General features: G+C 64.3%; 45 protein-coding genes (1 of these 45 running past the window's edge). 31 read left to right on the forward strand and 14 right to left on the reverse strand.

The annotated features are described in order from the left end of the window. The 3 genes from B5527_RS40345 to trmB form a co-directional block, all read left to right on the forward strand. Positions 1 to 193: the final stretch of a helix-turn-helix domain-containing protein gene (locus B5527_RS40345; protein ID WP_079606461.1), read on the forward strand. It extends 224 nt beyond the left edge of the window; the window shows 193 of its 417 coding nt (coding positions 225-417); the start codon falls outside the window, past its left edge; its stop codon occupies positions 191 to 193. Positions 194 to 262: 69 nt separating this feature from the next. Then, on the forward strand, positions 263 to 1390 hold the full coding sequence (locus tag B5527_RS40350; protein ID WP_079606462.1) for a M20 family metallopeptidase: 1128 nt from the start codon (positions 263 to 265) through the stop codon (positions 1388 to 1390). Further along, entirely contained in the window at positions 1387 to 2127 is a 741-nt protein-coding gene (gene trmB / locus B5527_RS40355) for a tRNA (guanosine(46)-N7)-methyltransferase TrmB (protein WP_079606463.1), read from the forward strand. Before B5527_RS40350 ends, trmB begins: the two co-directional genes overlap by 4 nt. Positions 2128 to 2147: 20 nt before the next feature. On the opposite strand, the gene B5527_RS40360 is transcribed toward trmB, so the two are convergent. Further along, on the reverse strand, positions 2148 to 3230 hold the full coding sequence (locus B5527_RS40360; RefSeq protein ID WP_079606464.1) for a DUF2336 domain-containing protein: 1083 nt from the start codon (positions 3228 to 3230) through the stop codon (positions 2148 to 2150). Positions 3231 to 3572: 342 nt separating this feature from the next. On the opposite strand from B5527_RS40360, the gene rimP reads away from it, so the two are divergent. The 8 genes from rimP to pnp all read left to right on the forward strand — a co-directional run bounded on the left by rimP (position 3573) and on the right by pnp (position 13698). Further along, entirely contained in the window at positions 3573 to 4343 is a 771-nt protein-coding gene (rimP, locus tag B5527_RS40365) for a ribosome maturation factor RimP (protein WP_079606465.1), read from the forward strand. A gap of 2 nt (positions 4344 to 4345) precedes the next feature. Continuing rightward, positions 4346 to 5959: a transcription termination factor NusA gene (gene nusA / locus B5527_RS40370; protein WP_079606466.1), complete on the forward strand. Its 1614-nt coding sequence runs from the start codon at positions 4346 to 4348 to the stop codon at positions 5957 to 5959. A gap of 17 nt (positions 5960 to 5976) precedes the next feature. Continuing rightward, complete coding sequence (locus B5527_RS40375) at positions 5977 to 6711, forward strand: RNA-binding protein (RefSeq protein ID WP_079606467.1); 735 nt, start codon at positions 5977 to 5979, stop codon at positions 6709 to 6711. A gap of 9 nt (positions 6712 to 6720) precedes the next feature. Further along, positions 6721 to 9318, forward strand: coding sequence for a translation initiation factor IF-2 (gene infB / locus B5527_RS40380; RefSeq protein WP_079606468.1), 2598 nt, complete (start codon positions 6721 to 6723; stop codon positions 9316 to 9318). A gap of 147 nt (positions 9319 to 9465) precedes the next feature. Then, entirely contained in the window at positions 9466 to 9885 is a 420-nt protein-coding gene (gene rbfA, locus B5527_RS40385; protein WP_079606469.1) for a 30S ribosome-binding factor RbfA, read from the forward strand. A 4-nt stretch (positions 9886 to 9889) separates the two neighbouring features. Next, positions 9890 to 11005 (forward strand): tRNA pseudouridine(55) synthase TruB, encoded by a 1116-nt coding sequence (gene truB, locus B5527_RS40390; RefSeq protein ID WP_079607874.1) that lies wholly within the window; start codon positions 9890 to 9892, stop codon positions 11003 to 11005. 2 nt (positions 11006 to 11007) lie between these two features. Next, entirely contained in the window at positions 11008 to 11277 is a 270-nt protein-coding gene (rpsO, locus tag B5527_RS40395; RefSeq protein ID WP_074272228.1) for a 30S ribosomal protein S15, read from the forward strand. Between the two features lie 270 nt (positions 11278 to 11547). Beyond that, complete coding sequence (gene pnp / locus B5527_RS40400) at positions 11548 to 13698, forward strand: polyribonucleotide nucleotidyltransferase (RefSeq protein ID WP_079607875.1); 2151 nt, start codon at positions 11548 to 11550, stop codon at positions 13696 to 13698. 286 nt (positions 13699 to 13984) lie between these two features. Here the strand turns inward: pnp and B5527_RS40405 are convergent, their stop codons facing one another. After that, a complete protein-coding gene (locus tag B5527_RS40405) occupies positions 13985 to 14923 on the reverse strand; it encodes a LysR substrate-binding domain-containing protein (RefSeq protein ID WP_079606470.1) in 939 nt (312 codons plus the stop codon). A gap of 240 nt (positions 14924 to 15163) precedes the next feature. Between B5527_RS40405 and katG the strand changes: the two genes are divergently transcribed. The 3 genes from katG to B5527_RS40420 all read left to right on the forward strand — a co-directional run bounded on the left by katG (position 15164) and on the right by B5527_RS40420 (position 18602). Then, positions 15164 to 17329 (forward strand): catalase/peroxidase HPI, encoded by a 2166-nt coding sequence (gene katG / locus B5527_RS40410; RefSeq protein WP_079606471.1) that lies wholly within the window; start codon positions 15164 to 15166, stop codon positions 17327 to 17329. Between the two features lie 218 nt (positions 17330 to 17547). Next, complete coding sequence (locus tag B5527_RS40415; RefSeq protein WP_079606472.1) at positions 17548 to 18009, forward strand: GNAT family N-acetyltransferase; 462 nt, start codon at positions 17548 to 17550, stop codon at positions 18007 to 18009. Then, entirely contained in the window at positions 18006 to 18602 is a 597-nt protein-coding gene (locus B5527_RS40420) for a glutathione S-transferase family protein (RefSeq protein WP_079606473.1), read from the forward strand. The genes B5527_RS40415 and B5527_RS40420 overlap by 4 nt, the downstream gene beginning before the upstream one ends. Positions 18603 to 18771: 169 nt before the next feature. On the opposite strand, the gene fabI is transcribed toward B5527_RS40420, so the two are convergent. The 3 genes from fabI to fabA form a co-directional block, all read right to left on the reverse strand. Beyond that, positions 18772 to 19578, reverse strand: coding sequence for an enoyl-ACP reductase FabI (fabI, locus tag B5527_RS40425; RefSeq protein WP_079606474.1), 807 nt, complete (start codon positions 19576 to 19578; stop codon positions 18772 to 18774). Between the two features lie 180 nt (positions 19579 to 19758). Further along, entirely contained in the window at positions 19759 to 20982 is a 1224-nt protein-coding gene (gene fabB, locus B5527_RS40430; protein WP_079606475.1) for a beta-ketoacyl-ACP synthase I, read from the reverse strand. Between the two features lie 79 nt (positions 20983 to 21061). Beyond that, positions 21062 to 21592, reverse strand: coding sequence for a 3-hydroxyacyl-[acyl-carrier-protein] dehydratase FabA (fabA, locus tag B5527_RS40435; RefSeq protein ID WP_079606476.1), 531 nt, complete (start codon positions 21590 to 21592; stop codon positions 21062 to 21064). Positions 21593 to 21939: 347 nt separating this feature from the next. On the opposite strand from fabA, the gene irrA reads away from it, so the two are divergent. After that, positions 21940 to 22431, forward strand: a complete 492-nt coding sequence (gene irrA, locus B5527_RS40440) for an iron response transcriptional regulator IrrA (RefSeq protein WP_079607876.1) — start codon at positions 21940 to 21942, stop codon at positions 22429 to 22431. A 227-nt stretch (positions 22432 to 22658) separates the two neighbouring features. Here irrA and B5527_RS40445 read toward each other — a convergent pair whose 3' ends face one another. Next, on the reverse strand, positions 22659 to 23186 hold the full coding sequence (locus B5527_RS40445) for an SH3 domain-containing protein (protein WP_079606477.1): 528 nt from the start codon (positions 23184 to 23186) through the stop codon (positions 22659 to 22661). A 298-nt stretch (positions 23187 to 23484) separates the two neighbouring features. On the opposite strand from B5527_RS40445, the gene B5527_RS40450 reads away from it, so the two are divergent. After that, complete coding sequence (locus tag B5527_RS40450; RefSeq protein WP_079606478.1) at positions 23485 to 24486, forward strand: 2-hydroxyacid dehydrogenase; 1002 nt, start codon at positions 23485 to 23487, stop codon at positions 24484 to 24486. Positions 24487 to 24492: 6 nt separating this feature from the next. Here B5527_RS40450 and B5527_RS40455 read toward each other — a convergent pair whose 3' ends face one another. Continuing rightward, entirely contained in the window at positions 24493 to 25293 is an 801-nt protein-coding gene (locus B5527_RS40455) for a HesA/MoeB/ThiF family protein (RefSeq protein WP_079606479.1), read from the reverse strand. Positions 25294 to 25416: 123 nt separating this feature from the next. On the opposite strand from B5527_RS40455, the gene B5527_RS40460 reads away from it, so the two are divergent. Further along, complete coding sequence (locus tag B5527_RS40460) at positions 25417 to 26787, forward strand: serine protease (RefSeq protein ID WP_079606480.1); 1371 nt, start codon at positions 25417 to 25419, stop codon at positions 26785 to 26787. 28 nt (positions 26788 to 26815) lie between these two features. On the opposite strand, the gene ggt is transcribed toward B5527_RS40460, so the two are convergent. Together ggt and mutM are read right to left on the reverse strand one after the other, a co-directional pair. Further along, positions 26816 to 28495: a gamma-glutamyltransferase gene (gene ggt / locus B5527_RS40465; protein WP_079606481.1), complete on the reverse strand. Its 1680-nt coding sequence runs from the start codon at positions 28493 to 28495 to the stop codon at positions 26816 to 26818. Between the two features lie 179 nt (positions 28496 to 28674). Further along, the gene (mutM, locus tag B5527_RS40470) at positions 28675 to 29580 is read right to left on the reverse strand and encodes a bifunctional DNA-formamidopyrimidine glycosylase/DNA-(apurinic or apyrimidinic site) lyase (protein WP_079606482.1); all 906 of its coding nucleotides are present in this window, start codon (positions 29578 to 29580) and stop codon (positions 28675 to 28677) included. A gap of 91 nt (positions 29581 to 29671) precedes the next feature. Here mutM and ubiE point away from each other — a divergent pair, with 91 nt between their 5' ends. From ubiE to B5527_RS40510, 8 genes are all read left to right on the forward strand, one after another. After that, the gene (gene ubiE / locus B5527_RS40475; RefSeq protein ID WP_079606483.1) at positions 29672 to 30433 is read left to right on the forward strand and encodes a bifunctional demethylmenaquinone methyltransferase/2-methoxy-6-polyprenyl-1,4-benzoquinol methylase UbiE; all 762 of its coding nucleotides are present in this window, start codon (positions 29672 to 29674) and stop codon (positions 30431 to 30433) included. Then, positions 30430 to 32004, forward strand: a complete 1575-nt coding sequence (gene ubiB / locus B5527_RS40480; RefSeq protein WP_079606484.1) for a 2-polyprenylphenol 6-hydroxylase — start codon at positions 30430 to 30432, stop codon at positions 32002 to 32004. Before ubiE ends, ubiB begins: the two co-directional genes overlap by 4 nt. Before the next feature lie 51 nt (positions 32005 to 32055). Next, positions 32056 to 33489: a bifunctional phosphopantothenoylcysteine decarboxylase/phosphopantothenate--cysteine ligase CoaBC gene (coaBC, locus tag B5527_RS40485; RefSeq protein ID WP_079606485.1), complete on the forward strand. Its 1434-nt coding sequence runs from the start codon at positions 32056 to 32058 to the stop codon at positions 33487 to 33489. Continuing rightward, entirely contained in the window at positions 33486 to 33944 is a 459-nt protein-coding gene (dut, locus tag B5527_RS40490) for a dUTP diphosphatase (protein WP_079606486.1), read from the forward strand. The genes coaBC and dut overlap by 4 nt, the downstream gene beginning before the upstream one ends. A gap of 192 nt (positions 33945 to 34136) precedes the next feature. Continuing rightward, on the forward strand, positions 34137 to 36647 hold the full coding sequence (locus B5527_RS40495) for a sensor histidine kinase (protein WP_079606487.1): 2511 nt from the start codon (positions 34137 to 34139) through the stop codon (positions 36645 to 36647). Beyond that, positions 36644 to 38167 (forward strand): tRNA (adenosine(37)-N6)-threonylcarbamoyltransferase complex ATPase subunit type 1 TsaE, encoded by a 1524-nt coding sequence (gene tsaE, locus B5527_RS40500; protein WP_079606488.1) that lies wholly within the window; start codon positions 36644 to 36646, stop codon positions 38165 to 38167. Before B5527_RS40495 ends, tsaE begins: the two co-directional genes overlap by 4 nt. An 84-nt stretch (positions 38168 to 38251) precedes the next feature. Continuing rightward, the gene (locus tag B5527_RS40505; RefSeq protein WP_079606489.1) at positions 38252 to 38575 is read left to right on the forward strand and encodes a PilZ domain-containing protein; all 324 of its coding nucleotides are present in this window, start codon (positions 38252 to 38254) and stop codon (positions 38573 to 38575) included. Between the two features lie 117 nt (positions 38576 to 38692). Next, positions 38693 to 39415: a nucleotidyltransferase family protein gene (locus B5527_RS40510; protein WP_079606490.1), complete on the forward strand. Its 723-nt coding sequence runs from the start codon at positions 38693 to 38695 to the stop codon at positions 39413 to 39415. Positions 39416 to 40163: 748 nt separating this feature from the next. Here the strand turns inward: B5527_RS40510 and B5527_RS40515 are convergent. Then, the gene (locus B5527_RS40515) at positions 40164 to 42389 is read right to left on the reverse strand and encodes a type IIL restriction-modification enzyme MmeI (RefSeq protein ID WP_338065077.1); all 2226 of its coding nucleotides are present in this window, start codon (positions 42387 to 42389) and stop codon (positions 40164 to 40166) included. Positions 42390 to 42562: 173 nt separating this feature from the next. On the opposite strand from B5527_RS40515, the gene B5527_RS40520 reads away from it, so the two are divergent. The 5 genes from B5527_RS40520 to B5527_RS40540 all read left to right on the forward strand — a co-directional run bounded on the left by B5527_RS40520 (position 42563) and on the right by B5527_RS40540 (position 51464). Continuing rightward, positions 42563 to 42883, forward strand: a complete 321-nt coding sequence (locus tag B5527_RS40520) for a DUF2442 domain-containing protein (RefSeq protein ID WP_245332799.1) — start codon at positions 42563 to 42565, stop codon at positions 42881 to 42883. Positions 42884 to 43269: 386 nt separating this feature from the next. After that, positions 43270 to 46416 (forward strand): double-strand break repair protein AddB, encoded by a 3147-nt coding sequence (gene addB, locus B5527_RS40525; protein ID WP_079607877.1) that lies wholly within the window; start codon positions 43270 to 43272, stop codon positions 46414 to 46416. Next, the gene (gene addA, locus B5527_RS40530) at positions 46410 to 49916 is read left to right on the forward strand and encodes a double-strand break repair helicase AddA (protein WP_079606492.1); all 3507 of its coding nucleotides are present in this window, start codon (positions 46410 to 46412) and stop codon (positions 49914 to 49916) included. The genes addB and addA overlap by 7 nt, the downstream gene beginning before the upstream one ends. An 88-nt stretch (positions 49917 to 50004) precedes the next feature. After that, entirely contained in the window at positions 50005 to 50325 is a 321-nt protein-coding gene (trxA, locus tag B5527_RS40535) for a thioredoxin (protein WP_079606493.1), read from the forward strand. Between the two features lie 128 nt (positions 50326 to 50453). Next, complete coding sequence (locus B5527_RS40540) at positions 50454 to 51464, forward strand: ATP-dependent DNA ligase (protein ID WP_079606494.1); 1011 nt, start codon at positions 50454 to 50456, stop codon at positions 51462 to 51464. Between the two features lie 141 nt (positions 51465 to 51605). Here B5527_RS40540 and B5527_RS40545 read toward each other — a convergent pair whose 3' ends face one another. The 3 genes from B5527_RS40545 to trpA form a co-directional block, all read right to left on the reverse strand. After that, entirely contained in the window at positions 51606 to 52850 is a 1245-nt protein-coding gene (locus tag B5527_RS40545) for a bifunctional folylpolyglutamate synthase/dihydrofolate synthase (protein WP_425305121.1), read from the reverse strand. A gap of 95 nt (positions 52851 to 52945) precedes the next feature. Then, a complete protein-coding gene (gene accD / locus B5527_RS40550; RefSeq protein WP_079606496.1) occupies positions 52946 to 53887 on the reverse strand; it encodes an acetyl-CoA carboxylase, carboxyltransferase subunit beta in 942 nt (313 codons plus the stop codon). Between the two features lie 166 nt (positions 53888 to 54053). Continuing rightward, the gene (gene trpA, locus B5527_RS40555; protein WP_079606497.1) at positions 54054 to 54890 is read right to left on the reverse strand and encodes a tryptophan synthase subunit alpha; all 837 of its coding nucleotides are present in this window, start codon (positions 54888 to 54890) and stop codon (positions 54054 to 54056) included. Between the two features lie 308 nt (positions 54891 to 55198). On the opposite strand from trpA, the gene B5527_RS40560 reads away from it, so the two are divergent. Next, a complete protein-coding gene (locus B5527_RS40560) occupies positions 55199 to 56419 on the forward strand; it encodes an integrase core domain-containing protein (RefSeq protein WP_245332352.1) in 1221 nt (406 codons plus the stop codon). A gap of 23 nt (positions 56420 to 56442) precedes the next feature. Here B5527_RS40560 and trpB read toward each other — a convergent pair whose 3' ends face one another. After that, positions 56443 to 57660: a tryptophan synthase subunit beta gene (gene trpB / locus B5527_RS40565; RefSeq protein WP_079606498.1), complete on the reverse strand. Its 1218-nt coding sequence runs from the start codon at positions 57658 to 57660 to the stop codon at positions 56443 to 56445. Positions 57661 to 57671: the final 11 nt, after the last annotated feature.

The following is a 57671-nucleotide window of genomic DNA, read 5'->3' on the forward strand; positions in this document are numbered from 1 at the left end:
ACCTAGCGGCGTCGCGACCGCCGAAGGCTACAGCGAAGGAACCTCGCCGGCGTACGTTTCCGATTTCCTGGCGACCTCCGAGGGCCTGGCTCTTACCCGTGCGTTCACACGCATCAGCGACGCCAAGCTTCGGCGCAGCATTGTGGAATTGGTCGAACAGATCGCCACGCGCGATGCATCCGACAAGCGTTAAGATGCGCCGCGTCATTCCGCGGCGTGCGCGAAGCGAGCGATCCCGGAATGACAATCGCAGGCACACAACATGCTGACGACAGCCAACCCTTTCGATTCCAAAACCATCCTCGACGGCATCCGCCGCTGGGTCGAGATCGAGACGCCGACGGAAGCGCCCGACCAAATCAACAAGCTTGCGACACTCGTCGCCGGCGGTTATCGCGATTTGCCTGTTGCCATCGAGCGCATCCCGGGACATTCCGGTTGCGGCGATCATCTCGTCGCGCGTTCGGCATGGGGCCAGGATAAACCGGGCATCCTGGTTCTGAGTCATCTCGATACCGTGCATCCGATCGGATTCATCGAGCGTCTGCCGTTTAGAATCGAGGGCGACAGCGCCTTCGGCCCGGGCATCTATGACATGAAGGGCGGAGCCTATCTGGCTTACCATGCGTTTGCGCAGCTTTGCGCCACAGCCGAGCCGCCGCTTGGCGTGACGCAGCTCTACGTCTCCGATGAAGAGATCGGCAGCCCGACGTCGCGCGCGCTGATCGAGGCCGAGGGGCGAAGAGCGAAATACGTGCTGGTGACCGAACCTGCCCGCGACGGCGGAAAAATCGTCACCGGGCGCAAGGGCGTGGCGCGCTTCGAGATTTTCGTCAGGGGCGTCCCGGCGCATGCCGGCACCCGGCCCGAGGACGGCCGCAGCGCGATACGCGAACTCGCCAATATCATTCAAACGCTGGAAGCCATGAACGATATCAAGCGCGGCGTGACCGTTAATGTCGGCGTCGTCAGGGGCGGCACCAAGCCCAACGTCATTGCCGAGGAGGCCTACGCCGAGGTCGACATGCGCGTTCCCTCGATCGCGGATGCCGACGTTCTGGTGCCCAAAATCCTGAACCTGAAATCGCGCACCGAAGGCGTCAGCGTCAAAGTGACAGGCGAATTGAACCGGCCGCCTTACGAGAAGGGCAATGCCGGCGCAGCGCTTTATGAACATGCCAAGACGCTCGCCGCCGAAATCGGCTTCGACCTCGTGGACACGTCCACCGGCGGCGGCTCCGACGGCAATTTCACCGCGCCGCATACCGCGACTCTCGACGGCCTCGGCGTCGATGGCAAGGGCGCGCATACCCATTACGAGCAGATGTATATCTCGTCGATCGAGCCGAGGGCGCGGCTGTTGCATCGGCTGTATCAGACACTGCGATGAGCGTCGCGAGCACCGATCCCGGCAATCGCTCCGCATCGTCCGACGATGACGCTGCCGCTCACCCGCACGGATCGTTCTTCGGACGGCGCAAGGGCCACAAGCTTCGCTTGCACCAGGCCGACCTGATCGAACATTTGCTGCCGCGGCTTGCGCTCGATACCGGCACGCCCTGCCCCGATCTCGCCGACCTGTTCGACCCGCCGGCCGATCAGATCAGACTCGAAATCGGATTCGGCGGCGGCGAGCACCTGATCGCGGAGGCACGTGCTTTTCCGAATATCGGCTTCATCGGCTGCGAGCCCTATGTCAACGGCATGGCGAAGATCCTGACGCAGATCGAAGGCCACAACATCGGCAATATCAGGCTGTTCGCCGGTGATGCCGCCGAATTGCTGGCATGGGCGCCATCGCATTCGCTTGTTCGCATCGACCTGATCCATCCCGACCCGTGGCCGAAGCGACGGCATTGGAAGCGACGCTTCGTGCAGGACGCCACCGTCGCAGCGATGGCGCGCGTGTTGAAACCGGACGGCGAATTTCGCTTTGTCAGCGACATTGACGATTACGGCGCATGGACGCTCAAGCATCTTGCGCGCTCGCCCGATTTCATCTGGGCCGCGGAGCGGGCCTCCGACTGGCGCCTGCCATGGGCCGATTACACGATGACGCGATATGGCGTTAAGGCCGAGCGCGAAGGCCGCCAGGCAGCGTATCTGCGGTTTCGGCGGATCGGATAAAACCGCGAAACTCGCGGTCGTCATGCCGATTGGCGGGTCTGCCAGAAACTCACCACCCGCTCGGCGGTCGACGGCATCAGGCGCGCGAAATTCACGCGCGCGGTTTCGATATCGGCCGGTGCCGGCACCCGGTTGGGGCCTAACCGAAGCAGGATCAGGGCGCGCACGGTTGCCCATTCGAGGCCGACCGCCTTGCCGGCGATCAGGATCGGATCGTGGCGGTCGCCCGAAATCAGGTGGTCGAGGGTTCCGATTTTCACCCCGGACATCGCGGCCAGCGCGGCAACGGATTCCTCGTATTTTAGGGCCTTGGCGAAACCGAGCAGCGCGGTTTCATTGAGCTCGCCGGCGTTGTGAAGTGCAAGGATCGCGCGCTGCGCCGGCGCGAAGTTGCGGCGACTCTCGACCCGCTCGGGTTCGCCGGAAATTTCGCTCATCGCCTGCTTGATGTCGGCCTGCCTGCCGGGCTTGACCACTTCGAGCAGGCGGCGGCGGACGATGTCGACCGATCCTGCCAGAAGATCCCTCAGCTGCGGACCCGACAGATCATCGCGCTGACCGACCGCGAGCGTCAGCACGCCGTCCTGGCTGGCGCGCCTGATCAGCACCGAATATCCGGTATGCGAAAACTCAGCCCCCGCATTGCCGGCGGCGCGCCTGACCACCTCGCGGTCGCCGCGGCGCACGATGACGTCGGTGAGATCGGGAGACAGCGCCGGCCGCGCCGACATCGCCAACAGATGACCCTGGCCCTTGAAGCGCGCAATTTCGATCAGGGCGACCTGATCGATGACGGGCGATCGACGCAGCAACGGACCTGCGATCGATATCTCGTCCTCGCGCGCGAGCTGCCCGACCAGCCCGCGCGGGGCCTTGGCGAGCATGGACAGCCGCTCAGCGAGGGCGGCACGCGCGGCAATTTCCGTATGGGGAACCAGATCAATCAGAATGCCGTCAAACAAATCGACGTGCTCGGGCCGGAAATTCGCGGCACCATGCAGGAACAGTTCGCTGATCCTGCGCGCGGCCTCGGCGCGGCGGTTAGGATCACCGTTTTTAACGATTTCATCAAGCCCGGGAATCAGCGAGGTGGCGACTGTCATTAAACGCACTCAAACCCGACGCATCGCCAAGTTTCGTGGCAATTTAGGCTGGCTTGGTGAAGGAAGGGTTAGGTTCGGAACGGTGTCTGCGGGTGCGCAAAATCGCGGCCTCAGGGCCTCTCGGGCCTTGCCGGATGAGGGGAAAACCGTTATATCACCGCCAACTTTTGGTATCTCATACGATCGCGTATTGAGAGTGGGCCCCCCGGGACCCGCTCTTTTTTATTACCCGAACCAGCCCGACGCGGGTAACGGCGCCGGACGAGGCCCGGGCAGCACAGCCGGACCGCTTTAAGGCCCGGCACCAACCCAACTGAAGTTAGACCGCCTTTGACGCTGGACATGACCGATCCAACTGCTGGTTCCGTAGATACCGATCTGCTTGCCGAGCCGCGCCTGGTGGTCGAGCCCGGCATGGCGGCGCGGGTGTCGGCGGTCGCGGGTCCGGTATTGCAGGGAATGGGTTACCGGCTGGTGCGGATCAAGATTTCCGGTGAATCCGGCTGCACCGTCCAGATCATGGCGGAGCGGCCCGATGGATCGATGCAGATCGAGGATTGCGAGGCGATCTCCAAGGCGTTGTCGCCGGTGCTCGACGTCGCCGATCCGATCGACCGCGCCTATCGGCTGGAAATTTCCTCGCCGGGGATCGACCGGCCGCTGGTGCGCCGCTCGGATTTCGAACGCTATGCCGGCCATCTCGTGAAAATCGAAATGGCGGTCGCGCATCAAGGCCGCAAGCGGTTCCGCGGCACGCTCGGAGGCGTCGAGGGCGATGCCGTGCAGTTACATCGCGATGACATACGCGCGGGCGAAGATGCCGATGTCATGCTGGTCATGGAAGATATCGCGGACGCGAGGCTGGTTCTGACCGACGAGCTGATCGCGGAATCGATGCGGCGCGGCAAGGCCGCGGAGCGCGAGCTGCGCCAGACTCTCGGCCTTGAGCCGCCGCCACCGCCGCACGCCAAGAAAAGCGATCCTTCGAAAAGCAACAAACCGAAGCCGAAATTGAAGCCTAGGCAAGCGAGCGCCCCGAAAAACACCAAGGAACACCGCCTGGCCGCAGAAAGACTGCGGAGAGGCGAAATCGATCCCACTGAAGGAGACTGAGCATGGCAGCTGTCAGCGCCAATAAACTCGAACTGCTGCAGATCGCAGATGCTGTCGCGCGCGAAAAATCGATCGACCGCGGTATCGTGATCGCGGCGATGGAAGACGCCATCGCCAAGGCGGCGCGGGCACGTTACGGCAGCGAGACCGACGTCCACGCCGAAATCGATGCCAAGAAGGGCGAATTGCGGCTGTCGCGCCACATGCTGGTGGTCGAGCAGGTCGAGAATTCCTCGAACCAGATTTCGTTGGTAGACGCCCAACGCGCCAATCCGGGCGCACAGGTCGGCGATACCATCGCCGACACCCTGCCGCCGCTGGAATATGGCCGCATCGCCGCGCAATCCGCCAAGCAGGTGATCGTGCAGAAGGTGCGCGAGGCCGAGCGCGACCGGCAGTACCAGGAATTCAAGGACCGCATCGGCGATATCGTCAACGGCATCGTCAAGCGCGTCGAATATGGCAGCGTCATTGTCGATTTGGGCCGCGGCGAAGCCATCGTGCGCCGCGACGAGATGCTGCCGCGCGAGGTATTCCGCAACGGCGACCGCGTCCGCGCCTATATCTTCGACGTGCGGCGTGAAACCAGGGGCCCGCAGATTTTCCTGTCCCGCACCCATCCGCAATTCATGGCGAAACTGTTCGCGCAGGAAGTGCCTGAGATCTATGACGGTATCGTCGAGATCAAAGCGGTGGCCCGCGATCCCGGATCGCGCGCCAAAATCGGGGTGATTTCACGGGATTCCTCGGTCGATCCGGTCGGCGCCTGCGTCGGCATGCGCGGCTCGCGTGTGCAGGCCGTGGTCAATGAATTGCAGGGCGAAAAGATCGATATCATTCCGTGGTCGCCCGACATCGCGACCTTTGTCGTCAACGCGCTGGCGCCCGCCGAGGTCGCCAAGGTCGTGATCGACGAGGACCGCGAGCGGATCGAGGTCGTGGTTCCCGACACCAATAACCAGCTGTCGCTGGCGATCGGCCGGCGCGGGCAGAACGTGCGCCTCGCCTCGCAACTGACCGGCTGGGACATCGACATTCTCACCGAGTCGGAGGAATCCGAGCGGCGTCAGGCCGACTTCGAAAACTCCACCCGGGTGTTCATGGAAGCACTCAATGTCGACGAAGTCGTCGGCCAATTGCTGGCGTCGGAGGGCTTCACCTCGGTAGAGGAACTGGCGATGGTCGACGTCAAGGAACTGGCCGGCATCGAAGGTTTCGACGAAGAAACCGCGAACGAATTGCAGAGCCGGGCGCGCGAATATCTGGAACAGCTCGAAGGCGAACTCGAAAACAAACGTAAGGAACTCGGTGTGGATGATGCTTTGAAGACGGTGCCCGGCGTAACCTCGAAAATGCTGGTGAAGTTCGGCGAGAACGATATCAAAACGGTCGAGGATCTGGCCGGCTGCGCCACCGATGATCTGGTCGGCTGGACCGAGCGCAAGGAAGGCGGCGAGCCGACCAAGCATCCCGGCATTCTCGATCCCAACGAAACCTCGCGCGACGATGCAGAAAATATGATCATGCAGGCGCGCGTCATCGCCGGCTGGATCACCGAAGCCGATCTGGTCAAAAAGACCGAGGAGGCCGCTGCCCCCGAAAACCAGCCGGTTTAAGGAGCCATGTCCCAGGCATGCTTGCTTTCGCTGACCCCGATCTCGACAACGGACCGCGGACCGACAGGTCCGCGACGATGCGGATGTGCGCGGTCACGCGTGAGGTGCGGCCGATCGACGAGCTGATCCGGTTTGTGGTAGCGCCCTCGGGCGAGGTGATCCCGGATCTGAAGCGCAAGCTCCCGGGCCGGGGGCTGTGGGTTTCAGCCTCGCGTCGGGCGGTTGCAGAAGCCGTCCGGCGTAACCAGTTCGGTAAGGGCTTCAAGCGCGACGTCCGCGTCGCTCCGACCCTTGCCGCCGATACGGAAAGCCTGCTGGTGCGCGGCGCGATCGAGGCGCTCGCGATGGCCGCCAAGGCTGGCCAGGTCGTGTCCGGCTTCGGCAAGGTCGAGGATGCCCTCGCGCAGCGGCAGGCCCAGGTCCAGGTTCGGGCCCTGATCCATGCCTCGGACGGCGCGGCGGACGGAATCCGGAAATTGGACGCCGTAGTGCGGCAAAAGTCCGGGATTAACGATGAATCGAAGCCATTTCCGGTGGTCTCGGCGCTGACTTCGGAACAATTGGATTTGGCACTGGGCCGGTCAAATGTGATACATGCTGCGCTGCTCGCGGGCCCGGCGAGCAAGACGTTTCTGTCGCGCAGCCAGACCCTGGTCCAATACCGGATGGCGGACGACGACAAGACAGCCGGCAATGCGGCCAAGAATTCGCCGATACAGACTGTGCGGACACGCACGACGCAACAAGATTAGGACTGCTGAATGGTCGATACGAAAACTCCTGGCGACAAGACACTCAGTGTCCCGACCAAGACCTTGACGCTCAAGCCGCGCGTCGAGACGGGCACCGTGCGCCAGAGCTTCAGCCATGGCCGGACCAAGCAGGTGGTGGTCGAAAAGCGCGGCAAACGCCGCGTCGGCGGCGACGCGCCTGCAACCGAAAGCCATGCGCCGGAGCCGACTGTTGCCAAGGCGGCGCCGGTCAAGGCCCCGCTCGCCCGTCCCGCGGCTCCGCCGCGCAGCAATTCGGGCGTGGTACTGCGCACGCTGACCGAGGATGAGCGTTCCGCCCGCGCCAGCGCACTCGCCGACGCGAAAGTCCGCGACATCGAGGAACGGCGTCTGGCGGAAGAAGAAGCCAAACGCCGCAACAGCAAGGAAGGCATCGAGCAGGCCGAGCGCGAAGCCGCCGAGGCCCGCCGCAAGGCCGAAGAAGAACGTCATCGCCAGGACGAGGAAGCCAAACGCAAGGCCGAACTCGAAGCCAAGAAGCGTTTTGGCGAAGCCGAAGCCAAGGCTGCTGCGGCCACGGCGCGCGCCGCCCCGGTGCCTGCCGCACGCGCGCCCGGAGTCGCCGCCGACATCAGCGACGAGGATGAAGGTCCGCGTCAGGTCCGCCGCGGTCCCGGCGGCGTTGCCCGCCCGGTCACGCCCCCGAAGACCACCGCCAAGCCGGCGCCGCAGAAGCAGCGCGGACGCCTGACGCTGGTCACCGCGCTCAATGCCGATGACGTGCGCGAACGCTCGATCGCCTCGTTCCGCCGCCGCACCCAGCGCCTCAAGGGACATGCGTCGAACGAGCCGAAGGAAAAGCTGGTTCGCGAGGTGATCATCCCGGAAGCCATCAATATCCAGGAACTCGCCAACCGCATGGCCGAGCGCGCCGTCGACGTGATCCGGCTTTTGATGAAGCAAGGCGCGATGCACAAGATCACCGATGTGATCGATGCCGACACCGCGCAGTTGATCGCCGAGGAACTCGGCCACACCGTCAAGCGCGTGGCCGCATCCGACGTCGAGGAGGGTCTGTTCGATATCGTCGACGATTCCTCCGACACCGAACCGCGTTCGCCTGTGGTGACCGTGATGGGCCACGTCGACCACGGCAAGACCTCGCTGCTCGACGCGCTTCGCCATGCCAACGTGGTGTCCGGCGAGGCCGGCGGCATCACCCAGCACATCGGCGCCTATCAGGTGACCTCGCCGGAGAGTGGCAAGAAGATCACCTTCATCGACACCCCCGGCCACGCCGCGTTTACCGCGATGCGCGCACGCGGCGCCAAGGTGACCGATATCGTGGTTCTGGTGGTCGCTGCTGACGACGGCGTCATGCCGCAGACCGTCGAAGCGATCAATCATGCCAAGGCGGCGAAGGTTCCGATGATCGTCGCCATCAACAAGATCGACAAGCCCGACGCCAGGCCGGAGCGCGTGCGCACCGAACTGCTGCAATACGAAGTGCAGGTCGAGTCGATGGGCGGCGACGTGGTCGACGTGGAGGTCTCCGCCAAGAACAAGACCAATCTCGACAAGCTGCTGGAAATGATTGCGCTGCAGGCCGAACTGCTCGACCTCAAGACCAACGTCTCGCGTCCCGCCGAAGGCACCGTGATCGAAGCCAAGCTCGATCGCGGCCGCGGTCCGGTGGCAACCGTGCTGGTTCAACGCGGCACGCTGAGGGTCGGTGACATCATCGTCGCCGGCGCCGAGATGGGCCGCGTTCGCGCGCTGATCAACGATCAGGGCGTGACCATCGACGACGCCGGACCGTCGGTTCCCGTGGAAGTGCTCGGCTTCAACGGGCCGCCGGAAGCCGGCGACCGTCTCGCAGTGGTGGAAAACGAAGCCCGCGCCCGCGAGGTGACCAGCTATCGCGCCCATCAGAAGCGCGAAAACGCCGCCGCCAGCATTTCCGGCATGCGCGGTTCGCTCGAGCAGATGATGTCGCAGCTCAAGACTTCGGGCCGCAAGGATTTCCCGCTGATCATCAAGGCCGACGTGCAGGGCTCGCTGGAAGCGATCCTCGGCTCGCTGGAAAAGCTCGGCACAGACGAGGTCGCCGCGCGGATCCTGCATGCGGGCGTCGGCGGCATCTCGGAATCCGACGTGACGCTGGCGGAGGGTTTCAACGCAGCCATCATCGGCTTCAACGTCCGCGCCCACAAGGAAGCCGCCGCCGCCGCCAAGCGCAACGGCATCGAAATCCGCTATTACAACATCATCTACGACCTCGTGGATGACGTGAAGAAGGCGATGTCGGGCCTGTTGGCACCCACGCTGCGCGAGACCATGCTGGGCAATGCCCTGATTCTGGAAGTGTTCAACATTTCCAAGGTCGGCAAGGTCGCAGGCTGTCGAGTGACCGACGGCACGGTGGAACGCGGCGCCAATGTCCGCCTGATTCGCGACAACGTGGTGGTGCACGAAGGCAAGCTGTCGACCTTGAAGCGCTTCAAAGATGAAGTGAAGGAAGTGGCGTCCGGCCAGGAATGCGGCATGGCGTTCGAGAATTACGGCGACATGCGTGCCGGCGACGTCATCGAATGTTATCGCGTGGAAACGATCCAGCGCTCGCTGTAAGTCCAAGTCTTCAAGCGCGCTGGTCTGACAACTGAAAAAGAGGCGTCATGGCCGGACGTGTTCCGGCCATCCACGCCTTGCCTGATTCAATAAGAAAGACGTGGATGCCCGCGACAGGCGCGGGCATGACGCCGTTGAGAGACCACAATGCCCCGCCACCACAAAAAGGACTCCGGCCCCGGCGGCTCGCAGCGCCAGTTGCGCGTCGGCGAGATTATCCGCCATGCGGTGGCCGACATTCTTTCGCAGGGCAGCGTGCATGACCCGGAACTCGAGGGTCATATCGTCACCGTGCCCGAGGTTCGGATGTCGCCGGACCTGAAGCTTGCGACGGTTTACGTGATGCCGCTCGGCGGGCGCGACACTGACGTCGTGCTGGCGGCGCTGGAGCGCAACAAGAAATTCCTGCGCGGCGAGGTGGCGCGGCGCGTTAACCTAAAATTTGCGCCTGATGTTCGCTTCCGGGTCGACGAGCGATTCGACGAAGCGGAACGAATAGAGAAATTATTGCGAACACCCGCGGTGCAAAGAGACCTCGCGCCGGATTCGCAGGATTCGGAAGAGTGAGTTGATGACCGTGACCTCCACAAACAGCCTGATCGAGCCGCGAATCGGTGATTCGGACGGCGCTGAAAAAAATAATTTTTCGGAAGCACGTGGCGGCCGCCCGAACAATGACCCGCGCGATCAGGGTCAGCGCGGCGGCAAGCAACCGCGTCCGAACAACCAGCCGCGCCGCGACAAGCGCGACGTCCACGGCTGGGTCGTGCTCGACAAGCCGATCGGCATGACCTCGACGCACGCCGTCGCGGTGGTGAAGCGGCTGTTCCAGGCCAAGCGCGCCGGCCATGCAGGCACGCTCGATCCGCTCGCCTCCGGAGGCTTGCCGATCGCGCTCGGCGAGGCCACGAAAACCGTCCCCTTCGTGATGGACGGCCGCAAGCGCTATCGCTTCACGGTGTGCTGGGGCGAGGAACGCGATACCGACGATACCGAAGGCCGGGTCGTCAAGACCAGCGAACTCAGACCGTCGGCCGATTCGATCCGGGACCTGCTGCCGCAGTTTACCGGCATGATCGAGCAGACCCCGCCGCAATACTCCGCCATCAAGATCCAGGGCGAGCGCGCCTATGATCTGGCGCGCGACGGCGAGACCGTCGACCTGAAGCCAAGGCCGGTCGAGATTCACCATTTAACCCTTGTAGAACAACCAGATGACAGCCATTCGGTGTTCGAGGCCGAGTGCGGCAAGGGAACCTATGTCCGGGCCCTGGCCCGTGATATCGGCCGGATTCTCGGCTGCTACGGCCATATCTGCGCGCTGCGGCGGACCCTGGTCGGCCCATTCGGCGAATCGGACATGATTCCGCTGGAACAGTTGGAGGCTTTGTGCGATAGAGCCGCGTCTGGCGAGGGCAGCCTCGCCGACGCGCTTTTGCCCGTTGAGACCGCGCTGGACGACATCCCGGCACTGGCCGTCACACGGGCTGATGCGGCAAGGCTCCATCGGGGTCAGGCCGTTTTGTTGCGCGGACGGGATGCGCCCAATTGTAGCGGCACAGTCTATGTCACGGTGGCAGGCCGGCTTCTGGCCCTCGCCGAAATTGGCAATGGCGAACTCATCCCCAAGCGCGTGTTCAACCTGACCGGACTGACTGCCAGTTCCGGTCGCAACGAAAGTGTTTGACGATGTCGATTACCGCCGAACGTAAAGCGGAAGTCATCAAGACGAATGCCAACAAGGCCGGCGACACCGGCTCGCCCGAGGTTCAGGTCGCGATCCTGTCGGAACGCATCAACAACCTCACCGGGCATTTCAAATCCCACGTGAAGGACAATCATTCGCGTCGCGGGCTTTTGAAAATGGTCGCCACACGCCGTTCTCTCCTTGATTACATCAAGAGGAAGGACGAGGCGCGCTACAAGGCGCTGCTCGAAAAGCATAATATTCGTCGTTGAGTACAACTCGCACGCGCATCTTGCGCGTGTTTTTGCGCGTGGACTTTGAAAACGTCCGCGCGGCGTGTCCAGCCGCAATCCGGCGACTGGGCGTAACGGGCAAGATGCCCGTACCATCGGAAGGATGGACGCCATTCGAAACATAAGGACCATGGCAGGATCGCTGGCCGCTGCATCCGCGACATTCTCGCGATCAGCGTCCGGCAATCTTGCGCATGGTTTTTGTGTTTTAGGCGCCCCAGCTTTCGTGAACCCATGAAAGAAACCGTAATGTTCAATATTCATTCAGTCGAGATCGACTGGGGTGGCCGTCCCCTCAGGCTTGAAACCGGAAAAATCGCCCGTCAGGCCGACGGCGCCGTGCTCGCCACTTACGGCGAGACCGTCGTGCTCGCCACCGTCGTCGCCGCCAAGGCGGCGCGCGAAGGCGTCGACTTCCTGCCGCTGACCGTCGACTACATCGAAAAGACCTACGCCGCGGGCCGCATTCCCGGCGGCTACTTCAAGCGCGAAGGCCGGCCCACCGAGAAGGAGACGCTGGTTTCCCGTTTGATCGATCGTCCGATCCGCCCCTTGTTCGTCGACGGCTGGCGCAACGAGACCCAGGTCATCGTTACCGTGCTGTCGCACGACATGGAGAACGATCCCGACATTCTGGCGCTGGTGGCCGCGTCCGCGGCGCTGACGATTTCCGGCGCGCCCTTCAAGGGGCCTATCGGTGCCGCCCGCGTCGGCTTCATCAACGACGAATATGTGCTCAACCCGACGCTCGACGAAATGGTCGAAACCCAGCTCGACCTGGTCGTTGCCGGCACCGCCGACGCCGTGCTGATGGTGGAATCGGAAGCCAAGGAACTCAATGAAGACATCATGCTCGGTGCCGTGATGTTCGGTCACCGGCATTTCCAGCCGGTGGTCAACGCGATCATCGAACTGGCCGAGAAGGCCGCCAAGGAGCCGCGCGACGTCAAGATCGTCGACGAGAGCGTGCTCGAGAAGGAAATCCTCGGGCTGATCGAAGCCGACCTGCGCGCAGCTTACGCCATTCCAGTCAAGCAGGACCGCTACGCCGCGGTCGGCAAGGCCAAGGAAAAGGTGATGGCGCACTACTTCCCGGAAGGCCAGGAACCGAAATACGACAAGCTGCGTATTGCCGGCGTGTTCAAGGAGCTGGAAGCCAAGATCGTTCGCTGGAACATTCTCGATACCGGCAAGCGCATCGACGGCCGCGATTCGAAGACCGTCCGCAACATCATCGCCGAGGTCGGCGTGTTGCCCCGCGCCCACGGCTCGGCGCTGTTCACCCGCGGCGAAACCCAGGCGATGGTGGTGACCACGCTCGGTACCGGCGAGGACGAGCAGTACATCGACTCCTTGTCGGGCACCTACAAGGAGCAGTTCCTGCTGCACTACAACTTCCCTCCCTACTCGGTCGGTGAAACCGGACGCATGGGCGGCACCAAGCGGCGTGAAATCGGCCACGGCAAACTGGCCTGGCGCGCGATCCACCCGGTGCTGCCGCCGCATCACGAATTCCCCTACACGGTGCGCGTGGTTTCCGAGATCACCGAATCGAACGGATCGTCGTCGATGGCGTCGGTCTGCGGCGCCTCGCTGGCGCTGATGGATGCTGGCGTTCCCTTAAAGCGGCCGACGGCGGGCATCGCCATGGGCCTGATCCTGGAAGGTTCGCGCTTCGCGGTGCTGTCCGACATTCTCGGCGACGAGGATCATCTCGGCGACATGGACTTCAAGGTCGCCGGCACCGATCACGGCATCACCTCGCTGCAGATGGACATCAAGATCGCCGGCATCACCGAGGAGATCATGAAGGTCGCGCTCGGCCAGGCCAAGGAAGGGCGCATCCACATCCTCGGCGAAATGTCGAAGGCCCTGACCGCGGCACGCGCCGAACTCGGCGAATACGCGCCGCGCATCGAGACCTTCAAGATCGCGACCGACAAGATCCGTGAAGTGATCGGCACCGGCGGCAAGGTGATCCGCGAAATCGTCGAGAAGACCGGCGCCAAGGTCAACATCGACGACGACGGCACCGTGAAGGTCGCCTCCGCCGACGGCGAATCGATCAAGGCGGCGATCAAGTGGATCAAGTCGATCGCCTCCGATCCGGAGCTCGGCCAGATCTATGACGGCACCGTGGTCAAGGTGATGGAGTTCGGCGCGTTCGTGAACTTCTTCGGCGCCAAGGACGGCCTCGTCCACATCAGCCAGCTCGCGTCGGCTCGCGTGCAGAAGACCTCCGACGTCGTCAAGGAAGGCGACAAGGTCAAGGTCAAGCTGCTCGGCTTCGACGATCGCGGCAAGACACGTTTGTCGATGAAGGCGGTCGATCAGGTGACCGGCGAGGACCTCGAGGCCAAGCAGAAGACCGAAGCCCCGCGCGAAGCCGCCGGCGAGTGATTCGGCGAGTGGCGAATAGCGAATAGCGAAAGGGCGGCTTTTGAGCCGCCCTTTTTGTTTCGGTGAATCTTGGCAGCGTTCGACTCATGTCGTTCGGCGAGTGACGGTTTGTTCCCTCTCCCGCTTGCGGGGGAGGGTTAAGGGAGGGGGCTCTCTCATCCGCTGTGTCCCCTCAGCATTTGCGTATGCCGCGAGCCCCCCACCCCGCCCTCTCCCGCAAGCGGGAGAGGGCGAAGAAAGCGTCGCCCGGGATCGCGAGGATCATCGCCGTGCTGGCAACAAGCCATCACCCCCGCTTCCTGTTTGCCGTGTTCACCGGCGACACACCCATCATCTCTTTCACCACCTCCCCCAGCGCGGCAAAATCCGCCTTGCGCGGCGAGGTGCGGCGGAACGCAAGCCCGATGCTGCGGCCGGGCTGCGGATTCTCCAGGCGCAGGAATTTCACCCGGTCATCGCGTCGCTCGACGTCGGCGGCGATCTGCGGAATCAGCGTCACGCCATAGCCGTTGGCAACCATCTGGATCACGGTGGTCAGGCTGCTGGCGCCGAACGCCGTGCCACCGGCGCTCGCGGTACGGCCGCGCGCGGCGGTGGCGCAAAACGCCAGCGCCTGGTCGCGCAGGCAGTGTCCGTCTTCGAGCAGGATCAGGCGGCTTTGATCGATATCGCCGGCGGCAATCCGCGTCGTCTCGCGGCGCGGATCGCTGGACGGCACCGCGAGCAGAAACAGGTCCTCGAACAAGGCGATGGTGTCGATGTCGGGCTCGCCGAGCGGCAACGCCAGCATCGCGGCGTCGAGCGCGCCGTTCTTGATCTCCTCGACCAGTTGTCTGGTCTGGGTTTCCCGCAGATCGAGCCGCAATTCCGGAAACCGGGTTTGCAGGGCGGGGAGAATCCGCGGCAGCAGATAGGGCGCCAGCGAGGGAATCACCCCCAGCATCAGCCGCCCCGTCAGCAGGCCGCTGCGATGGCGGGCGAAATCGACCAGATCGCGCGACGCCGACAGCACATCCTCGCCGCGCCGCGCGATCTCGCGCCCGACATCGGTCAGCATCGCGTCGCCCGGCCGCCGCTCCACCACCGCGACGCCGAGCGTGCGCTCGAGATCGCGAATCTGCATCGACAATGCGGGCTGGGTCACGGCGCAGGCCTCGGCCGCGCGGCCGAAATGGCCGTGCTTGGCGAGCGCCGATAGATAACGAAGCTGTCGGAGCGTAATCATCCCGATCAGATAAACTGATCGGGAGCTCAAGACAATTCGACTGGACCTGATGTTAGATTTCTTCCAAACTGCCCTCACCGCGAATTCGGCAAAAGGGACGCCCGGTTTTGCCTCGCAATTCGTCAGCCCCCTGGAAACACAAAGCTTTTTGGAAACGCTGACGTCTCGGACGCGAACCGGATTTCGCTCCCATACCGAACCACCCGAACAAGAAAATTACAGAACACATTGGAGAGAACCATGGACGCAAAGACTGACGACAGCGCGGGCAAGTGCCCGTTCACCGGCGGCACCCGCGGACACAGGAACCGCGACTGGTGGCCAGAGCACCTCGATATCGGCGTGCTCCACACCAACGCGCCCGCCGCCGATCCGATGGGCGAAGCGTTCGACTATGCCAAGGAATTCGAAAGCCTCGACCTCGACGCCGTGGTCAAGGACCTGCACGCCTTGATGAAGGACTCGCAGGCGTGGTGGCCCGCTGACTTCGGGCACTATGGCGGACTGTTCATCCGCATGGCGTGGCATAGCGCCGGTACGTACCGCATCACCGACGGTCGCGGCGGCGCCGGCGCCGGTCAGCAGCGCTTCGCGCCGCTCAACAGCTGGCCGGACAACGCGAACCTCGACAAGGCGCGCCGCCTGCTGTGGCCTATCAAGCAGAAGTATGGCCGCAAGATTTCCTGGGCTGACCTGATGGTTCTCACCGGCAACGTCGCCCTCGAATCGATGGGCTTCAAGACGTTCGGCTTTGCCGGCGGCCGCGCCGATGTGTGGGAGCCTGAAGAGCTCTATTGGGGTCCCGAGGGCACGTGGCTGGGCGACGAACGCTACAGCGGCGAACGCCAGCTGGCCGAACCGCTCGGCGCGGTGCAGATGGGCCTGATCTACGTCAATCCAGAAGGCCCGAACGGCAATCCGGATCCGATCGGTGCAGCGAAGGACATCCGCGAAACGTTCTTCCGCATGGCGATGAACGACGAAGAGACCGTGGCGCTGATCGCCGGCGGTCATACTTTCGGCAAGACCCACGGTGCCGGCGATCCATCGCTGATCGGCGCCGAGCCGGAAGGCGCGGCCATCGAGGATCAGGGCCTCGGCTGGAAGAGCAAGCATGGCACCGGCTTCGGCGCCGACGCCATCACCGGCGGCCCGGAAGTGACATGGTCGCAGACCCCGACGCAATGGAGCAACTACTTCTTCGAGAACCTGTTCAAGTACGAATGGGAGCTGACGAAGAGCCCGGCCGGCGCCAAGCAGTGGAAGGCGAAAGGCGCCGAGGCCACGATCCCCGACGCATATGACAAGTCGAAGAAGCATGTCCCGACCATGCTGACCACGGACCTCGCGCTGCGCTTCGACCCGGCCTACGAGAAGATCTCGCGGCGCTTCTACGAGCATCCGGACCAGTTCGCGGACGCTTTTGCCCGCGCCTGGTTCAAGCTCACGCACCGCGACATGGGGCCGATCGTGCGGTATCGCGGCAAGCTCGTGCCGAAGGAAACGCTCATCTGGCAGGACCCGATCCCCGCGGTGGATCATCCGCTGATCGGGGAGCAGGACATCGCGGCATTGAAGGCGAAAATCCTCGCATCCGGCCTGACTGTTTCACAGCTGGTCTCGACCGCCTGGGCATCGGCCTCGACGTTCCGCGGCTCCGACAAACGCGGCGGCGCCAACGGTGCACGCATCCGCCTGAGCCCGCAGAAGGATTGGCACGTGAACAATCCGCCCGAGCTGGCGAAGGTCCTCTCGAGCCTCGAAGCGATCCGGAAGGAGTCTGGCAAGAAAGTGTCCCTCGCCGATCTGATCGTTCTCGGCGGCAGCGCCGCCATCGAGAAGGCGGCGAAGGACGCCGGTCTGACCGTGACGGTCCCGTTCACGCCTGGCCGCATGGACGCGTCGCAGGAGCAGACCGACGCCGCCTCCTTCGCACCGCTCGAACCACGCGCTGACGGCTTCCGCAACTATATCAGCGGCAAGCGGCAGTTCATGATGCCGGAGGAAGCCCTGGTGGATCGGGCGCAACTGATGACGCTGACGGCTCCAGAAATGACGGTGCTCGTCGGCGGCCTGCGCGTGCTCGGCGCCAATGCCGGCAATTTGAAGCACGGCGTCTTCACCAAGAAGCCGCAGACGCTGACCAACGACTTCTTCGTCAACCTCCTCGACATGAGCACGGAGTGGCAGCCGGTCGGCTCCGACGGCGAGTACGAGGGCCGCGACCGCAAGACAAAGGCGGTGAAGTGGACCGGCACACGCGTCGACCTGATCTTCGGGGCGCATTCCCAGCTCCGCGCCATCGCGGAAGTCTATGGAAGCGCGGACGCCAAGGAGAAGTTTGCGAAAGACTTCGTCAAGGCGTGGACCAAGGTGATGAACGCTGATCGCTTCGATCTTGCCTGATCGCTGCTTTCCGCACTAAATTGCACTTGGAGAAGCCCCTGCGATATTATCGCGGGGGCTTTTTCTTTCACCCGTCATTCCGGACGGTCCGCGACGCGGACCGATCCGGGATCTCGAGGCGAGGCGCGAGATTGTCTCCGGGGGATTCCGGGCTCGCGCGTTGCACGCGCGCCCCGGAATGACGAATATAGGGTGACACCCTTCCGAGAACTCCGCCAATGCCGCCAACAATCCGCCCTGCCCGCCCGGACGAATATGACGAGATTGCCCGGGTCTGGATGAACAGCTTCTGCTCGACCGGGCTGGAAGCGCCCAGCAATTTCCTGCTGGCAAAGTTGCGCGCGCGGGTGCCTCTGGAGGTCGAGAAGGGCTGGAGCCTGTTCGTCGCCGACGATGACGGCGTGCTGGCGGCAATGCTGGCGCTGCACCTGCCGCGCCGCTATCTCGATCAGTTATTCGTCGCGCCGGAATATCAGGGCCGGAGCCTTGGAAGAACGCTGCTCGCCTTCACGCGAGAACATCTGCCCGACGAAATCGAGCTGCGCTGCATCCGCGAAAATGAAAAGGCATGGCGCTGGTATGAGCGCGAGGGATTCCTTTTCGAAAAGGAAGCGGTCGAGCCGATGACCGGATTTGTCATGAAGTATTATCGGTGGAAGAAGGAAGGGACCTCCCAATGATGAAACTCTACTGGTCGCCCCGTTCGCGCTCATTCTCCTCGCTGTGGCTAATGGAAGAGACCAGGCAGCCCTATGAGCGGGTGCTGACCGATATTTCCACCGGCGCGCAAAAGACGCCCGAATATCTTGCGATCAATCCGATGGGCAAGGTGCCGGCGCTGAAAGACGGCGAGGCGACGCTGGCCGAAGCCGCCGCGATCTGCGCCTATGTCGCCGAACGCTATCCCGAGGCGAAACTTGCGCCGCCGCTGGGCGATCCCCTCCGCGCCAAATATCTCTACTGGCTGTTTTTCGGACCCGGCTGCGTCGAGCCTGCCATGGTGCAGCTTGCCACCAAGATCGAGATGAATTCGATAGCCGCAGGCTGGGGCGACGCGCAGCGGGTGTTCGATGTGCTCGACGCCGCGCTGAAGCGCGGGCCCTGGCTGCTCGGCGAATCATTTTCGGCCGCCGATATCGCGATCGGGTCAGGGTTGAATTTCGCGGTGCGGCTGTTCAAGATGGTGCCGTCGCGGCCGTCGTTCGACGCCTATATCGATCGCTGCGCGGCGCGGCCGGCCTTCCAGCGGGCGAGCGTGATCGCGGCGGGATAGCGAAGGTAATCGTGTCCCGGACGCGGTGCAGCGTCTTTCACGCTGCTCCGCAGAGCCGGGACCTAGACGCGTGGAGCACTCAATGGGCCCCGGATCAGCAGCGCACCGCGCCGCAAGTGCAGCGCGCTGCGCAGCATCCGGGGCACGCCGAAGCGTGAGGCGAATGCCGCTACTCCGCGCCGCCCTTCAAATCTTCCGGCCGCGGCATCGAGATGATGTTGTAGCCGGAATCGACGTAGTGAATTTCGCCGGTGACGCCGCCCGACAGATCGGACAGCAAATACAAGGCCGAGCCGCCGAGTTCATCCAGCGTCACGCCACGGCCGAGCGGCGAGTGCTTCTGCTGGAAAGCAAACATCGCGCGTGCCTCGCCAATGCCCGAGCCGGCAAGCGTACGCACCGGACCGGCCGAAATCGTGTTCACCCGGATGCCGCGCGAACCGAAATCGGCGGCGAGATAGCGCACGGAGGCTTCCAGCGCGGCCTTGGCGACGCCCATCACGTTATAATTCGGCATCACGCGGGTCGAACCACCAAAGGTCAGCGTGATCATCGCCCCACCGGATGCGGGCATCAGCTCGGCCGCGCGTCTGGCAAGTTCGGTGAACGAAAAACACGAGATCAGCATCGTGCGCGAAAAATTTTCGCGCGAGGTATCTGCATAGCGCCCCTTCAACTCGTTCTTGTCGGAGAACGCGATGGCGTGAACCAGAAAATCCAGCTGTCCCCATTTGTCGCGCAACGCCTCGAACACCGCGTCGACACTGCCGATGTCCTCGACATCGCAAGGCAGGACCAGCGGTACCCCCAGCGATTCGGCCAGCGGCCTGACGCGCTTGCCCAGCGCCTCGCCCTGATAGGTGAAGGCGAGCTCGGCGCCCTGCGCCGCGAGCGTCTTGGCAATGCCCCAGGCAATCGAGTGATCATTGGCGACGCCCATGATCAGCCCGCGCTTGCCCTTCATCAGGTCGTTCATCGTCCCAGCGCTTTCTCTTTCGTCGTGCCCGGGTTTGTCCCGGGCATCCACGTCTTCCGAGCCGCGTGTGAATCAAGACGTGGATAGCCGGGAGCGCAGACAAGTGTACGTAGTCTGCGTCAGGCAGACCACTGTGCCCGGCCATGACGTCGACTTGGGTTATTTAGCCAGTCCAAAATCTCACGCATCCATCCGCCTGAACACCAGCGTGGCGTTGGTGCCGCCGAAGCCGAAGGAATTCGAGAGCACGGTTCCCAAACTTGCGTTGTCGATGCGCTTGCGCACGATCGGCATGTCGGCGAAGACCGGATCGAGCTCGGTGATATTGGCGCTTTCGCAGATGAAACCGTTGTTCATCATCAACAGCGAATAGATCGCTTCCTGCACGCCGGTGGCGCCGAGCGAATGTCCGGTGAGCGCCTTGGTGGCGGAAATCGGCGGACACTTGTCGCCGGTCCCGAACACTTTGCGGATCGCCTCGATTTCCGGCGGATCGCCCGCCGGTGTCGAGGTGGCGTGCGGATTGATGTAATCGATCCTGGTATCCACGGTTGCCATCGCCATGCGCATGCAGCGCTCCGCGCCCTCGCCCGAGGGCGCTACCATGTCGTAGCCGTCGGAGGTAGCGCCGTAGCCGACGATTTCGCCGTAGATGCGGGCGCCGCGCGCCTTGGCGTGTTCGAGTTCCTCGAGCACCACCACGCCGGCGCCGCCGGCAATGACAAAGCCGTCGCGGCTGATGTCGTAGGGGCGGGAAGCGGTCGCGGGCGTATCGTTGTATTTCGACGACATCGCGCCCATCGCGTCGAACAGCACCGACAGCGACCAGTCGAGTTCTTCGCAGCCGCCCGCGAAAATAATATCCTGCTTGCCGATCTGAATGGTCTCGTAGGCGTTGCCGATGCAATGGTTCGACGTGGCGCAGGCCGACGAGATCGAATAGTTCACGCCCTTGATCTTGAACCAGGTCGCCAGTGTCGCCGACGCGGTCGAGGACATCGCCTTCGGCACCGCGAACGGTCCGACCCGCTTCGGTCCCTTGGTGCGGGTAATATCGGCGGCTTCCACGATGGTGCGGGCCGACGGGCCGCCGGAGCCCATGATGATGCCGGTGCGAACGTTGGAAACTTCAGTGGACTCAAGACCGGAGTCCTGGATCGCCTGCTCCATCGCTACGTGATTCCACGCAGCACCTTCGCCGAGAAACCGCATCGCGCGCCGATCGATGACGCCGGCCGGATCAAGCGTCGGCGCGCCCTGCACCTGGGAGCGGAAACCGAGTTCGGCATACTTGTCCGCGCGGGTGATCCCGGACTTCGCCTCGTGGAGACTCGCAAGTACTTCCTGGGTGTTGTTTCCGATGGACGAGACGATGCCCATCCCCGTGATGACAACCCGCCTCATGATCGCCTCGCCCTGTCGTTGCGTTTTGTGTGATGGCCGTCCTCAGGCGAACATCGCCTTGCCGGCCGGAGCAGGTAATTTACGTTCCCGGCTGCAATGCGGCACCCTGCTTTAAGAGCCCCACCCTCAGATCCTTGGCGCGATAGATAATCTCGTCATCGGCCGAAAGCCAGCCGTCGGCGATGCCCAGCCAGAGCTTTAGGCGCATCACGCGCTTGATGTCGACGTTGTACACAATCTTGCGGACGTTCGGCATCACCTGACCGGCAAGCTTCAATTCGCCAAGGCCCAGCGCCCGACCGCGTCCTTCGCCGCCGCTCCAGCCGAGAAAGAAGCCGACCATCTGCCAGAGCGCGTCGAGGCCGAGGCAACCGGGCATCACCGGATCGCCCTTGAAATGACAGCCGAAGAACCAGAGATCCGGCTTCACATCGAGTTCGGCGCGCACAAAGCCCTTGCCATATTCGCCGCCGGTCTGGGAAATTTCGCTGATGCGGTCGAACATTAACATCGGCGGCAGCGGCAACTGCGCGTTGCCCGGACCAAACAGCTCGCCCCGACCGCATGCCAGCAGATCCTCGTATTCGTAACCGGCCCGCCGATCCAGCATTGTGTCCCGCCTCTCTCAAAGTCCCGTGCAGCGTTTCTTGCGAAATGGACCGGTTTCGCGTGGGAAGCACGCCATTTGTCTTAAAAATTGGTGCTGATACGGCAAATCAGGATGCGATGCAGAGTCCGCCGCTCACCCTTGCCGAAATCGCATAGCCAAGTCCGCGCGCTCTCTATCATAGGCCCCGCAGGCGGCAAAGCACCGTGACCGGGCAAATCGCCGCGTCCGGTCGGGTTCTCTGTAACCACGGCTCCGTTCTAGTTGCGAAAAACTTGCATCTGACAGATTTCTTTCTTATATTCCACAATGATAGTGCTGAGATGGTGAGTGCGGTGGCTGAAGTGGGAATGAGCGACAACGGTTCGGTTTTGAATGATGACACCGTCAATCCGGCGGCCCGCCATGCGGGACGCGAGCCGGCGCTGACCGGCTGTCCCTGGCACGATGTCAACGAGATGCTGCAGGCTGCAGGCCTGCGTCCGACCCGTCAGCGCATGGCGTTGGGCTGGCTGTTGTTCGGCAAGGGCGCGCGCCACCTCACCGCGGAAATGCTTTACGAGGAAGCCACACTGGCCAAGGTCCCGGTGTCACTCGCCACCGTTTACAACACGCTCAACCAGCTGACCGATGCCGGCTTGCTGCGCCAGGTCAGCGTCGACGGCACCAAGACGTATTTCGACACCAACGTGTCGACGCATCACCACTTCTATCTCGAAAACAACCACGAACTGGTCGATATCCCGGATCCGCATCTGGTGCTGCAGGAGATGCCGGAAGTGCCCGAAGGCTACGAGATCGCCCGGGTCGACATGGTCGTGCGGCTGCGCAAGAAGCGCTGAGGCGCGTCGTCCCGGCGAACGCCCGGGGGCCATCCCGACTAGCATTGATGACTTGAAGAAGGCGTTGATTTGAGCGCGGATACTCGCGCGCGAACGTCCTCATCTTCTGTCATTCCGGGATGCGCGAAGCGCAGACCCGGAATCTGGAGATTCCGGCTCCGCTCGTTGCCGAGCGCCCCGGAACGAGCACGCAGGCAAATTTCCAGCCGCTGCTCGAGAGAGGGAAGTCAGTCCACCTTCTCGTCGGCGTAGACGCCCCACAGCCGCTGCTGTTCGATCCAGCCATCGAAGCCGTTGCCGGCGACGTGGCACCAGCCTGCCGCGCACTTCTTGACCTGGGCCACGACGCCGGCCTGCAGGCGGGCCGCCACCGCGCTGGTCTCATCGGCGCGATCATAGAGCGGCGCGAGTTCGTCCTTGGTCTTCATGGTCACGACAGCGGTGCGGCGGCCCGACAGCAGCGAGTGATAGACCCAGCCCTCGGCGCCCTCGGAATCGCGTACCCGGCGCCAGTTCTCGAATTCGGCGGTGATCTCAACCGGCAGACCCGAGCGGGTGTAAACCCAGGCGACGTCATTGTCCTTGGTCGGACCGGCCCTGACGTTCACGTGATCGGATTTGAGGCTGACATAGCGCGGCACCGGCAACCCGCTGCTGGTGACCGCCATATCCTTTGCCGAAAATCCCGAGCTTATCGACGCGCCCAGCAGACCGCCTGCGAGCACCATCACAGAACAAAAACGCCGCAACGCCATTCAACTCGTCTCCTGCCGAGATACCAACTCAATTCTTCGAGTTGACCACCAACCAACACGTCCCCCGTACCCCGTCCCGATTGCCCCTCGGCGCGTGACCGGAGGTCTTGCGGGTTCTTGTCTTGGCCCGGCCTTCTGCTAGAGAGGACGGAACGCCAAAAAACAAGACGAGCCCGAACGTCCCCTGACGAGATCCAGGGGCAAGATCGGGAACCCACGGAAACGCCGGGACCGCACGGTGAAAGCAGTGTCGAACAACCGGGTTAATGAGGTCTGAACGACCTCATGAGGGAAGGCCATGTCGGTGAAGAAAAAGCCCCTCGTTGTCGTCACGCGCAAGTTGCCGGACTCGATCGAGACCCGCATGCGCGAACTGTTCGACGCCCGACTCAATCTCGACGACACCCCGCTGACAACGGAACAAATCGCGGAGGCGGTCCGCTCTGCCGACGTCCTGGTGCCCACCGTCACCGACGTGATCACCGAAGAGCTTCTCAAGCAGCCCGACTGCAGGTTGAAACTGATCGCCAATTTCGGCAATGGCGTCGACAATATCGACGTCATCGCGGCGCATGCGCGCGGCATCATCGTGACCAACACGCCGAAGGTTTTGACCGAAGACACCGCCGACATGACTATGGCGCTGATCCTGGCGGTGCCGCGCCGGCTGATCGAGGGCGCCTCCATCCTCACCGAGGGCAAGCACTGGCCGGGCTGGTCGCCGACCTGGATGCTCGGCCACCGCATCGGCGGCAAAAGGCTCGGCATCATCGGCATGGGCCGGATCGGCCAGGCCGTGGCGCGCCGGGCGCGGGCCTTCGGCCTGCAGATTCACTACCACAACCGCCGTCCCGTCGCGCCGCGCATCGCCGACGAACTGGGCGCGACCTATTGGGAAAGCCTCGACCAGATGCTGGCGCGGATGGACATCATCTCGGTGAATTGTCCGCACACGCCGGCCACTTTTCATTTGCTGTCGGCGCGGCGGCTGAAGCTGATCCGGAAAGACACCTATATCGTCAACACCGCGCGCGGCGAAGTGATCGACGAGGAAACCCTGACCAAGCTGATCGAAACCGGGGAGATCGCCGGCGCCGGCCTCGACGTCTTCGAACACGAGCCCGCAGTCAATCCGAAACTGGTGCGGCTGGCGAGGGCCGGCAAGGTGACGCTGCTGCCGCATATGGGTTCGGCCACCATCGAAGGCCGCGTCGAGATGGGCGAGAAGGTGATCATCAACATCCGCGCCTTCCTCGACAACCACAAGCCGCCGGACCGCGTGCTGCCCAGCATGCTGTAGGGACGCTCAGCGATGGGCGCTCAAATCGGTGATGACAAGCGCATCGCCGTTCAACGGGTTTAACGGATCGCGCTTGTAACGCAGGGTCTCGAACCGCATCGCGCGAGCGTCGACCATCAATAGCCGCCCGACCAGGCCCTCGCCGAAGCCGACGATTTCGCGAATCGCCTCCAGCGCCATCATCGATCCCAATACGCCGGCGAGCGCGCCCATCACGCCGGCCTCGGCGCAGGCCGGCACCGTGCCCGGCGGAGGCGGTTCGGGAAACAGGCAGCGGTAGGTCGGATTGAACTCGCCCTCGGCGTTTCGCTCATGCGCGCGGATCGTGGTCAGCGATCCGTCGAACATGCCGAGCGCCGCCGTGATCAGCGGCTTGCCGGCGAGAAAACAGGCATCCGAAACCAGATAACGGGTTTCGAAATTGTCGGATCCGTCGAGCACCAGATCGTAGCTGCCGATCAGCTCCATCGCATTATCGGCATCGAGCCGCGTGGCGTGCGCGGCAAACTGGACATGGGGGTTGAGCGCATAAATCCGATCCGCCGCGGTATCGACCTTGCGACGGCCGACGTCCGGCGTGGCATGGATGATCTGTCGCTGCAGATTGGACAGCGACACCATGTCGTCATCGACCACGCCGAGCGCACCGACGCCGGCCGCGGCCAGATACATCAGCGCCGGCGCGCCCAGGCCGCCCGCGCCGATCACCAGCACGGCGGCTTCCTTCAACGCGGCCTGGCCGGGGCCACCGACCTCGCGCAGCACGATGTGGCGGGCGTAGCGTTCGAGTTCCTCGGCGCTCAGCATGGTCAAATCATATCCTGAGGTTGCGATGCGGGTCCGGCCGTCATTTGCTGAACCCTCCGCCTGTTGGTGCCGACCAACCAGATGTGCTTAATTGCCTCTAGGTCAATGGACCCGAGACTTGTCATGAGATCGATGCTGACGGCAACATTGATATTCGTCGCCGCGGGGGCCTCCGCCCAGGCACAGATGTCCGGAACGGCTACCGTCACCGGCGTCAAGCCGAAGCCGGTCGCGACCGTTCCGATCCGCCCGGCTTTGCAGACCCCCGCCGATACCGCCAATGCGATGGCGCAGGCCGAGCGCCTGGCGATCCAGTCGGACCTGGCCTGGGTCGGCCAGTACAACGGCGCCATCACCGGCGACGTCAGCGAGCGCATGGTCGCCGCCATCAAGGAATTCCAGAAAGCGAGGGGCGGCAAGCAGACCGGCGTCCTCAATCCGCAGGAGCGCGGCGTGCTCGCCGAAACCGCGAAACGGCGGCAGGACAATGTCGGGTGGAAAATCGTCACCGATGCCGGCACGGGCGTGCGGCTCGGCATCCCCACCAAGCTGGTGCCGCAGCAATCCAGCGACGCCAACGGCGCCAAATGGAGTTCGTCCACCGGCACCATCCAGATTCAGCTTTCGCGGCGCAAGGAAGCCAACCCGACCACGGCAAAACTCGCCGAGCGGGAAAAGAAGGAACCCGCCGGGCGCCAGATCGATTACACCGTGGTCAAGCCTGATTTCTTTGTGCTGTCGGGCTTACAGGGCCTGAAGAAATTTTACCTGCGTGGAACGTTTCGGGGCGACGAGGTCCGCATCCTGACCATCCTCTACGATCAGGCTACCGAAAATACCGTCGAGCCGGTGGTGATCGCGATGTCGAGCGCGTTCAATCCGTTTCCGGGGGGCGCGCAGGCCGCGGGCCCGCCACCGCGCAAGACCGTCGAATACAGCACCGGGATTGTCGTCAGCGATGACGGCGCGATTGTTGCCGACCGCGAGACCACCGACGGCTGCCTGGCGATAGCGATTGCGGGCTACGGCAATGCCGACCGCGTCGCCGAGGACAAGGATCATGATCTGGCGCTGCTGCGCATTTACGGCGCGCGCGGATTGAAGCCACTCGGCCTCGGCAACGGCGCGGCGAAATCCGGCGTCGAACTGACCGGCATCGCCGACCCGCAAAACCAGGGCGGCGGCGGCGCCGTCAGCAGCGTCAAGGCAACGATGACGCAGGTCGGCGGCAGCGGCGATCTCGCGCTGTCACCGGCGCCGGCGCTGGGCTTTTCGGGTGCTGCGGCGCTTGACGCCGACGGCAAATTCGCCGGCGTGGCGCTGTTGAAGCCGGTGGTCGTTGCCGGCCCGACGAACGCCACGCCCGCGGCGCAAGCCGCGCTGGTGCCGGCCGATACGGTGCGCGAGTTTTTAAAAGCGAACAGCGTCAATGCGACGAGCGGATCGTCGGACGCCAAGGCGTCGGTGGTGCGCGTGATCTGCGTGAGGAAGTGACGGCCGTCCTACGCTCACAGCCGTCATCTCACCCCAGCCCAAATCTTACGCCCGCTGGCGCCAGCCCTCCGGCAAGGCCGATCGGCGTGCCGTCGGCACGCCAGCAGGCCGCGCCCGTGAATGAGCTGTCATCGTGGAACTGGATCGCATTCATGCCCCCGGCCACGGTCGGCACCGCGGCCACATTGTGCCCCATCGCCGTGAGGGTCGTGCGAACGCCATCCGGCACGGCCTTTTCGACCTCGAGCGCATTACCCTCGGTCCAGACCCGCGGCGCCTCGACCGCCTCCTGCAGGCTCATGCCGTGATCGATCAGGTTGACCAGCGCCTGCAACGCGCTCGGAAAAATCTTCTTCCCGCCGGGAAGGCCGAGCGCGTAGACGAGCCTGCCATCGCGCAGCGCCATCATAGGCGACATCGAGGTGGTCACGCGCTTGCCCGGCGCCAGCGACAGGGCATGGCCGGGCCGCGGATCGTACAGGTTCATGTAATTGTTCGGGACCGCGCCGAGGCCGGGAATCAGAAACTTGGCGCCGAACAGACTGTTGATGGTCTGGGTGGTCGCGACCACGTTCCCCATCGCGTCCGCGGCCGTCATATGCGTGGTGTGGGCGCCTTCGAACTGCGCCACGCCTGCGCCCCAGCGTTGCGCGCGCGTCTGATCGATCGCGCGGCGCCGCTCGTTGGCGTAATCCTTCGAGATCAGCCGTTCCACCGGTACACGAACAAAATCCGGATCGCCGCTCGCGGCGGCGCGATCGGCAAACGCGATCTTCAACACTTCGGCGAGGAGATGGATGGTCTCGGCGGTGCCGAAGCCGCTGCGGGCGATGTCGTAGCCCTCGAGAATATTCAGCATCTGTGCGATGTGCACGCCGGAAGCCGCGGGCGGCGGCGGGCCGAGAATCTCCCAGCCGCGGTAGTCGGCCCGAACAGGAGAGCGTTCCACGGTTCTGTAGGACATCAGGTCTTGGTGGCCGATGAAGCCGCCATGCGCCTTCATATAGTCCACCAGAATGTTGCCGAGCACACCCGTATACAGCGCGGCTTCGCCGGGGCGCGAAATATAGGTGAGCGTTTCGGCATATTCCGATTGCACAACGCGCTCGCCGGCCCGCAGCGGCGTTCCATTGGGAAGATAAATCGCCGATATCGCCTTGTCCTTGCGCATCTCGCTAGCGCCGTCGACGATGCATTCATGCAGATAGGGCGTCGCCGCGAAGCCGCGCGAGGCATGCTTGATCGCGGGCTGCATGACGTCGGCGAGACTCATGGTCCCGAATCTCGCCAGCGTCTCGCACCAGGCCTTGAGCGAGCCGGGCACCGCCACCGCCTTCGGGCCGGTGAGATTTTCATCGTCGAGCGTATCGAACACATCATGCGCCGAACCGGGCCTCGATCGATAGGTGTCGGGCTTCACGGCAAGTGGAACGGTGCTCTGGCCGTCGATGAAGCGGTGGCTGCCGTCGCTAAGCCGGATATGCGCCATGCCGCCGCCGATGATCCCGACCATCATCGGCTCGACCACGGTCAGCGCGAACAGCGTCGCGATCGCGGCGTCAATGGCGTTGCCGCCGGCGGCGAGCATCTCCGCGCCCGCGGCGGACGCCAGCGGATGATTGCTGACAACCATGCCGCGGCTGCCCGATGCCGGCCGTTTCTGACAATCGAATAATGTGCCCGCGCGATCCCGCCAGTTACCGGTCATGGTGCCGTATCGTCCTCCCTTTCTGCGGAACACTCTGTATCACGGTCGTGTCAGTGGCCCCTATCGGTGCGGGACATGCCGGTGTTGCGTTTGCCGCCCAACTATCAGCGATCCCTTCGCAATCATCGATGGCCGGGCGGCAGCCGCAAATGCATCGCGTGCCTGCGCAGGCAGTAATTTCATTTCTGACACTTCGGACACCAGAACGTCGAGCGCCCGTTCTGGGTGAATCGCCGCACGATTCCTTCACATCCGGCGGTCTGGCACTTTTCGCCTTCGCGGTCATAGACCCCGAACGAATGCTGGAAATAGCCGAGTTCGCCGGTGGTCTGGCGGTGATCGCGCAGCGACGAGCCGCCAGCCTTGATGGCCTGATTGAGCACCGCATGGATTGCCGCGACCAGCCGCCGGGCATGGTCGGTCGGCTCGCCCCCGGCAACGCCCTTGCGTTGTCCGGTCTTTGTCGCCAAGGTCGCGGCCAGTCTCCGCGGCGACAGATGCGCACGATACAGCGCTTCGCAGACATAGATGTTGCCGAGCCCCGCGACCACGCGCTGGTCGAGCAGCGCGGCCTTCAGGCTGGTCTTCTTGTTGGCGCAGGAGCGCGCCAGCATCGCTGCGTCGAATTCGTTGCCGAGCGGTTCGGGGCCGAGCCCCCTGAGCAAGGGCTCATGCTCGAGCGCGTTGCGGGCAATGATCTTCATGTAGCCGAAGCGACGCGGATCGTTGAAGACAACGGCCGCGCCCGATGACATGTGGAACACCACATGATCATGGGCGCGGTCCCCGCTGCGCGGATGATGGAATTGGCCCGGTGTCTTCTCGTCCTCCTCCTTGAGGACGCGGAATGAGCCCGACATCCCCAGATGCATCAGCAGCACGTCGCCGGAGGCAAGATCGGCCATCAGGTATTTGGCGCGACGGCCAAGACCGGTCACGGTCTGGCCCGTAAGCCGTGTCACAAAATCCTTCTGAAACGGAAACCGCAGGTCCTTGCGCCGGGTTTCGGCTTTCACGATTTTGGATCCCTCCATCACCGGTTGCAGGCCACGGCGGACGGTCTCGACTTCGGGCAATTCGGGCATGGATCGGCGTTCACCTTGTGATGTTGACGTGATAGCGACATTGCGGCGGGGGCGCTATGGTCGGCCGCTGCACGTTTGAGGGCGCAAAGACATGAATCAGCCGGACCCAACCACCCATTTCGGCTTCAGGGACGTCCCATTGGGGGACAAGCAGACGCTGGTGAACGGCGTGTTTCGCAGCGTGGCGCAGCGTTACGACCTGATGAACGATCTGATGTCGGCGGGGCTGCACCGCGTCTGGAAAGATCTGATGATCAACGCGCTCAATCCGCCGCGCGGCGATACGCCGTTTGCGCTGCTGGATGTTGCCGGCGGCACCGGCGACATCGCGTTCCGCGCCGCCAAGGCGGCGGGCCTGGGTTTTCAGGCCACCGTCTGCGACATCAATTCCGATATGCTTCAAGTCGGCCGCGAGCGCGCGGCGGCGCGCCATCTCGACGACCGGGTGTCGTTCGTCGAGGGCAATGCCGAGGCGCTGGCTTTCCCCGACCGCCGTTTCGACGCCTACACCATTGCGTTCGGCATCCGCAACGTGCCGCGGATCGATCTTGCTTTGAGCGAAGCGTATCGCGTGCTGAAGCCAGGCTCGAGATTTCTGTGCCTGGAATTTTCCACCGTCGACGTGCCCGGGCTCGACCGGATTTACGATCTGTTTTCGTTCAAGGTGATACCGCCGCTCGGCCGCGCGGTGACCGGAGACGCCGAATCGTATCAATATCTCGTCGAATCGATTCGGAAATTTCCCAGGCCCGGCGCCTTTGCCGAGATGATCCGCGCCGCCGGCTTTTCCCGCGTCAACTGGCAGAGCTTTTCGGGCGGCATCGTGGCGCTGCATTCAGGCTGGCGTTTGTGATTTCTGCCCTGACCCACATCGCGCGGCTCGCCCGCGCCGGTTTCGTGTTCGCGCGCGAAGGCGTGTTCGGCGTCGTCGATCCGAGTCTGGTGCCGCCGCCCGGGCAACTCGCGCTCCGACTCGCGCGGATCATCGAGCGCCCCGGCGCCAAATCCGGCCCGCGGCTGTCGCGCGCGCTGACCCGGCTCGGGCCCGCCTATCTCAAGCTCGGACAATTTCTCGCCACGCGGCCCGACGTGGTCGGCGTCGTCATGGCGCGCGATCTGGAAAGCCTGCAGGACCGGCTGCCGCCGTTTTCACAAGACGAAGCCGAGGCCGTGATCGCGCAGTCGCTGGAACGCCCGGTGGCAGAGGCATTTGTGAGCCTGGGTCCGGCGGTCGCCGCCGCCTCGATCGCCCAGGTGCATCGTGGTGAAACCGAGCGCGATGGCGTGCGCAAATCGGTCGCGGTGAAGGTGCTGAGGCCCAATGTCGGCGCGCGTTTCCGCCGCGACCTCGGCGATTTCTTCTTTGTCGCGTACAATGCTGAAACCTATTCGGCGGAGGCGCGGCGGCTGCGGCTGGTCGAAGTCATCAACACGATGTCGCGCTCGGTGGCGATGGAGATGGATCTGCGGCTGGAGGCCGCCGCGCTGTCGGAGATGGCGGAGAATACCCGCGACGATCCGGATTTTCGCGTGCCCGCCGTCGACTGGGATCGCACCACTCATAATGTGCTGACGATGGAATGGATCGACGGCATCGCGCTGAGCGACCATGCACGGCTTGAGCAGTCGCAAGTTGATTTGCCCGAGCTCGGCCGCAAGGTGATCCAGAGTTTCCTGCGCCACGCGTTGCGCGACGGCTTCTTTCATGCCGACATGCACCCCGGCAATCTGTTTCTCGACGATTCCGGCCGCCTGGTCGCGGTCGATTTCGGCATCATGGGCCGACTCGGCTCGAAGGAACGGCGCTTCCTGGCCGAAATTCTGCTGGGCTTCATCACCCGCGACTATCGCCGTGTCGCCGAAGTGCATTTCGAGGCCGGCTATGTGCCGGGCCATCACTCGGTGGAGAATTTTGCGCAGGCGATCCGCGCCATCGGCGAGCCGATCCACAACCGCACCGCCGAGGAAATTTCGATGGCGAAGCTGTTGACGCTGCTGCTCGAGGTTACCGGCCTGTTCGACATGCGGACCCGCCCCGAACTGATCCTGCTGCAGAAGACCATGGTGGTGGTCGAAGGCGTCGCGCGCAGCTTCGATCCGAAACTCGATATCTGGAAGATTGCCGATCCCGTGGTTCGCGAATGGATCGCGCGCAATCTCGGTCCCGTGGGACGCATTCAGGGGGCGATGACCGGCGCCGGCGAGCTGGGCCGGGTGATGGCGGGCCTGCCGGCGATCGCGGCGCGTTCCGTGGCCGTGCTGGAGCAGCTGGAGACCATGACCCGGGAAGGGCTGACCCTGTCGCCCGAGACAATCGCCGCGATGGGCCGGACCGAAGGCCGCAAAAGCCGCTGGCGGACCATTGCGCTCTGGATCATCGCGGCGACCTTCATCGGGATTCTGATGGCCATCAAGCAGATGTGATTGCACTGCTTTCATGCCATGCTAGCATTGCTGTCGCAATAGAGATTCCCAATGGCCAGCCTAACCATCCGAAAACTCGACGACGCCATCCGGGACGAGCTGCGCCTGCGCGCGGCCCGCAACGGCCGCTCGGTCGAGGACGAGGTGCGGGTGATCCTGCGCGACGCCTCGCAGAATCAGCCCTTGCTCACGGCAGCCGGCTCTCAAACCGTTCCCCAGGGCGACGTGGCGCGCCCGCGCGCTGCTCGCGACGCAGGCAACCTTCGCCGCGTCACCCTGATCATCGGCGGCGGTATCGCCGCCTACAAGGCGCTGGACCTGATCCGGCGGCTGAAGGAACGACATATCCACGTCCGCTGCGTGCTGACCAGGGCTGCGCAGCAGTTCGTCACCCCGCTTGCGGCCAGCGCGCTGTCGAACGAGCGCGCCTACACCGATCTGTTCGATCCGGAGAGCGAGTTCGATGCCGGCCACATCCGTCTGGCGCGCGACTGCGACCTGATCGTGGTGGCGCCGGCGACCGCGGACCTGATGGCGAAGATGGCGAACGGTCACGCCGACGATCTCGCCAGTGCCATTTTGCTCGCGGCCAACCGGCCGATCCTGCTGGCACCGGCGATGAATCCTTTAATGTGGAACAACGCCGCAACCCGCCGCAATGCTGCGCAGCTCAAACGCGACGGCGTCGGCATGATCGGACCCAATGCCGGCGAAATGGCCGAAGCCGGCGAGGCCGGTGTCGGCCGGATGGCGGAGCCCTTGGAAGTAGCTGCCGCCGCGGAGCGCTTTCTGCGCCCCTCCCAACCGAAACCGCTTGCCGGCAAGCGCATCCTCATTACGGCAGGGCCGACGCACGAGCCGATCGATCCGGTGCGCTACATCGCCAACCGCTCCTCCGGCAAACAGGGTTTTGCCATTGCCGCCGCGGCACAGGCGGCGGGCGCGGACGCTACTTTGATCTCGGGCCCGGTCGACCTCGATGATCCCGCCGGGGTCACGGTGAAACATGTGGAATCCGCGCGCGAGATGCTGCACCAGGTGGAAGCCGCGCTTCCGGCGGACATCGCGATCTTCGCCGCCGCCGTCGCCGACTGGCGCGTTGCCAACGAGGGTGAGCAGAAACTGAAAAAAACGGCGGCCGGCATGCCGCCGCTGCAACTGGTGGAAAATCCCGACATCCTGGCGACGATTTCGAAATTGCCGGATAAGCGGCCGGGACTGGTAATCGGATTCGCCGCCGAGACGGAAAACCTGATCGACAACGCCAAGGCCAAACTCGCGCGCAAAGGCTGCGACTGGATCGTCGCCAATGATGTCTCGCCGGCGACGGGCGTGATGGGTGGTGACCGCAACACCGTCCACCTGCTGACCCGTGATGGCGCCGGCATCCATGTCGACTCCTGGCCGGCGATGACCAAGGAAGACGTCGCCACCGCCCTGGTGGGGCGGATCGTAAAGACTTTGACTGTGGAGAAAACCTCGTGAGCGTCACCGTCCAGGTCGAGATCCGGCAATTGCCGCACGGCGAGGGCCTGGCGCTGCCGGCCTACCAGAGCGCGCACGCCGCCGGGCTCGATCTGCTGGCCGCGGTACCGGAAGATGCGCCCATGATCCTCGCCCCGGGGAAGCACGCGCTGGTGCCGACCGGGCTGACGATCGCGCTGCCTGCGGGCTACGAGGCGCAGGTCCGGCCGCGTTCCGGGCTCGCCGCGAAACACGGCGTCACCGTATTGAATGCGCCTGGCACGGTTGACGCGGATTACCGCGGCGAGATCGGTGTGCTCCTCATCAACCACGGCGACGCGTCGTTTCCGATCCGGCGCGGCGAGCGCATCGCGCAGATGGTGATAGCGTCCGTGGCCCGCGCGGAACTCGTTCTCGCGGTGTCGCTTTCCGCCACCGACCGCGGCAGTGGCGGCTTCGGTTCCACCGGGCGCTGATTTCGATCAAGCCGCGGATGAATCTTCATAAAAGTCGCGCCGCCGGGGGGTTGGCACCGCATTTTTTTGCCCCGAGATTCGCGTTCACGGTCTGGACTCTTACCCCTCGACTCCGGTTGGGGATATTGTCACTCGATTCGCGAACGGCGAGATCAGGCGCCGGGCGTATAGTCGTGTGGTTTGGGGCGAACTATGTCGGGCGTAATCGTGGCGATGCGTCGGACCCTGCTGTCGTGCACATCACTGGCACGTAACGGCCTGACCGGGCTTGGCATCGCCGCACTGCTGTCGACCACGCCCGCTCATGCCGGCGATTTGCCGCTGCTGCAGGCGATTTCGGGCTACCTCAACCTCAATCGTCAGGAATTCGCGGTGCTGACCACGGCACTGGCATTGCTCGGCTTTACGGTGGTGGCTGCGATCCTTTTGATGCGCACGCGGGTCGGCGCGGCCAAGAACGAGGCCCGGCTGCGCGCCGATATCGGGGAACTGCAGGTCCAGGCCGACCGGTTCCGGGCGCTGCTGTTCGCCGAGCCGCAGATTCTGATCTCGTGGGCGGCAGGCGATAATCGCCCCCAGATCAGCGGCGACACCTCGCTGCTGATGTCGCAGGATTCCCCGCAGCGCGTTCTGGCCTTCGGAACCTGGCTGCCGCCGGAACCGGCGCTGCAGATGGATCACGCCGTCGACGCCCTGCGCGAGGCCGGCGAGGGTTTTCTGCTCAATCTGACGACATCGACCGGACGTTCCATCGAGGCCATGGGCCGCGCCATCGGCGGCCAGGCCATCGTCCGGATTCGCGAGCTCGGCGGATTGCGCCGGGAACTCGCCGAGACCAACCTGCGGCACAAGGCGCTGTTGGAAGAAACCGAGATGTTGCGCGGTTTCGCCGCCGCCGCGCCGTGGCCGATCTGGGCCAAGCGCGCCAAAGGCGGGCTCAGCTATGCCAACGCCGCCTATGCGCGGGCGACCGAAGCCGTCAGCGTCGCGGATGCGATCGATCGCGGCCTTGAACTGCTCGACAGCGGCGCCCGCGGCGATATGGACCGCGCGTTGAACGGCGCTACGGCTTTCACCGCGCGGCTGCCGATCGTGGTCGGCGGCGAGCGCCGCATCTACGATGTGCATGCGACCAATCTCGATGGCAACGGGAGCGTCGGCATCGCCATCGACGCCAGCGAAGCCACCGCGCTGCGCGCGGCGCTGGTGCGGATGGCGGAGGCGCATCGCCGCACGCTCGATCAACTGTCGTCCGGGGTCGCCGTGTTCGACGGCCAGCGGCGCCTTGCGTTCTACAACGATTCCTATCGCCGGCTGTGGGACCTCGACCGCGCGTTCCTCGACAGCAATCCCGATGATTCGAGCGTGCTCGATCGGCTGCGCGCCGCCCGCAAACTCCCCGAACAGCCGGATTTCCGGGCCTGGAAGGTCAAGCTGCACGAGGCCTATCGCGCGGTCGATCCCCAAAAGGACACCTGGTATCTGCCCGATGGCCGCGCGGTCAGCGTCGTCACCACGCCCAATCCGGAAGGCGGCGTCACCTATCTGTTCGACGACGTGACCGAAAGCCTGGAACTGGCGCGGCGCTTTGACGGCCTGATCCGGGTCCAGCGTGAAACGCTCGATAATCTCGCCGAGGCCGTCGCGGTGTTCGGCAGCAATGGCCGCGCGCAACTCTTCAATCCGGCTTTCGCGAAAATGTGGAAGCTGTCGGCGGAGGCGATGCAGGAACAGCCGCATATCGAGACCGTGGAGGCCTGGTGCAGGCCGCTGTTCGATGACGCCGGCACATGGCGGACGCTCCGCGAAGCGATTACGGCGATCGAAAACCGGGTTGAGGTGCCGCTGAAGCTCGAGCGCAAGGACGGCAGCGTGCTGGACTGCATGACCATGCCGCTGCCCGACGGCGCCACCATGCTGACATTCCAGGACATTACGGATACCGAGAACGTCGAGCGGGCGCTGCGCGAGCGCAACGAGGCGCTGGAGACCGCGGACCAGATGAAGGTCGATTTCGTCCATCACGTGTCCTACGAACTGCGTTCGCCGCTGACCACCATCATCGGCTTTGCGCACTTCCTGAGCGACCCCGTCACCGGCCCGCTGATGCCGAAGCAGGCCGAATATCTCGGCTACATCACCGCCTCGACCAACGCGCTGCTCGCCATCATCAACAACATCCTCGATCTCGCCACCATCGACGCCGGCGCGATGTCGCTCAATCTCGGCTCGATCGATATCCGCAAGACCATCGAGGCCGCGGCCGAGGGCATCCAGGACCGGCTCGCGACCGACCGCATCGAACTCAAGGTCGACGTCGACCCGAACATCGGGAGCTTTGTCGGCGACGAACGTCGCGTGGTGCAGGTGCTGTATAACCTGCTTGCCAACGCCGTCGGATTTTCGCCTCAGGATTCGACCGTCGGCCTGAGCGCCACGCGAACCGAGCACAACGTCATTTTCACGGTGACCGATTCCGGTCCGGGCATTCCGCCCGACGTCAAGGACAAGGTGTTCGACTGGTTCGAGAGTCATTCCAACGGATCGCGGCATCGCGGCGCCGGCCTCGGGCTGTCGCTGGTGCGCTCCTTTGTCGAACTGCACGGAGGCAAGGTGCGCGTCGATTCGATCGTCGGCAAAGGCACGACCGTCACGTGCGACTTTCCGACCGATCAGGCCGCGCATCGCAACGCCGCGGAATGACGGCTCCCACCACATTCTCGGTTGCGCTGGCGAACGAGACGGCCACCGCGCATCTGATGGCCGATCTGGCGCTGCTGATCGGCCCCGGCGATGTCATCACGCTTTCGGGCGACCTCGGTGCCGGCAAGACCGCCGCGGCACGGGCGATGATCCGCTATCTCGCCGGTGACGACGCCGTCGAGGTTCCAAGCCCGACCTTCACGCTGGCGCAGACCTACGATCTGCCGCCGTTTCCGCTGATTCATGCCGATCTCTACCGCGTCAACGATCCCCTCGAACTGGAAGAGCTCGGCCTGTCGCCCTTGCCGGAGGGCACGGTGGCGCTGATCGAATGGCCGGAGCGCGCGCCATCGGCGCTTCCCGCCGACCGCATCGATATCGCGCTCAGTCACCGTTCGGCGCTGGGATCCACCGCGCGCGCCGCTGAAATCACCGGCTATGGCAAAGCGGGCGCGCAAGTCGCGAGGCTGAAGGCGCTGCGGCAGTTTCTCGACGGCGCCGGCTATACCGACGCCAGGCGCCAGCGCATGGCCGGCGATGCGTCGACGCGCTCCTATGCGCGGCTTGTCCGCGACGACGGCGTGGTCATCCTGATGAACTCGCCGCGGCGGCCCGACGGACCGGCGATCTATGACGGCAGGTCGTACAGCGCGGCGGTGCACCTTGCCGAGGACGTCAAGCCGTTCGTCGCCATCGCCGGCGGCCTGCGCGAGCGCGGCTTCTCGGCGCCGGCCATTCGTCACGCCGATCTCGACACGGGATTCCTGATCACCGAGGATTTTGGCAGCGCGGGTTTTGTCGAGGGCGATCCAGCCCGACCGATCGCGGAGCGGTACGAGGCCGCGACCGACTTGCTGGCCGCGCTGCATCGCGAAGCCCTGCCCGAGATTCTCCCGCTGGCGCCGCAGCTCAGCTACGCCATCCCCACCTTCGACACCGAGGCGCTGCTGGTCGAGGTCGGATTGATGCTGGAATGGTATCTGCCGGACCGCGGGGCGGAGCCGACCGGCGACCTGCGCGCCGAATTCGTCGCGATGTGGCGCGATTTGTTGAGCAAACCCGTCTCCAGCGCCAGGACCTGGCTGCTGCGGGATTTTCACTCCCCCAACCTGATCTGGCTCGAGCAGCGGCCCGGGATCGCGAAAGTGGGCGTGATCGACTTCCAGGACGCCGTGCTGGGTCCCGCCGCCTACGATCTGGTGTCGCTGTTGCAGGACGCGCGCCTCGATGTGCCCGAAGCGCTCGAGCTTGCGCTGCTGACGCGCTATATCAAGGCGCGGCGCGCGTCCGACGATAAGTTCGACCCGGTCGGTTTCGCCGAGCTGTACGCCATCATGTCGGCACAACGTAACACGCGGCTGCTCGGTACCTTTGCGCGGCTCAACCGGCGTGACGGCAAGCCGCAATATCTGCGCCACCAGCCCAGAATCTGGACCTATCTCACCCGATCGCTGGCTCACCCCGCGCTGGCGCGCGCCCGGGAGTGGTATTCCGCCCACGTGCCCGCGCCGGTTCCCTGATTTACGGGTTGTTAGCCACCCTGCCTTAATCTGCCGCAAATCCTGCCCGGCGCGGGCGGCGGCTTTGAGGGCTGGAGCGAATTTATGGTGTCGGAACGGCGCAAGGGCGAGCGCGTCACGTTCGAGCGCGGGATTCCCGCGCATATGATGGGCATCGACGGCACCTGGCGGCGCGAATGCCTCATGGAAGACATTTCGGAGACCGGTGCCAAACTCACCATCGAGGGCTCGGTCGAAGGGCTGCAACTCAAGGAATTCTTCCTGCTGCTGTCGTCCACGGGTCTCGCCTATCGGCGCTGCGAGCTGTCCTGGGTCAATGGCGATCAGATCGGCGTCAATTTCCTTAAAACCGGCGACAAGAAAAAAAGGTCGGCGAGGCGCGGTGCGCCGCAGGCCGCGGAAGTCTGAACGCGCCGTCGCACAATCGTCACGGGCTGCGGCTATGGCGTCCGCGGTCGATGCGCCCTGCAAATCACCGTGATATGATTCGCGCCAGCCTGAATCCAGTTCGAGAAATTTCCGAAGATGTCCGTCAAGCCCAACAAAGCCATGGTCCTCGCCGCCGGTCTCGGCGTGCGCATGCGTCCCCTGACGGACCATCTGCCGAAGCCGCTGGTGCGCGTGGCGGGCCGCGCGCTGCTCGATCATGTGCTCGACAAGCTTCGCGACGCCGGCGTCAGCGAAGCCGTCGTCAACGTGCACTATCTGCCCGACCAGATCATCGATCACGTCGCCGCCCGCGCGCGGCCGCGCGTGATCATCTCCGATGAGCGCGACGAGGTGCTCGGCACCGGCGGCGGCGTCGTCAAGGCGCTGCCCCTGCTCGGGCCTGCACCGTTCTTCCTCGTCAATGCCGACACCATGTGGATCGACGGCGTGCGGCCCAATCTGGCGCGGCTGGCCGAAACCTTCGATCCCGCGCGCATGGATATCCTGCTGCTGATGGCGCCGACCACCAGCAGCATCGGCTATGGCGGGCGCGGCGACTACGCCATGCTGCCCGATGGCGCGCTGCGCAAGCGGAGGGAACATCAGGTGGTCCCGTTCGTCTATGCCGGCGCTGCGATCATGTCGCCGTCGCTGTTCGCCGACGCCCCGTCGGGCGAATTTTCGCTGACCAAAATGTTCGATCGCGCCAACGAGCAGGAACGGCTGTTCGGCCTGCGGCTCGACGGCGTGTGGATGCATGTCGGAACCCCCGACGCGGTTCACGCCGCGGAAGAGGCCTTTCTTCAAAGCGTGGCGTAGCCTGGTCGTAGGGCGGGCACGGCTCAAAGAGCGCCCTTGCGCAGCCTACGAATTGCTCCCTTTGATCGCGGAGCAAAGCGACGACCCGATTCCTCCGAAGTGAAGCGTCCCTGTGCCGGCATCGGCGGTGAGCTCCCTCTCCCCTTGCGGGAGAGGGTTGGGGTGAGGGGTTCAGGTCTATCGATGGACCGTAACCCCTCACCCGGATCGCATCTGACGATGCGATCCGACCTCTCCCGCAAGGGGAGAGGTGAAGAGCGCCGGGCGCGGCACCGTCCATATCGGATTCAAATTTTCAACAGCCAAGGTGCAAGTGTTGTAAGATTGTCATTGCGAGCGGATCCAGACACACCTTCGCATTCTCGCGACGCGATGCGCCCGAGGTTTGCAAGAAATCGCCGCCCCGGAAATGAGAGGGCGTGGGGAATGCCGGATGCCCGATGCACCCGCAGCCTCGTGTGCGCATATTGGTAGCAAGTATGCACACGAGTATTCACAGCGAGCCACCGGAATCACCCGGCATTCCCGCACGCAATGGTTTTACGGCTTATTTCGTGATCTCCCCGGCGATCGGCTTTCTTGTCACCGTCGCCTTGCGGAAGATGGCGCGTGCGCCCGGTTGGGCGTAAGCACCTCCGCAAGACTTGACGCCGGCGTCGAGGCGTCAGGACCACACGATTTCACCGTCCGCATCAGCGCCGTTCGTCAGCATGCCGTTGATCGCTCACGAGCCGAAGCCCGCCCTGCATCACGTGTCACGCCTAACGCTGCCGCGTCCACCGCATCCCGCCCCAACGTTCGTGACGATGGCCAACGCCCCTCTCTCGGGACGGGATGGCGACAAATATAAAGTGATTTGGGTCTTCGGAAAACCAGAATATTTTTTCAAAGGGGGCTGGACAGGTTTTCGCGACGGAAGCCCGACGGGCAAATCACTTCCTATCAAGCCCGCGGGGCTCGGCCGGAATAGGGCAGGTCGCAACTCTTCACGAGGTTCGCCAAAAATCCACCACTTCTCTTTATATGACTCGCGGTTGTTCCAATCGCGGCCGATAAATTCTTGCTCACCTTTGCTATTGATTGCTATTTTCTCTTTCACCTCTAATTTTACATGTTGGTAGACCTCTGGAAATTGCCTTCTCACTTCATCTTCTCGCAATCCAAACAAATCGATGACCAAAACGCCTCGAGGCCGTGAGGTCAGATCGCGTCCATGGCGATATTCCCGAAGGTGCTTTTCGAGGCCCGGTCGCTTGCCAAGGCCTAAATGTTCCGCCTCCAGTCGCGAGACAATGAAGCCGGCGCCGTGCAGTTTCACGCCCGGCGAGCTCACGCCTTCGTTGGCTTCGAGCGCCTTAGCGGCAGTGACGTCAACGCCAATTGTTAAGTCGGAGTCCCACGTCAGCACGGCGTTCTTGACCTGAATGTTCCTGAATGCACGCAGAATCGGCTCTTCAGGCGCCGCACCCTTGGTGCGGAAATGCCACTGCAGATAGCCGATCCACAGCACCAGCTCCGCGATTGCCGCCGCGCGCGGATTGATCTCAAGCCCGAGGAATTGATGCGGATCGACGCTGTGAGAGCCGAGCCCGCGCAGGGCTTCCTGGCCTCCGAGATCGAGCAGTGCTTCCAGCACCTCGCCTTCCAAGCGCTTCATCAATTCCAATGAGACGTAGAGGAAATTTCCGGTGCCACAGGCGGGATCGAGCACCCGTGTCTCGCACAGTTTTTCGTGAAAGACCCGTACTTCAGCTGCCGCGCCCTTGAGATCGCCGGAAGCGCGTTTGGTTTCCGCCGTGGCCTGCACATTGCGCCAATCCTCGCGCAACGGTTCGATGACGGTCGCGACCACCAGCCTTTCGACATAGGCGCGGGGCGTATAATGCGCGCCGAGCCGGTCACGCTCTTCGGGATCGAGCGCCTGTTCGAGCAGCGTTCCGAAGATCGACGGATCGACCTCTTTCCATGTGTAACTGGCGGCCTGTCGCAATTCGCCAATCTCCTCGCGGCCAAGCGGCAGCGCGGCACGATTTCGGAAGAACTCGCCGTTAAATTTCTTCACCTTGGTTTTCAGCACGTGCGCCCATGTGCCCAGGTCCATCGCCTCCCAGAGTTGCCCCACGTCATGCGTGAAGGCATCCGGGTTCTTCTCGCATTCCTCCAGGACTTCCTTGAAGGATTTTTCAGGCAGCAGCCCGACATCCTCCGCGAACATCGTGAACAGGCAGCGCATCAGGAACATCGCGACGTCCTGCGCGGGGTAGTTCTTCTTCTCCAGCGCGAGGGAGACTTGCGCAAGCCGCTTGGCGATGTCGCGCGTGACCTTCGCCGATTGTTGCGCCGGATCGAGCGATGCCGGGTCGAGCCAGATTTTCCGGAGCCGGTCGCGGACGTCCTCGTTGCGCAGGTCTTCGAGATAGATGCGGAAGGTCTGGCGGTCCGGAAACTGGGTGTAGTTCTTGCCCTGCCCGGAAAAATCGGCATAGACCTCGATGCAGTGCCCGACATCGCAGATGAGGATGAACGGCGGCCAGCCGTGGGACGTCGGCAGGGCGCGGGCGTATTCTTCCGCCTGCCGCTTGGCGTTGAGCATCAGCACGTCCCAGGCGCGATCCGCGCCGCGGCGGCCGCGCGAATCCTCAGGGATTTCGGCGGTGAACAGGTCGTTCTGGCCCGGAATTTTCTTACTGCCCTTCAGGCGGCTCTGCTTGGCTTCAAGGACAAAACTGTTCTTCTTGTAAAGGTCGATCCGCCCCTGCGAGTCGCCCTCGTCCCTGTGCTTCCTGACGGCCCGTTCGAACACGTAATCGTTATGTTCATGGGTGGCGTCGGCCGGGTCGGGCGGTGGCAATCCGAGCAACGCGATCAGTTCATTGAGGAACGAGACGTAATTCGCCCGTTCCTGGCCGCCCTCGCGGCCCTGCCAGCGCCGGATAAAGGCTTCTACGGCTTCGGTGTTTTTGGCTTCCCCCATGGCCGCAACCTAGCGGGAGGATGGGGTATGAGACAACCCTATGCCGCTCAGTGGTCGGTCGCATTACGCTGCCGTCTCGCCCGGCGCACCCACGTCTTATCGGGGCCAAGCAAGCAAGACGTGGATGGCCGGGTCAAGCCCGGCCATGACGAGATTGGGATCGGGTGGCCGCGATGACGCCCATGAAATCGGCGCTATTATCCTCCACCTGCGACCACAGCGCGATCTCCTCGAAGGCAAATGGCATGAGCACTTTGGAAATTGATGTCGGCGAACTCAGGCCGGTTTCGGTTGCCTTCACCGCCGACGAGTTGGTGGTGACGCTGGCGGATGGCCGCCGGATCGCGACGCCACTCAAATGGTATCCGCGGCTGCGGGACGCCAGTGCAGCGGCGCGCGGGCGGTTCGAGCTGATGCCGATGGGGATTCACTGGCCCGAACTCGACGAGGACCTCGGCATTGCCGGGATGCTGCAGGGTCGGCCGGCCGCCTAACGTGGCGGTGAACCAACGCAGGCCTCTCGCCTCCGGTGGACATGGGTCCCGGCTCGGTGGCCGGGACGACGGTGGAGAGGTGTTTGCTCACAATTCGAAGAGCAGTTGCCCTTTTCGTCATGGCCGGGCCAAAGCGCGAAGCGCGTCTTCGCGTAGATGTCCCGGCTATCCACGTCTTTCTTGCCTCAGTGAAGTCAAGACGTGGATGCCCGGCACAAGGCCGGGCATGACGAACTCTCCCCGTCATTCCGGGGCGCGCTAGCGAACCCGGAATCTCGAGATTCCGGGTTCGACGCTTTCGCGTCGCCCCGGAATGACGGTGGTGCCCCTCCCTCCACATTGCTGCCCGTGCCATGGTGCATCCTGACCTGCGAATCAGGAAGCCGATGCGCGTTTTCAGTGTTCCTCTCTCCGTGCCGTTTCTGCGCACCGTCGTTGCCGCGCTGGTCGATGGCCGGCTGGTCGATGGTTTTGAGGCCCGCGCGCAGCCCGAGCGGCTGGCGCGCGTGACGCTGTATGTGCCGACCCGCCGCGCCGGACGCATGGCGCGGGAGATCTTTCTCGACGAGTTGAAATCCGACGCCGTGCTGTTGCCGCGCATCGTCGCGCTCGGCGATATCGACGAAGACGAACTGGCGTTTGCCGAAGAGGCCGAACACTATGGCGGCACGGCGCCGCTGGAGATTCCGCCTGATCTCGCCGAACTGGACCGCCGGCTGACGCTGGCGAAATTGGTGGGGATGTGGGCGAAGGGTCCGGTATTGGCGCCGCTGGTCGTCGGCGGCCCGGCCTCGACCCTTGCACTGGCCAGCGATCTGGCGCGGCTGATGGACGACATGGTGACGCGGGGCGTCGGCTGGGACGCGCTGGACGGCCTGGTGCCGGATCAGCTCGACCAGTATTGGCAGCACTCGCTCGAGTTCCTGCAGATCGCGCGGCGGGCGTGGCCGGCTCACCTCGAGGAAATCGGCAGGATCGAGCCGGCGGCGCGGCGCGACCTCCTGATCGCCGCCGAGGCCAAACGCCTGACCGCGCATCATGACGGCCCGGTGATCGCGGCGGGTTCGACCGGTTCGATGCCGGCGACGGCGAAATTTCTCAACGCCGTCGCCGCGCTGCCGCAAGGCGCGGTGGTGCTGCCGGGGCTCGATACCGATCTCGACGACGAAGCGTGGCAATTGATCGGCGGCATAAGGGACGCACGCGGCAAGTTCAGCACGCATCCATCGTCCAACCACCCGCAATTTGCGATGCACGCGCTACTGGATCAATTCGGCATCAAGCGTGGCGACGTCGAAATCCTGGGCGAGCCGGCGCCGCACGGGCGCGACGTGCTGGTCTCCGAAGCGATGCGGCCTTCCAATGCGACCGCGCAATGGCACCGGCGGCTGGCCGAGTCTGAAATCGTCGAGAAGATTTCAGGCGGCATGACCAACCTCGCCGTGATCGAAGCCGCCAATCCCGAGATGGAGGCGCTGGCGATCGCGGTGGCGATGCGCGAGGCGCGGCATCTGAACAAATCGGCGGCGCTGGTGACACCGGATCGCGCGCTGGCACGGCGGGTGATGGCGGCGCTCGGCCGCTGGAATCTCGCCTTCGACGATTCCGGTGGCGACGCGCTGATGGAAACATCCGCCGGCGTTTTCGCCCGGCTCACAGCCGAGGCGGCGGCCAGGCAGCTGGAGCCGCCGACGCTGCTGGCGCTGCTGAAACATCCGCTGTGCCGGCTCGGCGCCGCGCCGGGCGCATTGAACGATGCGGTTGCAACGCTCGAACTAGCGCTGTTGCGCGGCACCCGGCCGCAGCCGGGAAGCGGCGGGCTGGCGCGCGACTTTGCGCGCTTTCGTGCCGAACTTGCCAAACTCAGGCGCGGCGAGACATCGTCGCTGCACGCCGCGGAGCCGAGAACCCGGCTAGGAGATGCCGCGCTCGATCGGGCCGGCCAGTTGATTTCGGCATTGCAGGCCGCGCTTTCACCGCTCGAAGGTCTCGGCGCCTCAAGACCGTATGATTTCGCCGATCTGGCAAAACGCCATCGCGACGTCCTGGTCGCGCTGGCGGGCGACGAGCATGGTGTCGCGCATGTCTTCGAGGATCCCCAGGGCTCCGCGCTGGCATCCGCGTTCGACGATCTCCCGGGCGGGCAAGCCGAGAGCGGGCTGACGGTTCAACTCGGCGACTATGCGGAAGTGTTCCAGACCGCGTTCGGCGACCGCACGGTGCGGCGGCCGGAGACAGCCAACGTTCATTTAAAAATCTATGGCCCGCTGGAAGCGCGGCTGACGCAAACCGACCGCGTCATTGTCGGCGGGCTGGTCGAAGGCGTCTGGCCGCCGGCGCCGCGGATCGATCCGTGGCTGAGCCGGCCGATGCGGCACGAGCTCGGCCTCGATCTGCCGGAACGGCGGATCGGCCTCTCCGCGCACGACTTCGCGCAACTGCTCGGCGCCGACGAGGTGATCCTCAGCCACGCCGCCAAAGTCGGCGGCGCGCCGGCGGTGGCCTCGCGATTCCTGCACCGGCTGGAGGCGGTCGCGGGCGAGGAGCGCTGGAACGCCGCCAGGGCGGCGGGCGAAAAATATGTCCGCTTCGCCAGCGAACTCGACCGGCCCGAGAAGGTCAAGCCGATCGACCAGCCCGCGCCGAAGCCGCCGCGCGCGACGCGGCCGCTGAAACTGTCGGTGACCGCGATCGAGGACTGGCTGCGCGATCCCTATACGATCTACGCGAAATACATCTTGAAACTGGCGCCGCTCGATCCCGTCGACATGCCGCTGTCGGCCGCCGATCGCGGTTCGGCGATCCACGACGCGCTCGGCGAGTTCACGCAGACCTTCGCCGCCGCGCTGCCCGATGATCCCGTGCGCGCCTTGCGCGGGATCGGCGAAACATATTTCGCTCCGCTGATGGAGCGGCCGGAGGCGCGGGCGCTGTGGTGGCCGCGATTCCAGCGCATTGCCGTTTGGTTCGCGGATTGGGAAATCGCCCGGCGCGGCGATGTCGGCAGCATCGCCGCCGAAATCCGGGGCGAGATCCCTGTTCGACTCGACAACGAGCGCACTTTTATTTTGTCGGCGCGTGCCGACCGGATCGAACGCCGCCGCGACGGTACGTTTGCGATTCTCGACTACAAGACCGGGCAGCCGCCGACCGGCAAGCAGGTGCGCATGGGGCTGTCGCCGCAGCTGACGCTGGAAGCCGCGATCCTGCGCGAAGGCGGCTTTGAAGGGATTGCGGCGGATAGCTCGGTCAGCGAACTCACTTACGTGCGGCTCAGCGGCAACAATCCGCCGGGCGAGCAAAAACGCCTGGAGCTGAAGATCAACAAAAGCGATACGCCGCAGCCGCCCGACGAGGCGGCCGACGAGGCCCTACGCAAGCTCGAAGCGCTGATCCGCGCCTTCGAGAACGAGGACCAGGCCTATACCTCGCTCAATCTGTCGATGTGGTCGAACCGCTACGGCAGCTACGACGATCTCGCCCGCATCAAGGAATGGTCCGCCGCCGGCGGCCTGGGAATCGAAGAATGGTAACCGCGCCGCGCCCGATTCCCGACGCCGTGCGCGCCACCCAGGCGCGCGCATCGGATCCGACGTCGTCGGCATTCGTCTCGGCCAATGCCGGTTCGGGCAAGACCCACGTGCTGGTGCAGCGGGTGATCCGGCTGCTGCTCGACAACGTGCCGCCGGAGAAAATTCTCTGCATCACCTTCACCAAGGCCGCCGCCGCCAACATGGCGGAACGGGTGTTCACCACGCTCGGCCATTGGGTCACGCTCGACGATGCCGCGCTCGACGCCGCGATCCGCGACGCGGGCATCGCCCGCCCCGATGCCAAACTGCGCCTGCGCGCCCGCGAACTGTTCGCCTGCGCGCTGGAAACGCCGGGCGGCCTGAAAGTGCAGACCATCCACGCGCTCTGCACCCGGCTGCTGCAGCAATTTCCGTTCGAGGCCAACGTGCCGGCGCGTTTTGCGGTGCTCGACGACCGCGACCAGAACGAGATGATGGAGCGCGCCAATCTCAAGGTGCTGCTCGAGGCCGCCGGCGCTCCCGACAGCGCGACCGGCCGGGCGCTCAATATCGCGATGGCGAGCGCCGCCGACGTCACCTTCAAGGATGTGGTGCGCGAGGCCTGTCTCAGCCGCGATCACTTCATGGCATGGACCGACGATGCGGGGAGTGCCGATGCCGCGGCGGGGCAGATGTCGGCCGCGCTCGGCGTCGACGCCGATGAGCGCATCGAAGCCGTCGAGCGCGCGATCGTCGACGGGCCAAATCTGCCGCGTTCGCGGTGGAGAGAACTAGCTGACATCCTCGACACCGGCAGCAAGACCGAACAGGGCCATGCGGACCGGCTTCGCGACGCGCTGGTGTTCAGCGCCGCCGCCCAGGTCGACGAATATCTCGGTGTCTTCCTGACCGACGAGCGGGCGCCGCGAAAAACGCTGCTGACGAAGAATTTCAGCAATAACAATGCTGCGGTCGCGGGCCGGTTCGAGCAGGAAAGCCGGCGCATCGGACCGCTGATAGAGCGCCGCCGCGCGGTGACGACGCGGGACCGCACGCAGGCGCTGCTGCAGATCGCGACCGCGGCGGCGGCGAATTACCGGCGCGAGAAGCAGGAGCGCGGCCTGCTCGACTATGACGATCTGATCGACAAGACGCTCGTGATGCTGGACCGCGTCTCCTCCGGATGGGTGCACTACAAGCTCGACCGCGGCGTCGATCACGTATTGATCGACGAGGCCCAGGACACCAGCCCCCGGCAATGGGATATTGTCGACCATATCATTTCCGAATTTACCTCCGGCGAAGGCGCCCGCGACGGTGTCGTCAGAACGATCTTCGCGGTCGGCGACGAGAAGCAGTCGATCTTTTCGTTCCAGGGCGCGGCGCCGCGTGAATTCGACAACCGCCGCCGAGGGCTGGAGAGGAAGTTCATTGCTGCCGGGCTGAAATTCGATCCGGTGTCGTTCACCTACTCGTTCCGCTCGGGTGCCGCGATCCTGCAATCGGTCGACCACGTATTTCATGAGGCGGATATCTACCGCAGCATCCACTCCGCCGACACCGGCTACCCCATCCACAATTCTCTCGGCGATGCCGGGCCGAGCCTGATCGATCTCTGGGAGTTGCAGCTGCCGGACGCCAGGCAGGAGATCGAAGGCTGGCGTGCGCCGTTCGACGGGTTGTCGCTGACAAGCCCCGAGGTCCGGCTTGCGAGGCGCATTCAGGCCGAGATCAAATCGCTGGTCGAAAGCGGCACCATGACCGGCCATGCCGGCAAGCGCCGTCCCTTGCGCTACGGCGACATGCTGGTGCTGGTGCGGCGGCGCGGCAATGCCTTCGACGCCGTGATCCAGGCCCTCAAGCACGCCGGCATTCCCGTCGCCGGCGCCGACCGGCTGAAACTGACCGAGCATATCGCGATCATCGACCTGATGAACCTCGCCGACGCGCTGCTGCTGCCGCAGGACGATCTGGCGCTCGCGGTGGCGCTGAAGTCTCCGCTGTTCGGCCTTTCCGACGACGACCTGTTCGCGCTGGCCTGGCAGCGCCGGGGCTCGCTGCACGAGGCGCTGCATCATCACGCGGCGACGGACCGAAAATTCGAAGCTGCGCTCAAGCGCCTCGAGGAATGCGAGCGCCGCTTCGCCACCGAGACACCGTTCGCGTTCTATGCCTGGCTGCTCGGCGGCGATGGCGGCCGGAAGCGAATCCTCGGGCGGCTCGGGCATGAAGCCAACGACGCGCTCGACGAGTTTCTCGAACTAGCGCTGGGCTATGAGCGCAAGGCGCCGGCTTCGCTGCAGGGCTTCATGGCGTGGCTGCGCGCGGCCGACCTCGAAGTGAAGCGCGACATGGAAATTTCGCGCGACGAAGTCCGCGTCATGACCGTGCACGGCGCCAAGGGGCTGGAAGCGCCTGTGGTGTTCCTGGTCGACACCACCTCGTCGCCCTCGGATACCCAACGGCTGAAACTGATCCATCTTCCGCGCGGCAATGGAGCGCCGCACGCGCCCGGCGTCGTGGTCTGGGCCGGCAAGAAGGCCGACGATCCGGCGGCGGTCGCGGCGGCCCGCGTGGCGATGCTGGCCGAAACCGAGGATGAGTACCGCCGCCTGCTGTATGTGGCGATGACGCGGGCGGCCGACCGCCTGATCGTCGGCGGCTGCATGCCGGGCAACATGAATACGGTGCGCAAATATTCCTGGTACGACCTGATCGTCAAAGGCCTCGGCAATTCCGGATTGCACGAGCAGACCATCGAGCGACCGGATGGCACGGTGAAACGCTATTCGCGGCCTGGGGATGTCGCAGTCCCCACGGGCGGAGCGGCGGCGCCGGCCGCGGCCGTTCCGATCGAACTGCCTGCATGGTTGCGCAGATCAGCGGCACCGGAGGCGCCTGCCGACGGGCCGCTGCGCCCGTCCGGTTCTGCCGGGGACCAAGGCCGCAGCGTCCGGACCGGCAAAACCATCCAGCTCCGCGCACGCGCGCTGCAGCGCGGCACGCTGGTGCACCGGCTGCTGCAATCCCTGCCCGAGGTCACAGCCGAGCGCCGCCGCGACGCGGCGCTCAACTACCTCGCCCGCAATGCGGCGGGCTGGACCGTCGGCGAGCGCGAGGCCCTCGCCGAGGGGGTGCTGGCGCTGATCGGGGATGCGCGGTTTGCGCCGGTATTTGGCGCCGGCAGCCGTGCCGAGGTTTCGATCGCCGGGCGGATCGAGCGGCCGGGACGGTCGCCGGCACTGGTTTCGGGGCAGATCGACCGGCTGGTGGTGACGCCAGGCGAGGTCCTGATCGTCGACTTCAAGACCAATTATGCCCCGCCGCGCGCCCCGGCCGAGGCGCCGGCGGCCTATGTCCGCCAGCTCGCGCTCTACCGCGCGGTGCTGCAGAAGCTTTATCCCCAGCGGCCGGTCCGCGCAGCATTACTTTGGACCGAAACCCCTGAATTGATGGAGATTTCTGCTCCCGCGCTGGACGCGCAACAGGCAACCGTTCGGCGGGGGGATGACCAAGCTTGACCCGGCAACGCAGCGTTCATACGTTCACTGCATGATCCCGGCGGCGATTCTGTCAGCCGCATTCTTCCCAACCGAACGAGGTATCCCAATGGCCGTTGGCAAGGTTTCTGACGCCGATTTCGAGGCCGAAGTGCTCAAGGCGACCGGCCCGGTCGTGGTCGATTTCTGGGCCGAATGGTGCGGCCCCTGCCGCATGATCGCTCCGGCACTCGACGAGATTTCCGGCGTCATGGGCGACAAGGTCAAGATCGTGAAGCTGAACGTCGACGAGAGTCCGAAGACGGCTTCGAAATACGGCGTGATGTCGATCCCCACCTTGATGATCTTCAAGGGCGGCGAGATGGCCTCGCGCCAGGTCGGCGCCGCGCCGAAGCAGAAGCTGCAGCAGTGGATTACGGCCGCGGTCTGATCCGCTACCCCAATAATTATTCCTGACAGCGGCCGGCGAATAGCCGGCCGTTTGCGTTGAGACGAGGCATGCCGCCCTCGCCTCGAAACACCGCATTGAAATCTTCCCGCGCGACGCGGCCGGCGGCGATGGAAGCACGTTCCGTCGATGCGATACCGCGCGGACCCGAATGGCAGTATGAGCCGAAGTGGGACGGTTTTCGTTGCCTGCTCTCCCGTCAACGCGGCAAAGTCGACCTGCGCTCGAAATCGGGAGAAGATCTCGCCCGCTACTTTCCCGAACTGGTCGAGGCCGCGCTCAAACTCAAGGCGACGGATTTCCTGCTCGACGGCGAAATCGTCGTGCGCCATGGCAAGGCGTTTTCATTCGACGACCTGCTGCAGCGAATTCACCCCGCGGCGAGCCGGGTCGCGAAATTGTCGCAGGAAACGCCGGCGCTCTTTATCGCATTCGACCTTCTGGCGACCGCGAAAGATAAAAAGCTTTCCGCTCAGCCGCTTGGTAAACGGCGTCCGGTGCTGGAAGCTTTTGCCAAAACCCAGTTCAAATCCAATCCGGCATTTCGACTGTCGCCGGTCACGACGAGCTTCACGACCGCCAAAAAATGGCTGGCGCACGCCGGCGGCGGCTGTGACGGCGTCATCGCAAAACGGCTCGACCTGCCCTATCAATCCGGCAACCGCGACGGCATGCAGAAGATCAAGAACTTCCGCAGCGCCGACTGCGTGGTCGGCGGCTTCCGCTACGCGACCAACAAACTGGACGGCAAGCGGGTCGCCGGCTCGCTGCTGCTCGGCCTCTACGATAGCGACGGATTGTTGCACCATGTCGGCTTCACCTCCGCGATCAGGCAGCAGGACAAGCCGGCGCTGACCGCGAAGCTGGAACCGCTGATTGCAAAACCCGGATTTAGCGGCAACGCGCCGGGCGGCCCGAGCCGCTGGTCGACCGAACGTTCGGCACAGTGGTGTCCGCTCAAGCCAAAACTCGTCGTCGAGGTCACCTACGATCACTTCAGCGGCGAACGCTTTCGCCACGGCACCTCGATTATGCGCTGGCGGCCGGATAAGGCGCCCAGGCAATGCACGTTCGATCAACTGAAACAAAGGGCCGCCGATCCGATGAAGTTGTTGGCGTGAAAAAGGTTTCGTGCCCCGGACGCTGCGCAGCGCGCAAGCGGTGCGCTGCTGAGCCGGGGTCCATATGGCGTCATCTGCAGGTGGGTCCCGGCTCTGCGGCGCACCGCCGAAGAGGCGCTGCACCGCGTCCGGGAAACGATCTTATCCCGGCGGCGTGCCGTTGAGGCCAAGCACGTGGCCGGCGAGGTAGAGCGATCCCGTGATCAGGATGCGCGGCGGCACTTCATAGGCGAGGCGCGTGAGGGAACGCAGCGCGGCTTCGACACCAACAGCGGTTTCCACGCGCATGCCGAGCTGGCGCGCGGCATCGGCCAGTGTATCCGGCGGCATTGCGTTGTCGCGGTCCGGTATCTGCACGGCGATGATGTGGCGCGTGAGCCCGGCGAAGTTAGCGAGGAACGCGCTGGCGTCCTTGTTGGCCATCATGCCGGCGATGACGACCAGCGGACGCGATACCCGCTCCTCGAGGTCGCCCAAAGCGGCGGCGGCGACGCGGCCGCCCTCGGCATTGTGCCCGCCGTCGAGCCAGATCTCGCACCCCGGCGGCGCCTGTTCGATCAGCGCGCCCGACGCCAGGCGCTGCATCCGCGCCGGCCATTCGGCGTTGATGATGCCGGCCTCGAACGCCGATGGTTCGATTCTGAAACGGTTTTGCGCGCGCAGCGTCGCGATCGCCAGACCGGCATTGTCGAACTGATGCCGGCCGAACAGTTTTGGCGCCGCCAGGTCCATCAGGCCGCGATCATTCTGATAAACCAGGCGTCCGCGCTCGACATTGACGTGCCATTCCTGCCCGGCGCCAAACAGCGGCGCGCGCATGCGTTTGGCCTGCTGCTCGATTTCGGCCATCGCCTCGGGGGGCTGCTCCGCACAAATCGCCGGCACGTTGCGCTTGATGATGCCGGCTTTTTCGCGGGCGATCGTCGCGAGGGTGTCCCCGAGAAATTCGGTGTGATCCATGCTGACCGGTGCGATCACCGTCGCCAGCGGCGTGTCGATCACGTTGGTGGCATCGAGCCTGCCGCCGAGACCGACTTCCAGCAGCACCACATCGGCCGGATGCTGCGCGAACAGGCAGAATGCCGCAGCGGTCTCGATTTCAAAAATGGTGATCGGTGCACCGGCGTTGGCGCGCTCGCAATGTTCCAGCGTCGCACAGAGTTCCTCGTCATCAACCAGAGTGCCGCCGCCGGCCCGGCCAAGGCGGAAGCATTCGTTGATCCGCACCAGTGAGGGCGAGATATAGACGTGGACGCGCAGGCCGGCCGCTTCCAGGATCGCGCGCAGATACGCGATCGTCGAGCCCTTGCCGTTGGTGCCGGCGACATGAATGACCGGCGGCAGCTTGCGTTCGGGATGATCGAGCCGCTCCAGCAGAAGCTGCATCCGCTCCAGGCCAAGGTCGATACGCTTCGGGTGCAGGGCGGACAGCCGCGCGATCAATTCGCCGAGCGGCGGCGAGGATCTGGCCGCGGACACGTTCACGCGTGGGGTGCGGCCGGCGCCACGTCCGCACCTGATACGATCTGGACCGGCATGGCGACCTGCGGCACCGGCTTCGAGGCGGTTTCCACCGCCGGCGACTTCGTCAGCAGCCGGCACAGCCGCGCCAGCGTCGCACGCAGTTCGTGGCGATGCACCACCATGTCGACCATGCCGTGATCCCTGAGATATTCCGCGCGCTGAAAACCTTCCGGCAATTTCTCGCGGATGGTCTGCTCGATCACGCGCGCGCCGGCAAAGCCGATCAGCGCACCGGGCTCGGCGATCTGCACGTCGCCCAGCATGGCGTAGGAGGCCGTGACGCCGCCGGTGGTCGGATTGGTCAGCACCACGATATAGGGCAGTTTCGCCTCGCGCAGCATCTGCACGCCGACCGTGGTGCGCGGCATCTGCATCAGCGACAGAATGCCTTCCTGCATGCGGGCGCCGCCGGAGGCCGCGAATACGATGAACGGAGACTTCTTCTCGACCGCGAGTTCAAGCCCGCGCACGATCGCCTCGCCGGCCGCCATGCCGAGCGAGCCGCCCATGAAATCGAAATCCTGCACCGCGATCACGACGGCCGCGCCCTCGAGCTTGCCGTAGCCTACCTTGATGGCATCGTTCACCCCGGTCCTGGCGCGGGCGTCCTTGATGCGGTCGGCATATTTGCGCTCGTCGCGGAATTTCAGGGGATCGGCGGTGACGTCGGGCAGCGCCACATCGAACCATGTCTCGTTGTCGAAGATCGATTTCAGCCGCGCCACCGCGCCCATGCGCATGTGGTAGTTCGAGCCGGGAATCACGAACTGGTTGGCCTCGACATCCTTGTAGAACACCAGCTGCCCGGAATCGGGGCACTTGATCCACAAATTCTCCGGCGTCTCGCGGCGCAGGATGTTGCGGATCTTCGGCCGGACGACGTTGGTGAGCCAATTCATGGTTCGCTCCGATTCGCGATCAAGCCCGATCGCCCTTGATAATTTAGAGCGCGATCGGACGCAAAACCGGATTCCACTTTTGCTGATCGCGCTTTTGAATATATGGCGGCCCGGAGGATACCCGGCAAGCCGCCGCTGTCCGGTCTGTTTCCACCGCAATTGTGGCTTATTCGGCGGCCTGTTTCGCTCCGCGCACCCCCTGCGCCAGCGCGGCCACGAGATCGGCGACCGCATCGACGGTTTTGGCCGTCGCACGGCCCTCCGCGTCGAGACTGCCGCGCAAGGCATCGACCAGCGCGGTGCCGACCACCGCCCCGTCGGCATGTTGCGCAATGCCGCGCGCGGCCTCCGGCGTCCGGATGCCGAAGCCGACGCAGACCGGCAATGTGGTGTGCCGCTTGATGCGCGCGACAGCCTCGCCGACGACGTTGGTGTCTGCGCTGGCGCTGCCGGTAATGCCGGTAATCGAGACGTAATAGACAAAGCCCGAGGTGTTGGCGAGCACGGCGGGCAGGCGCTTGTCGTCGGTGGTCGGCGTGGCCAGCCGGATGAAATTCAACCCGGCCTGCATCGCCGGCAGGCACAATTCACTGTCTTCCTCCGGCGGCAGATCGACGATGATCAACCCGTCGACCCCCGCGGATTTCGCGTCGGCCAGAAATTGATCGACGCCGTAGATGTAGATCGGATTGTAGTACCCCATCAGCACCAGCGGCGTGGTGGTATCGCCGGCGCGAAACGCGCGCACCATCGCCAGCGTTTTCTTCAGCGTCATGCCGGCCTTCAGCGCGCGCAAACCCGCCGCCTGGATCGCCGGCCCGTCCGCCATCGGATCGGTGAAGGGCATGCCGATCTCGATGATGTCGGCGCCGGCCTTCGGCAGCGCCTTGATGATCTCGAGCGATATTGCGGGATCGGGATCGCCGGCCATCAGGAAGGTGATGAAGGCCGAGCGGCCTTGCTTTTTCAGCTCGGCGAAACGTGCGTCGATGCGGGTGGTCATAGTGGGGCGCCTGCTGCGTTGTGCTTCTCCTCGAAGCGTGTGCCCGCGGAGAGACCCCCACCCCGGCCCTCCCCCGCAAGCGGGAGAGGGAGCAGATATTGCCTCATGGATAATCCGTTCGTAGTCGATTCTCGCGCTGCGATCTCGGTCGGTCCCCTCTCCCGCATGCGGGGGAGGGTTAGGGTGGGGGCTCTCTCCACGGTACGGACCGGATAGATTCCCGACATTTTAGACCGGGATGATTCCCGACAGGTTTCAGAATGCGCCGGAGGGAGGACCCTTCGATGCCATTTAGAGAGACCGGTCGGATGGAAGAGCGTATTCGGATGTTTTTGGAGTACGAGAGCGGGAACTGGAGCGTATCGGAGGTGTGCCGGCGCTACGGGATTTGCCGCGACACGTTTTACGAATGGCGCAAGCGGAAAGAGAGCGGCGATCCGGCCTGGTTTCAGGACCGCTCGCATGCGCCCTTGCAGTGTTGGCAGACCACGAACGGTGCGATTGCAGAGAAGGTGATCGCGGCGCGGCGGCGATTTCCGTATCTGGGGCCGCGCAAGCTGTTGGCGGTGCTTGATCGGGATGCCCCCGAGATCGCCTGGCCTGCCGCCTCGACGATCGGGGACATTCTCAAGCGCGCAGGCTTGGTCTCGCCGGTGAAGCGGCGCCGTCGCCCGCTCGACCAGCGGCGGCCCTGCACGCCGGTGACGAGCGCCAATGATGAGTGGAGTACGGACTTCAAGGGCTGGTTTCGCACCCGCGACCAGCGGCGGATCGATCCCTTGACGGTAGCAGACAGTCACAGCCGTTTTCTGATCGAACTCCGCATTGTCGCCCCCACTATTGAGGGCGTTCGCCCCTGTTTTGAACGGGCTTTCCGTGAGCATGGCCTGCCGCTTGCGATCCGCTGCGACAATGGTTCGCCGTTCGGCTCGCGTGGCCCGGGCGGTCTCACCCGGCTGTCGGCCTGGTGGATGAAGCTCGGCATCACACCGCACTTCATCCATCCCGCCTCGCCGCAGGAGAATGGCCGACACGAGCGCATGCACCGCACGCTGAAGGCACAGACCTCGGTCCCGCCAGCCAGCAACGCACCCGAGCAGCAGGCCCGCTTTGACATGTTCCGAAAGCATTACAACGAGGAACGTCCGCACGAAGCGCTGGACCAACGGCCGCCGGCAGAGTTCTACAGCCGCTCCCCGCGCACCATGCCGCCGCGCGCGGAAGATCCCTGGTACGACGCCGATCATCAGGTCCGTCGCGTCCGCGGCAACGGCGAGATCAAATGGAAAGGCGAGTTTGTATTCATCGGTGAAGCGCTGGTGGATGAACTTGTTGGCGTTGCTGAGCTCCAGACCGGTGACCACATCGTGCGCTTCTGCGATCTGGACATCGGCCTCATCGATCGCCGCGGCCTGTTCACCCGGTTCGCTCCGCTTCGTGAGCGGCTCCGCGACCCGGGTGAACAGGCCGCTCAACCCAAACTGTCGGGGATCATGCCGGTCCAAAGTGTCGACAATCATGCCGGTTGAACCCACGGACTCAACGCCGATATTCACTTCTTCCTCCCCCGCAAGATATCCGCCACCTGCGGGATGTCCTTGTCGCCGCGGCCGGAGAGATTGACGACCATCAGATGATCTTTCGGCCGCTTCGGCGCGAGTTCCATCACCTTGGCGATGGCGTGCGCGGGCTCCAGCGCCGGGATGATGCCTTCCAGCCGCGACAGCAGTTGAAACGCCGCCAGCGCCTCTTCGTCGGTCGCGGACAAATACGTCACCCGGCCGGTTTCGTGCAGCCAGGAATGCTCCGGGCCGATGCCGGGATAATCCAGTCCGGCCGAGATTGAATGCGCGTCCTGGATCTGGCCATCGTCGTCCATCAGCAGATAAGTGCGGTTGCCGTGCAGCACGCCGGGCCGGCCGCCGGCGATCGAGGCCGCATGCAATTGCGTCAGCCCGTGGCCCGCGGCCTCGACCCCGAAAATCTCGACCGAGGGATCATCGAGGAACGGATGAAACAGCCCCATGGCGTTGGAGCCGCCGCCGATACAGGCGATCAGCGAGTCCGGCAGGCGGCCTTCCTGCTCCTGCATCTGGGCGCGGGTCTCGACGCCGATCACCGACTGAAAATCGCGCACCATCATCGGATAGGGATGCGGTCCCGCCACCGTGCCGATGCAATAGAACGTGTCGTGCACGTTGGTGACCCAGTCGCGCAGCGCGTCGTTCATCGCATCCTTCAGCGTACGCGAGCCCGACTGCACCGGGATTACCTTGGCGCCCAGCATCTCCATGCGAATGACATTGGGCTGCTGCCGCTCGACGTCGACCGCGCCCATATAGACCACGCAGTCGAGCCCGAACCGCGCGCACAAGGTCGCGGTGGCGACGCCGTGCTGGCCGGCGCCGGTCTCGGCGATGATGCGCTTCTTGCCCATCCGCCGCGCCACCATGATCTGGCCGAGTACATTGTTGACCTTGTGCGAGCCGGTATGGTTCAGCTCCTCGCGCTTGAAATAGATTTTGGCGCCGCCGAGATGTTCGGTGAGACGCTCGGCGAGATACAGCGGCGACGGCCGGCCGACATAGTTCTTGAGATAGCCGCTCATTTCGGCCTGGAACGCCGGATCGGCCTTGGCGTCGGCGTAGGCCTTCTCCAGATCGAGGATCAGCGGCATCAGCGTTTCCGCGACAAAGCGTCCGCCGAAAATGCCGAAATGCCCGCGCTCGTCCGGACCGCTGCGGAAGGAATTGGGTTTAGCGAGACTCATTGTTGCCTTTC

The sequence above is a fragment of the Bradyrhizobium erythrophlei genome (assembly GCF_900129425.1).
Taxonomy (GTDB): domain Bacteria; phylum Pseudomonadota; class Alphaproteobacteria; order Rhizobiales; family Xanthobacteraceae; genus Bradyrhizobium; species Bradyrhizobium erythrophlei_C.

What these genes read in the sequence shown, in the direction of transcription:
- B5527_RS40350 (WP_079606462.1), top strand. Translation starts at nt 263, where the DNA reads ATGCTGACGACAGCCAACCCTTTCGATTCCAAAACCATCCTCGACGGC.
- trmB (WP_079606463.1), top strand. Translation starts at nt 1,387, where the DNA reads ATGAGCGTCGCGAGCACCGATCCCGGCAATCGCTCCGCATCGTCCGAC.
- B5527_RS40360 (WP_079606464.1), bottom strand. Translation starts at nt 3,230, where the DNA reads ATGACAGTCGCCACCTCGCTGATTCCCGGGCTTGATGAAATCGTTAAA.
- rimP (WP_079606465.1), top strand. Translation starts at nt 3,573, where the DNA reads ATGACCGATCCAACTGCTGGTTCCGTAGATACCGATCTGCTTGCCGAG.
- nusA (WP_079606466.1), top strand. Translation starts at nt 4,346, where the DNA reads ATGGCAGCTGTCAGCGCCAATAAACTCGAACTGCTGCAGATCGCAGAT.
- B5527_RS40375 (WP_079606467.1), top strand. Translation starts at nt 5,977, where the DNA reads ATGCTTGCTTTCGCTGACCCCGATCTCGACAACGGACCGCGGACCGAC.
- infB (WP_079606468.1), top strand. Translation starts at nt 6,721, where the DNA reads ATGGTCGATACGAAAACTCCTGGCGACAAGACACTCAGTGTCCCGACC.
- rbfA (WP_079606469.1), top strand. Translation starts at nt 9,466, where the DNA reads ATGCCCCGCCACCACAAAAAGGACTCCGGCCCCGGCGGCTCGCAGCGC.
- truB (WP_079607874.1), top strand. Translation starts at nt 9,890, where the DNA reads ATGACCGTGACCTCCACAAACAGCCTGATCGAGCCGCGAATCGGTGAT.
- rpsO (WP_074272228.1), top strand. Translation starts at nt 11,008, where the DNA reads ATGTCGATTACCGCCGAACGTAAAGCGGAAGTCATCAAGACGAATGCC.
- pnp (WP_079607875.1), top strand. Translation starts at nt 11,548, where the DNA reads ATGTTCAATATTCATTCAGTCGAGATCGACTGGGGTGGCCGTCCCCTC.
- B5527_RS40405 (WP_079606470.1), bottom strand. Translation starts at nt 14,923, where the DNA reads ATGATTACGCTCCGACAGCTTCGTTATCTATCGGCGCTCGCCAAGCAC.
- katG (WP_079606471.1), top strand. Translation starts at nt 15,164, where the DNA reads ATGGACGCAAAGACTGACGACAGCGCGGGCAAGTGCCCGTTCACCGGC.
- B5527_RS40415 (WP_079606472.1), top strand. Translation starts at nt 17,548, where the DNA reads ATGCCGCCAACAATCCGCCCTGCCCGCCCGGACGAATATGACGAGATT.
- B5527_RS40420 (WP_079606473.1), top strand. Translation starts at nt 18,006, where the DNA reads ATGATGAAACTCTACTGGTCGCCCCGTTCGCGCTCATTCTCCTCGCTG.
- fabI (WP_079606474.1), bottom strand. Translation starts at nt 19,578, where the DNA reads ATGAACGACCTGATGAAGGGCAAGCGCGGGCTGATCATGGGCGTCGCC.
- fabB (WP_079606475.1), bottom strand. Translation starts at nt 20,982, where the DNA reads ATGAGGCGGGTTGTCATCACGGGGATGGGCATCGTCTCGTCCATCGGA.
- fabA (WP_079606476.1), bottom strand. Translation starts at nt 21,592, where the DNA reads ATGCTGGATCGGCGGGCCGGTTACGAATACGAGGATCTGCTGGCATGC.
- irrA (WP_079607876.1), top strand. Translation starts at nt 21,940, where the DNA reads ATGAGCGACAACGGTTCGGTTTTGAATGATGACACCGTCAATCCGGCG.
- B5527_RS40445 (WP_079606477.1), bottom strand. Translation starts at nt 23,186, where the DNA reads ATGGCGTTGCGGCGTTTTTGTTCTGTGATGGTGCTCGCAGGCGGTCTG.
- B5527_RS40450 (WP_079606478.1), top strand. Translation starts at nt 23,485, where the DNA reads ATGTCGGTGAAGAAAAAGCCCCTCGTTGTCGTCACGCGCAAGTTGCCG.
- B5527_RS40455 (WP_079606479.1), bottom strand. Translation starts at nt 25,293, where the DNA reads ATGCTGAGCGCCGAGGAACTCGAACGCTACGCCCGCCACATCGTGCTG.
- B5527_RS40460 (WP_079606480.1), top strand. Translation starts at nt 25,417, where the DNA reads ATGAGATCGATGCTGACGGCAACATTGATATTCGTCGCCGCGGGGGCC.
- ggt (WP_079606481.1), bottom strand. Translation starts at nt 28,495, where the DNA reads ATGACCGGTAACTGGCGGGATCGCGCGGGCACATTATTCGATTGTCAG.
- mutM (WP_079606482.1), bottom strand. Translation starts at nt 29,580, where the DNA reads ATGCCCGAATTGCCCGAAGTCGAGACCGTCCGCCGTGGCCTGCAACCG.
- ubiE (WP_079606483.1), top strand. Translation starts at nt 29,672, where the DNA reads ATGAATCAGCCGGACCCAACCACCCATTTCGGCTTCAGGGACGTCCCA.
- coaBC (WP_079606485.1), top strand. Translation starts at nt 32,056, where the DNA reads ATGGCCAGCCTAACCATCCGAAAACTCGACGACGCCATCCGGGACGAG.
- B5527_RS40495 (WP_079606487.1), top strand. Translation starts at nt 34,137, where the DNA reads ATGTCGGGCGTAATCGTGGCGATGCGTCGGACCCTGCTGTCGTGCACA.
- tsaE (WP_079606488.1), top strand. Translation starts at nt 36,644, where the DNA reads ATGACGGCTCCCACCACATTCTCGGTTGCGCTGGCGAACGAGACGGCC.
- B5527_RS40505 (WP_079606489.1), top strand. Translation starts at nt 38,252, where the DNA reads ATGGTGTCGGAACGGCGCAAGGGCGAGCGCGTCACGTTCGAGCGCGGG.
- B5527_RS40510 (WP_079606490.1), top strand. Translation starts at nt 38,693, where the DNA reads ATGTCCGTCAAGCCCAACAAAGCCATGGTCCTCGCCGCCGGTCTCGGC.
- B5527_RS40515 (WP_338065077.1), bottom strand. Translation starts at nt 42,389, where the DNA reads ATGGGGGAAGCCAAAAACACCGAAGCCGTAGAAGCCTTTATCCGGCGC.
- B5527_RS40520 (WP_245332799.1), top strand. Translation starts at nt 42,563, where the DNA reads ATGACGCCCATGAAATCGGCGCTATTATCCTCCACCTGCGACCACAGC.
- addB (WP_079607877.1), top strand. Translation starts at nt 43,270, where the DNA reads ATGCGCGTTTTCAGTGTTCCTCTCTCCGTGCCGTTTCTGCGCACCGTC.
- addA (WP_079606492.1), top strand. Translation starts at nt 46,410, where the DNA reads ATGGTAACCGCGCCGCGCCCGATTCCCGACGCCGTGCGCGCCACCCAG.
- trxA (WP_079606493.1), top strand. Translation starts at nt 50,005, where the DNA reads ATGGCCGTTGGCAAGGTTTCTGACGCCGATTTCGAGGCCGAAGTGCTC.
- B5527_RS40540 (WP_079606494.1), top strand. Translation starts at nt 50,454, where the DNA reads ATGGAAGCACGTTCCGTCGATGCGATACCGCGCGGACCCGAATGGCAG.
- B5527_RS40545 (WP_425305121.1), bottom strand. Translation starts at nt 52,850, where the DNA reads ATGCAGCTTCTGCTGGAGCGGCTCGATCATCCCGAACGCAAGCTGCCG.
- accD (WP_079606496.1), bottom strand. Translation starts at nt 53,887, where the DNA reads ATGAATTGGCTCACCAACGTCGTCCGGCCGAAGATCCGCAACATCCTG.
- trpA (WP_079606497.1), bottom strand. Translation starts at nt 54,890, where the DNA reads ATGACCACCCGCATCGACGCACGTTTCGCCGAGCTGAAAAAGCAAGGC.
- B5527_RS40560 (WP_245332352.1), top strand. Translation starts at nt 55,199, where the DNA reads ATGGAAGAGCGTATTCGGATGTTTTTGGAGTACGAGAGCGGGAACTGG.
- trpB (WP_079606498.1), bottom strand. Translation starts at nt 57,660, where the DNA reads ATGAGTCTCGCTAAACCCAATTCCTTCCGCAGCGGTCCGGACGAGCGC.